The sequence below is a fragment of the Rhodococcus sp. NPDC047139 genome (assembly GCF_040643435.1).
Classification (GTDB): Bacteria; Actinomycetota; Actinomycetes; order Mycobacteriales; family Mycobacteriaceae; genus Rhodococcus.
Genome location: NZ_JBEYUH010000009.1, coordinates 114,085 through 171,586 on the forward strand (window position 1 = coordinate 114,085; position 57,502 = coordinate 171,586).

Annotated in this window: 53 protein-coding genes (2 of these 53 running past the window's edge); 12 read left to right on the forward strand and 41 right to left on the reverse strand. The window is 68.7% G+C overall.

What is annotated here, in order from left to right; genetic code table 11:
• The 4 genes in view from ABZ789_RS13830 to ABZ789_RS13845 are tightly spaced (at most 15 nt apart) and all read right to left on the reverse strand, a layout consistent with a single transcriptional unit that may run on beyond the window.
• Nucleotides 1–194 carry the start of an exodeoxyribonuclease III gene (locus tag ABZ789_RS13830; protein WP_358424526.1) on the reverse strand. Its footprint begins 721 nt before the window's first position, so the window shows 194 of its 915 coding nt (coding positions 1–194); the start codon lies at nt 192–194; its stop codon lies beyond the left edge, outside the window.
• Between the two features lie 11 nt (nt 195–205).
• Nucleotides 206–979, reverse strand: coding sequence for an alpha/beta hydrolase (locus ABZ789_RS13835; protein WP_358424528.1), 774 nt, complete (start codon nt 977–979; stop codon nt 206–208).
• Between the two features lie 15 nt (nt 980–994).
• The gene (locus ABZ789_RS13840) at nt 995–2,575 is read right to left on the reverse strand and encodes a DNA polymerase Y family protein (protein ID WP_358424530.1); all 1,581 of its coding nucleotides are present in this window, start codon (nt 2,573–2,575) and stop codon (nt 995–997) included.
• Complete coding sequence (locus ABZ789_RS13845; RefSeq protein ID WP_358424663.1) at nt 2,572–3,333, reverse strand: hypothetical protein; 762 nt, start codon at nt 3,331–3,333, stop codon at nt 2,572–2,574. The genes ABZ789_RS13840 and ABZ789_RS13845 overlap by 4 nt, the downstream gene beginning before the upstream one ends.
• A 254-nt stretch (nt 3,334–3,587) precedes the next feature.
• On the opposite strand from ABZ789_RS13845, the gene ABZ789_RS13850 reads away from it, so the two are divergent.
• Nucleotides 3,588–4,736, forward strand: coding sequence for a serine/threonine-protein kinase (locus tag ABZ789_RS13850; protein WP_358424665.1), 1,149 nt, complete (start codon nt 3,588–3,590; stop codon nt 4,734–4,736).
• 78 nt (nt 4,737–4,814) lie between these two features.
• Here ABZ789_RS13850 and ABZ789_RS13855 read toward each other — a convergent pair whose 3' ends face one another.
• Together ABZ789_RS13855 and ABZ789_RS13860 are read right to left on the reverse strand one after the other, a co-directional pair.
• Nucleotides 4,815–5,501, reverse strand: coding sequence for a response regulator transcription factor (locus tag ABZ789_RS13855; protein WP_358424532.1), 687 nt, complete (start codon nt 5,499–5,501; stop codon nt 4,815–4,817).
• Nucleotides 5,498–6,820, reverse strand: a complete 1,323-nt coding sequence (locus tag ABZ789_RS13860; RefSeq protein WP_358424534.1) for a PspC domain-containing protein — start codon at nt 6,818–6,820, stop codon at nt 5,498–5,500. The genes ABZ789_RS13855 and ABZ789_RS13860 overlap by 4 nt, the downstream gene beginning before the upstream one ends.
• Nucleotides 6,821–6,917: 97 nt before the next feature.
• Here ABZ789_RS13860 and ABZ789_RS13865 point away from each other — a divergent pair, with 97 nt between their 5' ends.
• A complete protein-coding gene (locus tag ABZ789_RS13865; protein ID WP_358424536.1) occupies nt 6,918–8,321 on the forward strand; it encodes a PspC domain-containing protein in 1,404 nt (467 codons plus the stop codon).
• Nucleotides 8,314–8,559, forward strand: a complete 246-nt coding sequence (locus tag ABZ789_RS13870) for a hypothetical protein (protein ID WP_358424537.1) — start codon at nt 8,314–8,316, stop codon at nt 8,557–8,559. Before ABZ789_RS13865 ends, ABZ789_RS13870 begins: the two co-directional genes overlap by 8 nt.
• A gap of 101 nt (nt 8,560–8,660) precedes the next feature.
• Here ABZ789_RS13870 and guaA read toward each other — a convergent pair whose 3' ends face one another.
• The 4 genes from guaA to guaB form a co-directional block, all read right to left on the reverse strand.
• Nucleotides 8,661–10,232 carry a glutamine-hydrolyzing GMP synthase gene (gene guaA / locus ABZ789_RS13875; RefSeq protein WP_358424539.1) on the reverse strand — a complete coding sequence of 524 codons (1,572 nt, stop codon included), beginning with the start codon at nt 10,230–10,232 and terminating at the stop codon, nt 8,661–8,663.
• A 62-nt stretch (nt 10,233–10,294) separates the two neighbouring features.
• A complete protein-coding gene (locus ABZ789_RS13880) occupies nt 10,295–12,022 on the reverse strand; it encodes a GMC family oxidoreductase (RefSeq protein ID WP_358424541.1) in 1,728 nt (575 codons plus the stop codon).
• A 188-nt stretch (nt 12,023–12,210) separates the two neighbouring features.
• Nucleotides 12,211–13,344 carry a GuaB3 family IMP dehydrogenase-related protein gene (locus ABZ789_RS13885; RefSeq protein ID WP_358424543.1) on the reverse strand — a complete coding sequence of 378 codons (1,134 nt, stop codon included), beginning with the start codon at nt 13,342–13,344 and terminating at the stop codon, nt 12,211–12,213.
• A 72-nt stretch (nt 13,345–13,416) separates the two neighbouring features.
• Nucleotides 13,417–14,940 carry an IMP dehydrogenase gene (gene guaB, locus ABZ789_RS13890; RefSeq protein WP_358424545.1) on the reverse strand — a complete coding sequence of 508 codons (1,524 nt, stop codon included), beginning with the start codon at nt 14,938–14,940 and terminating at the stop codon, nt 13,417–13,419.
• Between the two features lie 258 nt (nt 14,941–15,198).
• Here guaB and ABZ789_RS13895 point away from each other — a divergent pair, with 258 nt between their 5' ends.
• A complete protein-coding gene (locus ABZ789_RS13895) occupies nt 15,199–15,609 on the forward strand; it encodes a DUF5319 domain-containing protein (protein WP_006550077.1) in 411 nt (136 codons plus the stop codon).
• 96 nt (nt 15,610–15,705) lie between these two features.
• Here the strand turns inward: ABZ789_RS13895 and ABZ789_RS13900 are convergent, their stop codons facing one another.
• The 3 genes from ABZ789_RS13900 to ABZ789_RS13910 all read right to left on the reverse strand — a co-directional run bounded on the left by ABZ789_RS13900 (nt 15,706) and on the right by ABZ789_RS13910 (nt 18,381).
• Complete coding sequence (locus tag ABZ789_RS13900) at nt 15,706–16,800, reverse strand: anti-sigma-D factor RsdA (RefSeq protein ID WP_358424547.1); 1,095 nt, start codon at nt 16,798–16,800, stop codon at nt 15,706–15,708.
• Nucleotides 16,793–17,371 carry a sigma-70 family RNA polymerase sigma factor gene (locus ABZ789_RS13905; protein ID WP_358424549.1) on the reverse strand — a complete coding sequence of 193 codons (579 nt, stop codon included), beginning with the start codon at nt 17,369–17,371 and terminating at the stop codon, nt 16,793–16,795. Before ABZ789_RS13905 ends, ABZ789_RS13900 begins: the two co-directional genes overlap by 8 nt.
• Nucleotides 17,372–17,511: 140 nt before the next feature.
• Entirely contained in the window at nt 17,512–18,381 is an 870-nt protein-coding gene (locus ABZ789_RS13910; protein WP_358424551.1) for a hypothetical protein, read from the reverse strand.
• Nucleotides 18,382–18,905: 524 nt separating this feature from the next.
• Between ABZ789_RS13910 and ABZ789_RS13915 the strand changes: the two genes are divergently transcribed.
• On the forward strand, nt 18,906–19,199 hold the full coding sequence (locus ABZ789_RS13915; protein ID WP_358424553.1) for a WhiB family transcriptional regulator: 294 nt from the start codon (nt 18,906–18,908) through the stop codon (nt 19,197–19,199).
• 127 nt (nt 19,200–19,326) lie between these two features.
• Here the strand turns inward: ABZ789_RS13915 and groL are convergent, their stop codons facing one another.
• Both groL and groES read right to left on the reverse strand, forming a co-directional pair.
• Entirely contained in the window at nt 19,327–20,937 is a 1,611-nt protein-coding gene (groL, locus tag ABZ789_RS13920) for a chaperonin GroEL (protein WP_358424556.1), read from the reverse strand.
• Between the two features lie 87 nt (nt 20,938–21,024).
• Nucleotides 21,025–21,327, reverse strand: a complete 303-nt coding sequence (gene groES, locus ABZ789_RS13925; protein ID WP_006550071.1) for a co-chaperone GroES — start codon at nt 21,325–21,327, stop codon at nt 21,025–21,027.
• Nucleotides 21,328–21,638: 311 nt separating this feature from the next.
• Between groES and ABZ789_RS13930 the strand changes: the two genes are divergently transcribed.
• Entirely contained in the window at nt 21,639–23,318 is a 1,680-nt protein-coding gene (locus ABZ789_RS13930) for an Hsp70 family protein (RefSeq protein WP_358424558.1), read from the forward strand.
• Nucleotides 23,319–23,344: 26 nt separating this feature from the next.
• Here the strand turns inward: ABZ789_RS13930 and tsaD are convergent, their stop codons facing one another.
• The 8 genes from tsaD to glmS form a co-directional block, all read right to left on the reverse strand.
• Entirely contained in the window at nt 23,345–24,373 is a 1,029-nt protein-coding gene (gene tsaD / locus ABZ789_RS13935) for a tRNA (adenosine(37)-N6)-threonylcarbamoyltransferase complex transferase subunit TsaD (RefSeq protein WP_358424667.1), read from the reverse strand.
• 44 nt (nt 24,374–24,417) lie between these two features.
• Nucleotides 24,418–24,933, reverse strand: coding sequence for a ribosomal protein S18-alanine N-acetyltransferase (rimI, locus tag ABZ789_RS13940; RefSeq protein WP_358424560.1), 516 nt, complete (start codon nt 24,931–24,933; stop codon nt 24,418–24,420).
• On the reverse strand, nt 24,930–25,598 hold the full coding sequence (tsaB, locus tag ABZ789_RS13945; protein ID WP_358424562.1) for a tRNA (adenosine(37)-N6)-threonylcarbamoyltransferase complex dimerization subunit type 1 TsaB: 669 nt from the start codon (nt 25,596–25,598) through the stop codon (nt 24,930–24,932). The genes rimI and tsaB overlap by 4 nt, the downstream gene beginning before the upstream one ends.
• 124 nt (nt 25,599–25,722) lie before the next feature.
• Entirely contained in the window at nt 25,723–26,181 is a 459-nt protein-coding gene (tsaE, locus tag ABZ789_RS13950; protein WP_358424564.1) for a tRNA (adenosine(37)-N6)-threonylcarbamoyltransferase complex ATPase subunit type 1 TsaE, read from the reverse strand.
• Nucleotides 26,174–27,232: an alpha/beta hydrolase gene (locus ABZ789_RS13955; protein ID WP_358424566.1), complete on the reverse strand. Its 1,059-nt coding sequence runs from the start codon at nt 27,230–27,232 to the stop codon at nt 26,174–26,176. The genes tsaE and ABZ789_RS13955 overlap by 8 nt, the downstream gene beginning before the upstream one ends.
• Nucleotides 27,223–28,410: an alanine racemase gene (gene alr, locus ABZ789_RS13960; RefSeq protein ID WP_358424568.1), complete on the reverse strand. Its 1,188-nt coding sequence runs from the start codon at nt 28,408–28,410 to the stop codon at nt 27,223–27,225. Before alr ends, ABZ789_RS13955 begins: the two co-directional genes overlap by 10 nt.
• Before the next feature lie 58 nt (nt 28,411–28,468).
• Entirely contained in the window at nt 28,469–29,920 is a 1,452-nt protein-coding gene (locus tag ABZ789_RS13965; RefSeq protein ID WP_358424570.1) for an NAD(P)H-hydrate epimerase, read from the reverse strand.
• A gap of 30 nt (nt 29,921–29,950) precedes the next feature.
• A complete protein-coding gene (gene glmS, locus ABZ789_RS13970) occupies nt 29,951–31,816 on the reverse strand; it encodes a glutamine--fructose-6-phosphate transaminase (isomerizing) (RefSeq protein ID WP_358424572.1) in 1,866 nt (621 codons plus the stop codon).
• A 127-nt stretch (nt 31,817–31,943) separates the two neighbouring features.
• On the opposite strand from glmS, the gene ABZ789_RS13975 reads away from it, so the two are divergent.
• Nucleotides 31,944–32,792, forward strand: coding sequence for a hypothetical protein (locus tag ABZ789_RS13975; protein ID WP_358424574.1), 849 nt, complete (start codon nt 31,944–31,946; stop codon nt 32,790–32,792).
• A gap of 41 nt (nt 32,793–32,833) precedes the next feature.
• On the opposite strand, the gene ABZ789_RS13980 is transcribed toward ABZ789_RS13975, so the two are convergent.
• The 9 genes from ABZ789_RS13980 to eccCa form a co-directional block, all read right to left on the reverse strand.
• A complete protein-coding gene (locus tag ABZ789_RS13980) occupies nt 32,834–33,811 on the reverse strand; it encodes a hypothetical protein (RefSeq protein ID WP_358424576.1) in 978 nt (325 codons plus the stop codon).
• Entirely contained in the window at nt 33,808–34,164 is a 357-nt protein-coding gene (locus ABZ789_RS13985) for a type VII secretion target (protein ID WP_358424578.1), read from the reverse strand. Before ABZ789_RS13985 ends, ABZ789_RS13980 begins: the two co-directional genes overlap by 4 nt.
• A 96-nt stretch (nt 34,165–34,260) precedes the next feature.
• Nucleotides 34,261–35,601, reverse strand: a complete 1,341-nt coding sequence (gene glmM / locus ABZ789_RS13990) for a phosphoglucosamine mutase (RefSeq protein WP_358424580.1) — start codon at nt 35,599–35,601, stop codon at nt 34,261–34,263.
• A 152-nt stretch (nt 35,602–35,753) separates the two neighbouring features.
• Nucleotides 35,754–36,263 (reverse strand): 30S ribosomal protein S9, encoded by a 510-nt coding sequence (gene rpsI / locus ABZ789_RS13995; RefSeq protein ID WP_358424582.1) that lies wholly within the window; start codon nt 36,261–36,263, stop codon nt 35,754–35,756.
• Nucleotides 36,260–36,703 (reverse strand): 50S ribosomal protein L13, encoded by a 444-nt coding sequence (rplM, locus tag ABZ789_RS14000; RefSeq protein ID WP_241386063.1) that lies wholly within the window; start codon nt 36,701–36,703, stop codon nt 36,260–36,262. The genes rpsI and rplM overlap by 4 nt, the downstream gene beginning before the upstream one ends.
• Before the next feature lie 245 nt (nt 36,704–36,948).
• The gene (locus ABZ789_RS14005) at nt 36,949–37,239 is read right to left on the reverse strand and encodes a WXG100 family type VII secretion target (RefSeq protein WP_358424584.1); all 291 of its coding nucleotides are present in this window, start codon (nt 37,237–37,239) and stop codon (nt 36,949–36,951) included.
• A gap of 46 nt (nt 37,240–37,285) precedes the next feature.
• Entirely contained in the window at nt 37,286–37,639 is a 354-nt protein-coding gene (locus tag ABZ789_RS14010; RefSeq protein ID WP_358424586.1) for a WXG100 family type VII secretion target, read from the reverse strand.
• A gap of 130 nt (nt 37,640–37,769) precedes the next feature.
• The gene (locus ABZ789_RS14015; RefSeq protein ID WP_358424588.1) at nt 37,770–39,260 is read right to left on the reverse strand and encodes a type VII secretion-associated protein; all 1,491 of its coding nucleotides are present in this window, start codon (nt 39,258–39,260) and stop codon (nt 37,770–37,772) included.
• Nucleotides 39,260–43,246, reverse strand: a complete 3,987-nt coding sequence (eccCa, locus tag ABZ789_RS14020) for a type VII secretion protein EccCa (protein ID WP_358424590.1) — start codon at nt 43,244–43,246, stop codon at nt 39,260–39,262. Before eccCa ends, ABZ789_RS14015 begins: the two co-directional genes overlap by 1 nt.
• A 192-nt stretch (nt 43,247–43,438) precedes the next feature.
• Here eccCa and eccD point away from each other — a divergent pair, with 192 nt between their 5' ends.
• Together eccD and mycP are read left to right on the forward strand one after the other, a co-directional pair.
• Nucleotides 43,439–44,893, forward strand: a complete 1,455-nt coding sequence (eccD, locus tag ABZ789_RS14025; protein ID WP_358424592.1) for a type VII secretion integral membrane protein EccD — start codon at nt 43,439–43,441, stop codon at nt 44,891–44,893.
• A 5-nt stretch (nt 44,894–44,898) separates the two neighbouring features.
• Entirely contained in the window at nt 44,899–46,299 is a 1,401-nt protein-coding gene (gene mycP / locus ABZ789_RS14030; protein ID WP_358424668.1) for a type VII secretion-associated serine protease mycosin, read from the forward strand.
• Here mycP and eccB read toward each other — a convergent pair.
• Complete coding sequence (eccB, locus tag ABZ789_RS14035) at nt 46,256–47,710, reverse strand: type VII secretion protein EccB (RefSeq protein WP_358424594.1); 1,455 nt, start codon at nt 47,708–47,710, stop codon at nt 46,256–46,258. The two genes, mycP and eccB, sit on opposite strands and share 44 nt — an antisense overlap.
• Nucleotides 47,711–47,902: 192 nt before the next feature.
• On the opposite strand from eccB, the gene eccE reads away from it, so the two are divergent.
• The gene (gene eccE / locus ABZ789_RS14040) at nt 47,903–49,519 is read left to right on the forward strand and encodes a type VII secretion protein EccE (protein WP_358424596.1); all 1,617 of its coding nucleotides are present in this window, start codon (nt 47,903–47,905) and stop codon (nt 49,517–49,519) included.
• Nucleotides 49,520–49,530: 11 nt separating this feature from the next.
• Here the strand turns inward: eccE and ABZ789_RS14045 are convergent, their stop codons facing one another.
• Together ABZ789_RS14045 and ABZ789_RS14050 are read right to left on the reverse strand one after the other, a co-directional pair.
• The gene (locus tag ABZ789_RS14045) at nt 49,531–50,118 is read right to left on the reverse strand and encodes an NAD(P)H-dependent oxidoreductase (protein ID WP_358424597.1); all 588 of its coding nucleotides are present in this window, start codon (nt 50,116–50,118) and stop codon (nt 49,531–49,533) included.
• Nucleotides 50,115–50,720, reverse strand: coding sequence for a TetR/AcrR family transcriptional regulator (locus ABZ789_RS14050; protein ID WP_358424599.1), 606 nt, complete (start codon nt 50,718–50,720; stop codon nt 50,115–50,117). The genes ABZ789_RS14045 and ABZ789_RS14050 overlap by 4 nt, the downstream gene beginning before the upstream one ends.
• Nucleotides 50,721–50,789: 69 nt before the next feature.
• On the opposite strand from ABZ789_RS14050, the gene ABZ789_RS14055 reads away from it, so the two are divergent.
• Entirely contained in the window at nt 50,790–51,932 is a 1,143-nt protein-coding gene (locus ABZ789_RS14055) for an acyl-CoA dehydrogenase family protein (protein WP_358424601.1), read from the forward strand.
• A 48-nt stretch (nt 51,933–51,980) separates the two neighbouring features.
• Nucleotides 51,981–52,847, forward strand: a complete 867-nt coding sequence (locus tag ABZ789_RS14060; protein WP_358424603.1) for an aminoglycoside phosphotransferase family protein — start codon at nt 51,981–51,983, stop codon at nt 52,845–52,847.
• A 57-nt stretch (nt 52,848–52,904) separates the two neighbouring features.
• Here ABZ789_RS14060 and ABZ789_RS14065 read toward each other — a convergent pair whose 3' ends face one another.
• The 6 genes from ABZ789_RS14065 to rpsK form a co-directional block, all read right to left on the reverse strand.
• A complete protein-coding gene (locus tag ABZ789_RS14065) occupies nt 52,905–53,906 on the reverse strand; it encodes an alpha/beta hydrolase family protein (RefSeq protein WP_358424670.1) in 1,002 nt (333 codons plus the stop codon).
• 35 nt (nt 53,907–53,941) lie between these two features.
• Nucleotides 53,942–54,808: a tRNA pseudouridine(38-40) synthase TruA gene (truA, locus tag ABZ789_RS14070; RefSeq protein ID WP_358424605.1), complete on the reverse strand. Its 867-nt coding sequence runs from the start codon at nt 54,806–54,808 to the stop codon at nt 53,942–53,944.
• A 65-nt stretch (nt 54,809–54,873) separates the two neighbouring features.
• Nucleotides 54,874–55,428 carry a 50S ribosomal protein L17 gene (gene rplQ, locus ABZ789_RS14075; protein ID WP_358424607.1) on the reverse strand — a complete coding sequence of 185 codons (555 nt, stop codon included), beginning with the start codon at nt 55,426–55,428 and terminating at the stop codon, nt 54,874–54,876.
• Nucleotides 55,429–55,458: 30 nt separating this feature from the next.
• Nucleotides 55,459–56,520, reverse strand: coding sequence for a DNA-directed RNA polymerase subunit alpha (locus ABZ789_RS14080; protein WP_016694607.1), 1,062 nt, complete (start codon nt 56,518–56,520; stop codon nt 55,459–55,461).
• Nucleotides 56,521–56,624: 104 nt separating this feature from the next.
• Nucleotides 56,625–57,230, reverse strand: coding sequence for a 30S ribosomal protein S4 (gene rpsD, locus ABZ789_RS14085; protein ID WP_358424609.1), 606 nt, complete (start codon nt 57,228–57,230; stop codon nt 56,625–56,627).
• Between the two features lie 22 nt (nt 57,231–57,252).
• Nucleotides 57,253–57,502, reverse strand: partial view of a 30S ribosomal protein S11 gene (gene rpsK, locus ABZ789_RS14090; RefSeq protein WP_006554585.1) — the 3' portion only. The gene runs 164 nt beyond the window's last position; only the last 250 of its 414 coding nucleotides appear in the window; the start codon falls outside the window, past its right edge; its stop codon occupies nt 57,253–57,255.

Sequence of the window (57,502 nt, forward strand, 5' to 3'; positions counted from 1 at the left end):
CCGTTCCGGCCGGGAAGGGTGCCCTCGTCGTAGGCGAGGTGGTACTTGCCGAACACACCGTGGGGGATCGCAGCCGCCGGAGCGCGTACCTCCTGCAGGGCCACGACATCGGGATTGCGCTCGCGCAGCCAGTCCTCGAATCCACGCCGCTGTGCAGCGCGGATGCCGTTTATGTTGAATGTCGCGATGCGCACGATCGTGCAGTCTAGGTAACGACTCGATCCGTGAGGAACGGGACGACTGCTGCTGCGAAATCCCGGGCACGGTCGCGGTGGATGCTGTGCCCGCAGCCGACCTCCCGCACGGATGCCGATGGGAGCGCCTCGAGCGCCGCCGCCAGGAGTCGCGGGTCGACCATGCTGCCGCGCCGCACGCCGCGCAGCAGGAGGGTGGGTGCGTCGAGCGACGGAAGATGGCGCCACCACGTCGGATTCGGCGTGTGGAACTGGGTGACGACGGAGGTGGTCATCGAACGGTCGAACGCGGTGACCGCTCGGGGGTTGAACACCAGACTGCTGGTCGCATGCCACAACTCCGCAGGAGTCGGACGGTGGGCGGGCACCTTCGGCACCGGATCCCCCTCCCGTAGCGGCAGGGGTGTCTCCTCGAGGACGAGCCGCCGGATCAAGCCGGGATGCCTCTGCGCGACCAGAGATCCGACGTGGCCGCCGAGCGAGTGGCCGACGAGGTCGACGGCATCGACACCGAGATGAGCACACAACCCGGCGACATCGGCGACGAACTCGCCGAAGTGGTACGAGGCGGCCCGGGCGCTGCGTCCGTGTCCGCGCAGATCGACCGTGATCACTCGCCGGCCGGCCTTCACCAGCGCTCCGGCGAACCGGGTCCACGTGCGCCCGTCGCCACCCATTCCGTGCACCAGCAGCACCGGGACGGAACGTGCGGCAGCGGGCGACGTGATCTCGCGATATGCGAGGTCGACCCCGTTCGGCGCAGCGGTGAGAACCCGAGATCTCATGATGATCGAGCCTACTCAGTCGTAGACACCCTCCACCCGCCAGCCGTCCGCGCCGAAGAACACCAGCAACGCCCGGGATCCGTGGAGCAGCACCTGTAGGCGGGCAATACACCGCGCAGCGGCCGGATCCCACCAGCAGTCGTCCACCGGCCACGGACCGGCCCATCCGATCACCGTCCAACTGCGACTTCCCCATCGCAGCCGAGCAGGTGACCCACTGAGCAGGCCGCGCTCGGTCACCGAGACCGGATTCCCCACGTCGTCGTCCAGGCGGATCGCGGGGGGTGCGTGCAACACCAGCGCGGGAGCCGGGGGCGGCAGTCGGCCCGGCCAGGGTGCCTCAGGATCGGAGTGCGGTATCACCTCGTCTCCGACGGGCACGAGGACGATCCGTTCGGTGGGCCCGCGCCCTCCGCCGAGTACTCCGGTCCGGACAGCATCTCCGCCGAGCAGCCCCTGTACCCGGACGAGCGCTCGACGTGCTCGTTCGTCCTCGTCTCCGACACCACCCCACAGCCCCGGTTGCAGCGCGCCGGCGGTCACGACCTCGACCGGTTCGAGGCGCAACAACACGATTCCTGCCGTGGGGCGGTTCGCATTGCGACCGGTGAGCCACCCGTCGAGCTGCCACCGCACCCGGTCGGCCGTGCCCTCGGGGGTGAGTGGTTCGGCGCAGCGCCAGGTGCGCGCGAGTTCCTCCCCCGCCCCGGTGCGTGCCGTCACGAGCAGTCGTGTGCACGCGACCCCGGCCGCGGCGAGTCGGGTGTGGAGCAGTTCGGCGAGTGTGCGACCGGCGAAGGCCGCCGCGTCCACCCGGTCGATTGGCGGGTCGCAGACATGCTCGACCGTCAGGTCCGGAGGTATCGGCCGCCCCGAGGGGGGACGTTCCGGCAGTCCCCGTGCACTCCGGTGGGCAGCGACCACGTCCGCATCGAATCGCGAGGCCACATCGACCGGGGACAGCGCAGCGAACGCTCCGATGGTGCGAATCCCGAGTCGTCGCAGGAGGTCCACCGTGTCGACTCGCCGGGATGCCGCCAGAGCCGGCTCCACCGCAAGATACGAGACGGGCAGTGGGGCGAGGAACTCGGCGCACCGCCCCGCCGGCACCAGGGCGTCACGCCGCGCGGCGAGGACCGCGGTGGACAATTCGTCGGCGATACCGACCTGACACTCCACCCCGGTGGCCGCGACCGCGTCGATCAAGGCTTCCGCAGCGGCCTCTTCCGAGCCGAACCACCGGACCACACCGCGCGCCGCGAGCACCACCAATCCCGGACGCAAGACCTCCACGCCCGGGGCCACCGCGTCGATCGCAGCCACCACCGCTTCGAACGTCCGCGCCTCGAGATCCGGATCCGCGCGGGCCACATGCAGTTCCGGACAGCGAGCCTGAGCCTCGCGCCGCCTCAGACCGCGCCGGACCCCCGCGACCCGCGCCGAGGCCGAGCATGCGACGACACGATTCGCCGAGACCACCGCGATCGGGACGGTCGCAGGCAATTCGGCGGCGGTGGCAGCGGCTACCGCGGGCCAGTCGGGGCACCAGAGGGCCACGACCCGGGCGGGCGGTCGGCGAAGAGACGAGCCGTTCACCGGGCTGCTTTACGGAAACGACCGTCCTCCAGACGATTCCGATCGCCACTCGTCCATTCGACGGCGCTGCGGTCGGCGCACACCTCGACGCGCATAGCGCGCGGGGAGAACGCCCGTCCGTGTGCCCGGACCGACAATCGGGTCGCGCACAATCGGCCCCTGTCCGGACCGTCCACACCCCGATAACCGTCGACTCGCGCCTCGAGTCGCACCTGTGCCCCCTCCCAGCGGCCATCGGTGACCACGAGGACGGACTGTTTGCTCCGCACCCGGGCAGCGACCGCGCGGGTACGGGATGGGGGCACCGATGCTCCGCCGAGCCCCAGCACCACCAGGTCGATCCCGTCGAGTAGTACCGCGGCGATCTCCACCGGATCCGGTCCGGGGTCGGGGATCACCGCCAGTCGGTGCAATCGGGCTCCCATCTCCGCCGCGGCGAGCAAGCCCAACCTGCGCTGACCGATCACCGCGGCGTACCCGCCCGAAGCGGTCACGGACGCGAGCATCCCGAGGAGAAGCGAGGTGGCGCCGGAGACAGCGACGATGCTCCCTCGTACCAGGCCGCCGTGCGGGAACAGTTCCGCGAGGGGATCCGGAACGGGCAGAATGCGGTCGGCTGTGGTCTCGACCCGGCCTCGCGCGACCGCCGACAACTCGCCGCGTGCCGGTACCGATGCGATACGGCGACGCAACGCCTCGATCCGCTCCGCGCGGGTCGCATCTTCGCCGCCCACCGAAAATTCGGCCACCTCGCCCACTGTCACCCCTTGTCATCCGCCTGCCGTCTTACGCACACGACCGGCCGACCACGGGGAAGTCGTGGCCAGGCTCGAACTTTATTCGAACATACTTTCGATTTCTCAAGTAGACCCGACTCCGGTGCTCTCCGTCAAGCAGAGACCTACCGCGCAGGTCACACGACTTCCACCCGGTTCACCACCTCCGATCGACTACCCTCGATCGAGTGGCAGAGCAGGCGTGGGCAGGACGGGCCGTAGGGCCGGATCACTTGGTGGCCGGTCGATATCGGCTCGATTCCAAGCTCGGTGGGGGCGGCATGGGCGCCGTCTGGCTCGCGCGCGATACCCGTCTGGGCCGCGATGTCGCTGTCAAACAGGTGATCTCCACTGCCGATCTCGATCCCGACGAGGCCGAAGAGCTCCGTCGCCGCGCGCTCCGGGAAGGCAGGGCGGCAGCGCAGCTCGCACACGAGCACGCCATCTCGATGTACGACATGGCACTGCACTACGGCGAGCCGTGGCTCGTCATGGAACACCTGCCGTCCCGCAGTCTGGCGAAGGTGATGAACGTCGTCGACACGCTCCCGCCGTACGTGGTGGCGCAGATCGGAGCGAACGTCGCCGACGCGCTCACCGCCGCCCACGCCGCCGGAATCGTCCATCGCGACGTCAAACCCGGCAACATCCTCATCGCCGAGCGTGGGCGTGATGCAGGCATCGTGAAGATCAGCGACTTCGGTATCGCCCGCGCGAAGGGCGACAACGATCCCGACGGCGTGATCATCGGAACGCCCGCCTATTTCGCCCCGGAGGTCGCGCGCGGCAACGACCCCACCGAGGCCAGCGACGTGTTCTCGCTCGGCGCCACGCTCTACACCGCGATCGAAGGGCAGCCGCCCTTCGGTTTCGAAACCGATTCGATCGCATTGCTGCACCGGGTCGCCCGGGCCGAGATCATCATGCCCACGCACACGGGTCCGCTCACCGAACCCCTGCTCGAGATGCTGCAGCCCGACCCGGCGCGGCGCCCGACGATGGCGCAGGCACGCGATCTTCTCGCCCGTGTCGTCCTCGGACCGGGCAGCTCCGCGGAGGCCTTGCGGGGCCGCCCCATCCAGACCGAGGACGGAACCATCCCCTCGTGGGCACAGCGTTCGGCGCAGTTCGCCGAACCGGCGCGTCCGCGAGGTTCCTTCGTCGACCGCCCCCTGGGGGCCGCAGCGCAGTCCTCCGGAGGTACGAAGGGGTCCGGGAAGGGATTCTCCCCGTCGGATCTGCTCGACCGCCTGCTCCCGGACGGGCCGGTGCCCGACAATCCACAGGACCGCCTCGTCGCCTATGCGCCCCTGGCGATGGCGGTGATGGTCGCGGTGATCGTCGTGGCGCTCGTCATCGCCGTCGTCATCGCCCTGGTCGTCTGACCCGCAGCGGCGCCGCCGCAAACGTCGTGGCGACTGCGCAGATCTCGTCGACGAGAACCGCTCGGTCGCCGGCAGCGATCAGTCGATGCGACGCCGATGCGCCCAGCGTGTCAGCGCATTACGGTTCGACTGCTGCGTCTTGCGCAGGACGTTCGACGCATGCGTCTCGACGGTCTTCACCGAGATCACGAGCTCCTCGGCGATCTCGCGGTAGGTGTAACCGCGAGCAAGCAGGCGCAGCACCTCGAGTTCCCGCGGGGTCAGGGAGTCGAGCTCGGGATCGAGAGGCGGTTCCGGCGCGGCCGACCGCCCGGTGAACGAGTCGAGGACGAAACCGGCGAGACGCGGGCTGAACACCGCGTCTCCCCCCGCGACCCGCCGGACTGCGTCGGCCAGATCCGGGCCGGAGATCGTCTTCGTCACGTATCCGCGCGCCCCGGCACGGATCACCGCGATGACGTCCTCGGCGGCATCGGACACGCTCAGCGCCAGACATACCGGGCCGTCCGGAATCCGTTGGAGCACCGCCACACCCCCACCGTCGGGCATGTGGACGTCGAGCAGTACGACGTCCGGCTTGCTCGAACCGATTCCGGCGACGGCCTCGGAGACACCGCCGGCCTCACCCACGATCTCCATGTCGGATTCGCGTCCCAGTTCGGTGCGCACCCCCGAGCGGAACACGGCGTGGTCGTCCACCAGGAAGACACGAAAGGGACGGGTGTTCTCGGTGGCATCGGACGATGTCGCCGGAATCGAAGTCACTGTGTCTGCTCCTCGGGGCGGGGGTCGGTCACCTCCCACTCTAAGGTCGACGTCGGGTCCTTTTCTCGCTCGGTATCGGTCCGGCCCGTGCGCGGCACGTGAATACGCACCTCGGTTCCCTTGCCGGGACTCGACTTCACGACGGTGCGGCCACCGCGACGTTCCACTCGCGCCCGGATCGACCTGGCCAGCCCCTGCCGGTCGGCCGGTACCTCCTCGGGATCGAATCCGACGCCGCGGTCGCGTACGAACACACTGACCTGATGCGGCTCGACCTCGGCGAACAGATCCACGCTGTCCACCCCGGCATGCTTGGCGGCGTTGACGAGCGCCTCGCGGGTCGCGCCGAGCACGGCGGTCGCGGCCTCAGGGGTCAGATCGCTGTCGTCGGGCGCGATATCACCGACGATGACGGGTTCGACGGACAATCCGTACTGGTCCTCCACCTCACCGGCGATGGTGCGCAGAGTCTCGGCGAGCGAGGTGCGGGGTGACTCGTCCCCGCCGAACAGCCAGCGGCGCAGTTCGCGTTCCTGACTTCGTGCCAGGCGCAGCACCTCCTGCTGGTCGTCGGCCTGCTTCTGGATGAGCGCGAGTGTCTGCAGCACCGAGTCGTGCAGGTGCGACGCGATCTCCTCGCGCTCCTCGTTGCGCACCCGGGCGGCGCGTTCGGTTTCGAGGGCGCGCCACATCCGGATCCACAACGGCACAGATAGCAGCGTCGCCCCGATCAGCGTGACCACCACCGCCAGCAGCGACGAGCGCAGTGCCGCCACGTCGACCTGCGCGATGACCATCACCCCGAGTCCGGTGACCACGAGAGTCAGACCACCGAGCACGCGAGCCCAGGTGAGAACCGTCGGACGAGCGGGCAGGCCGAGGACCGACCTCGGGCCTTCGACATCGAACTCGCGCCACACCAGCGCCGCACCGACGACGGCCACGATGACGGGCAGCACCAGCCCGGCGGCACCACCACTGAACAACCACGAAAGTCCTACCGCCAGACCGATACCCATGAAGGCCAGCCCGATGGCACGACGACGTTCGGGGCCGGTGGGGCGATCGGTGTCCGAGCCCGGAGGCACGAACATCCACAACAGACCGTAGGCCGCGATCCCGAATCCACCGAGGGCGGCGAGCACAGTGAACGCAACCCGCACCTTGGTGGCGTCGATGTCGAGATGATCGGCGACACCGCCGGCCACACCACCCACGATGCGACCGCCCACCCGTCTTTCGAGACGGGGAACGGTCACGGGTAATCCGGGTACGGGGTGCACACTTCGATACTGGCACGACCTCGCCGCTCCCGGCATCGGGGACGAACCCTGATGTCCGGGTTCCGCTCGAGCACGTGGAAATCAGGGTTGGTCCCTGATGTGCTGCACGCGGAAGCACACCAGGATGAGTGCCATGGACACGAGGAACTTTCAGGAGCAGGTGGCGGACATGTGGCGAACCCGCCCTGTGCGACTGCCGAAGGAAGGGCACATCGGGGGCGTGTGCTCGGGAATCGGCGTGCGGTACGGCATCGATCCTGTGCTCGTCCGGGTCGTCTTCGTCGCATCCGCACTGTTCGGCGGAGGCGGTCTGGTCCTCTACCTGGCGGCCTGGCTGCTCTTCCCTCGTCACGGCGACGACGTCTCTCCACTCGAATCGCTCGTGGGGCGGGGTTCGAGCTCGGATTCGACGACCAAGATCGTGGTGCTCCTGGTGGCCCTGGCGATCGCGGCGGGCGCCATCGGACCTGTGGGCGCAGGTTCGGGAGGTTCCGGATTCATAGGAACGCTGTTGCTGCTCGGTGGATGGTGGCTGCTGTACCAGCGGCGTCCCGAGCCGCCCGTTCTCCCCGCACCGGAAGGATCACCCTTCCCCGGCCAGGCGGACTTTCGTCAACCATCGATGGTGAATCCGTACCACTTCATGTGGGGTGCGCACGCCGGATCCTGGCACATGCGCCCCGGCCCGGAGACCTGGACCGAGGACGCGACCACGCCGGCACCCACGTCTGCCGAGTCCACTGCCGAGTCCACAGACCCGACGAACGACGCCGAGACCACGGAGAGGAAGCCGTCCACGATGCCCGACCTACGCAAGGACACCGACACCCCGAGCTCGGGTGCCGAGACGCGCTCTCCCGAGCAGCCCTCTCCGCCGGCATGGGATCCTCTCGGGGTAGCCCCGTTCGCGTGGGATCTCCCCGAGCCGGCACCCAGGCACGAACCAGCCGTCGTCACGAACCGTCGTTCGCGCCTGACCACCACGGTCCTCGGCCTGGCTGTGATCGCCGCTGCCGTGACCGGTGCCCTCGGAGCCGCCGCCGACCTCGCCTGGGTGACCCCGGCACGGGTGGGCGCCGTCGCACTCGCGGTCATCGGTGTGGGCCTGCTGATCGGTGCGTTCCTGCATCGCGGTCACGGGCTGCTCGTCGTGACCGGTCCCCTGCTCGGATTCGTCGTCCTCGCCTCGATCGCCGGGCCGATCGACACGTCCTCGTGGGGCAGCCGGAACTGGGCACCCACCACCGCCGAGCAGTTGCAGCCCGAGTACAACTCCCGTTTCGGTTCCATGAGCCTGGACCTGCGAGGACTCGAGCTCACGGAGGATCGCACAGTGAGCGTCGACGGGCGTTTCGGAAGCGTCGAGGTACTGCTGCCCGAAGATCTCGACGTCCGCGCCACCTGCGATGTCCGGGCCGGCGAGGTGACCCAGTGCCCCGAACCGGGTCTCGATACCGGCACGGACGGGGAGAAAGGGCCGGTCCTGACCTTGGACGCGGCCGTACAGTTCGGATCTCTGGAGGTGCAACGTGGCTGATCCCGATACCGGAACACAGACCGAGAACCGACCCGGATGTACCGGATGTACCCGTCGCGGCCCCTCTCTCCTGCTCCTGCTGGCCGCGCTGGTCGCGCTGATCGTCAGCGCCTGGGCGATCATCGGGCCGTTCCCCCTCGACTTCCTCGCCAACGTCGATCTGGGATGGGTGCTCGTGGGCGCCGCCCTACTGGTCGGAGCGGTGCTGGTGTTCCTCCCCAACCGCCGGAAACCGTGACGGCACTACCGTAGGACGACCTACCCGGGAAAGACGGCGTCCCCCGGACCTGCCACAGGTCCGGGGGACGCCGGTGTCTCACCGTACGCGGTGAGGATGGATCACTCCCACTCGATCGTTCCCGGCGGCTTGCTCGTCACGTCGAGCACCACGCGGTTGACGTCGGCCACCTCGTTCGTGATGCGGGTGGAGATCCGTTCGAGGGTCTCGTAGGGCAGTCGCGTCCAGTCTGCGGTCATCGCATCCTCGCTCGAGACCGGGCGCAGCACGATCGGGTGGCCGTAGGTGCGGCCGTCGCCCTGCACGCCCACGCTGCGCACGTCGGCGAGCAGCACGACCGGGCACTGCCAGATCTGTCCGTCGAGACCGGCGGAGGTGAGTTCCTCCCGGGCGATGGAATCGGCACGTCGCAGGATTTCGAGGCGCTCGCGGGTGACCTCGCCGATGATGCGGATACCCAGCCCCGGACCGGGGAACGGCTGGCGCCCGACGATCTCCTCGGGCAGACCGAGCTGGCGGCCCACCGCGCGCACCTCGTCCTTGAACAGCAGACGCAGCGGTTCGACGAGTTCGAACTCGAGGTCTTCGGGAAGCCCGCCGACGTTGTGGTGGCTCTTGATGTTCGCGGTGCCGGAGCCTCCGCCGGACTCGACGACATCCGGATACAGAGTGCCCTGCACGAGGAACTTCACGGTTTCGCCTCTGTCGGCACCCTCCCCGAGCACCTCGGAGACCGCACCCTCGAAGGACCGGATGAACTCGCGGCCGATGATCTTGCGCTTGGTTTCCGGATCGGTGACGCCCGCGAGCTCACGCAGGAAGGTCTCCGACGCGTCGACGGTGATCAGACGGGCGCCGGTAGCGGCGACGAAGTCCTTCTCGACCTGCTGCCGCTCACCCTCGCGCATGAGCCCGTGGTCGACGAAAACACAGGTCAGGCGGTCGCCAATGGCACGCTGGACCAGTGCCGCCGCGACAGCGGAATCCACACCACCGGACAGACCACAGATGGCACGACCGTCGCCGATCTGCTCACGCACCTGCTCGACGAGCGCATCGGCGATGTTCGCAGCGGTCCAGTCGCCCGGGATGCCGGCGATGTCGTGCAGGAATCGGCTCAGCACCTGCTGGCCGTGGGGCGAATGCAGCACCTCGGGGTGGTACTGCACACCGGCGAGCCGACGGGCGCGATCCTCGAAGGCCGCCACCGGGGCTCCGGCACTGCTCGCCGTGACCTCGAAGCCCTCGGGTGCCTCGGTGACGCCGTCGCCGTGGCTCATCCACACCGGCTGCGTCGCGGGCAAACCGTCGTGCAGCACACCACCCGAGACCGACATCTCGGTGCGCCCGTACTCGCGCGATCCGGTGTGCGCGACCGTGCCCCCGAGCGCCTGCGCCATCGCCTGGAAGCCGTAGCAGATGCCGAACACGGGGACGCCGAGATCGAACAGCGAAGGATCGAGGCGCGGGGCGCCCTCCTCGTACACGCTCGCGGGGCCACCGGACAACACCACTGCGCGCGGGTTCTTCGCGGCGATCTCCTCGACACCGGCCGTGTGGGGCACGACCTCCGAGTAGACGTTGGCCTCACGTACCCGCCGAGCGATCAGCTGCGCGTACTGGGCTCCGAAATCGACGACGACGACCGGTCTGGACTGCTGGCTTTGCGACACCCGAACAGTCTAAGCGGCCGCGTCGGGCCATCCCGACGCGGCCGCGCATCCTCGAACTTCTGTTACGCGACGTCGCTGCTGTTCTTGATCTCGACGACCGGCAAGCGCAGCGCACCAGGAGCGTCGACGGGGACCACGGGGTTCTTCGGTTCGACCGGCGAGATACGTCGGTAGGGCAGACCTTGCTCGGGCCGCAGGTCGTCCTCACCCTTGTTCGGCCACAGTGCCGCAGCACGTTCCGCTTGAGCCGCGATGGTGAGCGACGGATTGACGCCCAGGTTCGCGGAAACCGCCGCCCCGTCGACGACGCTCAGGGTCGGATATCCGTACACGCGGTGATACGGATCGATGACCCCGTGGTCGGGGTCGGATCCGATCACGGCCCCGCCGAGGAAGTGCGCGGTGAGGGGGATGTTGAAGATCTCCCCCCAGGTACCGCCCGGCACCCCGTCGATCTTCTCGGCGATGCGGCGCGTCGCCTCGTTGCCGGCCGGAATCCAGGTGGGATTCGGTTGCCCATGGCCCTGCTTGCTGGTCACCTTGCGCCGGCCGAAGAGCCCCTTGGTGGTGTAGGTGGTGATGGAGTTGTCCAGATTCTGCATCACCAGGGCGATGATGGTCCGCTCACTCCAGCGGTGGACGGACAGCATCCGCAGCATCTTCACAGGGTTCTTCGCGACCTGTCCCAGGAACTTCACCCATCGCGGCACCGGACCGTCGCCGTCGGTCATGAGCGTCTGCAGCAGGCCCATCGCGTTCGAACCCTTGCCGTACCGCACGGGTTCGATGTGGGTGTCGGGCGTCGGGTGGAACGACGAGGTGATTGCCACCCCGTCGGTGAGCTTCATGTCGGGATCGACGGTCATCTTGCCTGCGCCGACGATGGACTCGGAATTGGTGCGCGTCAGCTCACCGAGCCGGCCGGACAGCTCGGGCAGCGCTCCCGTGTCCTTGAGATGGTGCAGCAGATGCTGCGTACCCCATGTTCCGGCCGCGAGGACGACGTGCGAAGCGGTGTACGTGCGCCGCCGTTTGCGCGCCCAGGCGCCGGTACGTTCGGTGATCACCTCCCAGGCGCCGTCGGCGGCCTGGCGGAGATCGGTGACGGTGGTCAGCGGGATGATCTCGGCTCCTGCCCGCTCGGCCAGACCCAGATAGTTCTTCAGCAGAGTGTTCTTCGCGCCGTGGCGGCATCCCGTCATGCACTCGCCGCACTCGATGCAACCGGTGCGGTCGGGGCCCACGCCACCGAAGTAGGGGTCGGCGACCGTACGGCCGGGTTCACCGAAGAACACACCGACCGGCGTCTGGATGAAGGTATCGCCCACTCCCATGTCGTCGGCAACAGCCTTGATCACCTTGTCGGCATCGGTCATCCGGCCGTACTGCACCACGCCGAGCATCCGCTTCGCCTGGTCGTAGTACGGACTCAGCTCGTCATGCCAGTCCGTGATGCCGGCCCACTGACGATCCTCGAAGAACGGCATCGGGGGCTTGTAGAGAGTGTTGGCGTAGTTCAGCGACCCGCCGCCCACGCCGGCCCCAGCGAGGATGAGGCAGTCGCGCAGCAGGTGAACCCGCTGGATGCCGAAGCAGCCGAACTTGGGAGCCCACAGGAAGCGACGCAGATCCCAACTGGTGTTCGCGAAGTCGGCGTCGGCGTAGCGGCGACCGGCCTCGAGCACGCCGACCTTGTAGCCCTTCTCCACCAACCGCAACGCCGTGACGCTCCCCCCGAAACCCGAACCGACGACCAGGACGTCGTAGTCCGTGACCCGTTGCTTACCCATGGAACCTCCAGCGACGAGAGTTGTTACCCGCCAGTATGCACCTCGAGGATGTGACTGCTGGCACAGGCCCAACTCTACCCGTTACGGGGAGTTGCATGAAACGGCCGCCAGGAACGCCGATGGCCGGCCACTGCGCCGTCCCGCGCTGTGACCGGCCATCGACAGGTGCCGGGGAGAAGAAGTACGCCCTATCCGCGGACCGAGAGCCCGACCTTCTGGAACTCCTTCAGGTCCGAGTATCCCGCTTTCGCCATCGACCGGCGCAGACCACCCACGAGATTGAGGGAGCCGGACGGGTCGTCGGAAGGACCGAACAGCACCCGCTCCAGGCCGGGCCGATCGCCCTCGGTGATGCGCACGGCCGCACCACGCGGCATCGACGGATGGCCCGCCACGGACGGCCAGTACCAACCCTGACCCGCCGCCTCGTCGGCGAGGGCCAGCGGCGCACCGAGCACGGCTGCGTCGGCGCCGCACGCGATCGCCTTCGCGAGGTCGCCGGCGGTCTCGATGTCGCCGTCCGCGATGACGTGGACGTAACGCCCACCCGTCTCGTCCAGGTAGTCCCGACGGGCCGCGGCCGCATCGGCGATCGCCGTCGCCATCGGAATTCCGATTCCGAGCGAGGAACTCGTGGTGGTCGCCTGCTTCGTCGAACCGAACCCGACGATGACACCGGCCGCGCCCGTGCGCATCAGGTGCAGAGCGGTGCGGTGGTCACTGACGCCACCGGCGATCACCGGCACGTCGAGCTCGGAGATGAACGTCTTGAGGTTCAGCGGCTCGTCCTCGCCGTGCGCCACATGCTCGGCCGAAATGATGGTGCCCTGGACGACGAGGAGATCGATGCCCGCCTTCACCAGCTCGGGGGTGAGAGCCCGTGCGTTCTGCGGACTCACCCGGACCGCGGTGGTGACACCGGCGTCACGAACCTGCGCGACGGCCGCCGCGAGCAGGCCACTCTGCAACGGTGCCGCGTGCAACTCCTGCAGGTAGCGAACCGCTGCGCGCGGATCCGTGCTCGCGATGTCCGCAAGGCGGCGCACGACGGCGTCGACGTCGGCGTGGCGACCCCACAAGCCTTCACCGTTGATGACACCCAAGCCGCCGGCCTTGCCCAGTTCGATCGCGAAGGCGGGCGAAACCAGGGCGTCGGTCGGATGCGCCAGCACCGGGATGTCGAAACGGTAGGCATCGATCTGCCAAGCGGTCGACACCTCCTTCGACGAACGCGTCCGGCGCGACGGGACGATGTCCACGTCGCCCAGTTCGTACGTACGTCGGGCCGTGCGACCCATACCGATCTCAACGAGGTCGCGCACGCGCGCCCCTTTCTCCTCTTGGACGATGTTCCCGTCCTGTCCGGAACGGGACCCTGCTGCGAACGCGGAAAACTACCGGACCACGTAGTTCGGTGCCTCGGCGGTGATCGTGATGTCGTGCGGGTGGCTCTCCTTCAGGCCGGCAGCCGTGATCTGCACGAACTGCGCCTCCTGGAGTTGTTCGATCGTCGTGGCGCCGGTGTAGCCCATCGCTGCGCGCAGACCACCGATCAGCTGGTGGGTGACCTGCTGCAGTGGGCCGCGGAAGGGCACGCGTCCCTCGATTCCCTCGGGCACGAGCTTGTCCTCGGAGAGCACGTCGTCCTGGAAGTAGCGGTCCTTCGAGTAGGACTTGGCCTCGCCGCGGCTCTGCATCGCACCGAGCGAGCCCATCCCGCGGTAGCTCTTGAACTGCTTGCCGTTCACGAGGATCAACTCGCCCGGGGATTCGGTGGTACCGGCGAGCAGCGAACCGAGCATCGCGGTGGACGCGCCGGCCGCGAGGGCCTTCGCGACGTCGCCGGAGAACTGCATGCCGCCGTCTGCGATGACAGGCACACCGTGGGGGCGCGCCGCGGTGGACGCTTCGAGGATTGCCGTGATCTGCGGGGCTCCGACGCCCGCGACCACACGCGTGGTGCAGATCGAGCCGGGGCCGATACCGACCTTCACGGCGTCCACACCCGCGGCGATGAGCGCTTCGGTACCTGCGCGAGTAGCGACGTTGCCGCCGATGATCTGCACGCGGTCGCCGACCTCGCTCTTGAGCTTGGAGATCATCGACAGCACGTTGGCGGAGTGTCCGTGTGCACTGTCGACGACGAGAACGTCGACTCCGGCGTCCACCAGCGCCATCGCGCGGGTCCAGGAGTCGTCCCCGACGCCCACGGCAGCACCGACGAGCAGGCGACCGTCGCGGTCTTTCGTGGCATCGGGGTGCTGTTCCGTCTTGACGAAGTCCTTGACGGTGATCAGGCCGGTCAGCTTGCCCTGCCCGTCGACGATCGGCAGCTTCTCGATCTTGTGCCGGCGCAGGAGCCCGAGTGCGGCCTCCGCGGTGACACCCTCCCGCGCCGTGACCAGCGGAGCCTTCGTCATGACCTCGGCGACCGGGCGGTTCTGGTCGACCTCGAAGCGCATGTCGCGGTTGGTGATGATGCCGACGAGTTGGCCTTCGTCGTCGGTCACCGGCAGACCCGAGATGCGGAACCGCGCACACATCGCGTCGACCTCGGCGAGCGTATCGGTCGGCTTGCAGGTCACCGGATCCGTGACCATTCCGGCCTCCGACCGCTTGACGGTCTCGACCTGGGCTGCCTGCACCTCGGCGGGCATGTTGCGGTGCAGCACGCCCATGCCACCGGCGCGCGCCATCGCGATGGCCATGCGGGACTCGGTGACGGTGTCCATCGCCGAGCTCACCAGCGGGATCCGCAGACGGATCTCGCGGGTCAGACGGCTCGACGTATCGACCTGGCTCGGGACGACGTCGGAAGCCGCCGGAAGCAGCAGCACATCGTCGAAGGTCAGGCCCAGCATTGCGACCTTGTTCGGGTCGTCGCCGCCGGTGTGCACGCGCCCTCCGGTACTACTCATGCGGTTCGGACCCTCCGTGACAAATCGATGGGAGCGGACGGGATGACCGTCCGGCAGCGGGAATGAATGAAGGCTGTGCGCGCTCGTCGTACCGACGGACGGAAGAGAGCGGCACGCACCTGTCCATGTTATCTGTTCACGGAACAACCTCGGCTCCCACCCTGTTCCTCGGTGTTCGTCACATCACGTCACACGTTTTCCGGCGTGTCCCCTGGCGACCGCTGGCGCAGACCCCCTCGGTCTGCGTACCGTGGAGTCGTGCGTGATCAGTTGCCTCCCGGACTCCCACCGGACCCGTTTGCAGGAGACCCCGACGATCCGTCCGCAGCACTGGACGCGATCGAACCGGGCCAGCCTCTGGATCCTGCGGAGCGACTTGCGGTGGAAGAGGACCTCGCAGACCTGGCTGTCTACGAGGCACTGCTGGCTCCCCGCGGTGTCCGTGGGCTCGTCGTGTGCTGCGAAGACTGCCACCAGGACCACTACCACGACTGGGACATGTTGCGAGCCAACCTGCTCCAACTGCTCGTCGACGGCACGGTCCGACCGCACGAGCCGGCCTTCGATCCGTCTCCGGATGCCTACGTCACCTGGGACTACTGCCGCGGATACGCGGATGCCTCCATGAACGAGGCTTTGCCCGTCGACCCCTACGGCCTGGACTCCTGACCCCGGCGCCTCTGCGGACCACGCATCACAGCACCTCCCCGACGACGATCCGGGCCCGGCAGCAGCTGCTGCCGGGCCCGGATCGTTCGGGGTCTTCTATCCGCCTTGCGACGGAGTCGCGGACGCCGGAGAGAGTTCGGTCCCTGTGCCATCCGTGGAGCGCGTCGCCGACGCGGTCGTGGCGGGGGGCGAAGTCGGGGAATCGGACGAGGGAGGCGGTTCGCTGGGAGTCGACGGAGGCGGTGTGTTCGACGACGGCGGCGGCGGTGGAGGCGGCGGCTGCACAGTCTCCGACGGCGTAGCGAGGTCGGACGCCGGAGGCAGCGCCGGTGCCTGCAGCACGGTCGGATCCACCGTCGAGGAAGTGGGCGGCACGGTCGTTCCGGTGTCCGTACCGGTCGTCGGTCCGGGCAGTTGTCCTTCCGTGCCGGGACTCGGAACCACGGGGAGCGGAGCGGCGGGTGGCACGATCGCACCCTGCTCAGGTGGCGGCGGTGCCGCCGGCGACTGTGGAGGAGGAGACTGCGGCGGTGCCAACTTGCCGATCTCGTCCGCGAGACGCTGCATCCAGTCGCCGAGCGCATCCCGCTCCCCCGCGTCCCGAACGTCGCCCGAGCGGGATTCGGCGGACGTCAGCAATTGACGGGCCTCCTCCGCATTTCCCTCGGCGATCAATTGCTCGGCACGCTGCAGGGTCGAGGCGGTGTCGATCCGCGCCTCGGTCGACTGTGCTTGCTCACTGAAAACGACCTGCTTGACGCCCCACAGCGGATCGCCGGGTTCGGCACCGTACGAGACGGCCGTCGCAACGCCCACGGCCACGGCGACGAGTGCCGCTGCACCCGTCAGGGGCCGGAGCAGCCGTAGCTGCCCCTTCGACCGGGGGCGGAGAGGAGTCGCCGGCGGCACGCCCGTGGAAGACTCCCGGGTGCCGAGTTCGCGATGGACGGCGGCCACCACTTCGTCGAGTTCGGGGCCTGCCGGCATCGGCTCGGCCAGGATGTCCGCCCGCCAGTCGGCGAGCAGAGTAGCGAGTTCGTACTCCTCGGTGTCCTTCGTCTCGACGAGGCCGTTGCCCGAGATCGCATCTATCAACGCATCGTCACGACGCACGGCGGCGAGGTCCACGGAGGTTTCGTCGTCGGAGAACTGGTCGTCGAAGCCGTCGCCCGAGAAACGCCCCCTACCCATTCCGCTCACCTGCTCTCGTGACTTCCTTCTTGAGTCTCGCGATGGCCCGGTGCTGAGCCACTCGGATAGCTCCTGCGGTGCTTCCCACGGCTGCGGCCGTCTCCTCCGCCGACAGTCCCATGACGAGGCGGAGGATGAGGATCTCGCGCTGCTTCTCGGGCAGGATGCCCAGCAACTGCTTCATCTGCCGACTCGCTTCGGAGTTGAGGGCATATTCCTCGGGGCTGTCGTCGAGCGACATCACTTCCGGCACCTCTGCGACGGGCTCCGAGCGGTTGCGGGCGGCACTACGGTGCGCGTCGGCAACCTTGTGAGCAGCGATCCCGTACACGAAGGCCATGAAGGGGCGACCCTGGTCCTGATATCTCGGCAGAGCGGTCATCACGGCCAGGCACACCTCCTGTGCAACGTCGTCTGCAGAGAGCTGGCCGCGCTCCGCAGATCCGACTCGGGCGCGGCAGTACCGCACGACGAGAGGTCGGACACTTGCAAGAACCTGGGCGAGAGCCGCCCGGTCGCCCTGCGCAGCCGCAGCGACGGCGGAGTCCAACTCCTCACCCATAACAGTCATCGATTGCGCAAGTCCTGGCGTTACAGTCGGCACCACCCCCCCGGGCGGGCTTCCACCTGACCGTGGAACACCACTCAGAGTAACGACAACAACCGACCGGTCGGGTGCCCCCCCGCGTATGAATGGAATTCGGCTGGTGTTCAGCCTCGAGACGCGGTAACGAAGCGACCTCCACGGCGTACGACCAGGGTCGCGCTCAGGTCACGGACGCGACCCGCGTCGTCACCGGCCCCCAGCCCGTCCAGGAGCATCGCCGCCGCCCAGTGCAGGGGAACCAGGCCGTGCTCGTCCGCGCGGCGGAGAACCTCGGCAGCCAGCGCCGCCGCCGGCTCCCGGTCCGGCCGTCCGGTCAGAGATGCGGCCTTCACGAGGTCGGACTTGACGCTGTGCCGGACGGATCCGAACCCGGCCGCGAGTTCGACGGCACGATCCGCGTAGCTGCGCGCGCGGACGAAGTCACCTGCGGCGAGGGCCGATTCGGCTCCGACCCATGCGAGCCGGATCCGCTGCCGTACGAACAGCCGGTCACTCGCCGCAAGCTCGGCGGTGTCCAGGACGGACGCGCACTCGTCGAGGAGGGTTCGGCAGACGGTGAGCCGACCTCGGCCGAGCGCGTCGGCTGCCAGTCCGGTGGTTGCGTCGCACCACGCAGCGACGGACGACTCGCATCCGGTATCCACCGGACTCGACAGGGCCAGTGCACGCCCGTCCGCCACGGCGGCGGCACGGTGTCCGCCGAGCTGGCGGAGGAGAGAGGCCTCGGTGCTCGCCCCCAGCGACGACCACACTCCGTCCCTGTCCGATCGTCCGAGACGAGCGAGTTCCGCCCGTGCGGCCGCGTAGCGTCCCTGCCCACCCAGCGCGACGGCCCGCAGCCAGCGCTGTTCGGCCCCGTGCGCCGCGGGAAGTGGATTCACCCCCGGTGCCGAACCGAAGGCCGCGGCGGCCAGGATCGCGTGACGGTCCGCGGGCGTCGAGACTGCGTGTCGCGGCGGGTCGTGAGGTGCCATCGCGGAATCATCGCACCCCACGATCCGGACGGAACGGCGGGATCGGATTCGAGAACGGGCACCGACCGGAGAAATTCACACCCCGAGCGCAAATAGTCTCGACTATTGGAATCAGCCCCTCGAAACGCATTTCCGAACATTTTGTTAAACACAGGGTTAAAAGATGCAGACTGCATGTAAGCTCCCGCTCGCCGCCGAGCCCGACGCCCCCGATGCCTCACATCCCCCCTGACAGCCCCTGTTACCAGGGAGTACGGGACGTTCAACCCACATCGACGCCGGAAGGCTACCTCGAGACACTCCCCTCACGCAGGGGCAGGCACGAGTTACGTCGAAAGTAAATATTTCTTCGGTTAAATCTTTCCCGTTCGGTTATGGACTATCCCACTCGACGGAAATATTGACGACGAATCGATACAGATTCTACGGTGAGTTTGTTTGATACGGCTCACAGCGGGAATCCCGATGTGTCCACGGTCCGCTCGCACGCACTGGTGCGAGCTTGCTGCAAAGGAGTGCCACACATGCCTGCACCACACACGTTGCCCGGCCCGAACGCGGACCTCTGGGATTGGCAGATGTATGGCAAGTGTCGCGGTGTGGACTCCTCGGTGTTCTTCCATCCTGATGGCGAGCGCGGGCGTGCACGCGCCCAGCGGGAGAATCGTGCGAAGGAGCTGTGCCGTACCTGCCCGGTGCTGGCACGCTGCCGCGATCACGCTCTCGCGGTCGCCGAACCGTACGGAATCTGGGGCGGCATGTCGGAGACGGAGCGGGAGATGTACACGAGGCAACGGCGGCGGAAAGTGGCCGTGTGAGGCAGCCACGAGCGAGATGACCGTCCACCGACAGGACGGAGGCCCCGCACGGAATGCGAGCATTCCTGCGGGGCCTCCGTTTTGTTCGCCGTCCGGAACGGCGTTCGTACTCGGGCGATCTCCGGACTCAGTGGGCGTGCCCGTGACCGTGTCCCGCCTCGGCCTCTTCCTCCGGCTTGTCGACGACAGCACTCTCGGTGGTGAGCACCATCCGCGCCACAGATGCGGCGTTGACGAGGGCAGAGCGTGTCACCTTGACCGGATCGACGACGCCCTGGGCCACCAGATCACCGTACGAGAGCGTCGCGGCGTTGAAGGCCTCTCCGGTCTCCTTGACCCGGTCCACGACCACGGCACCGTCGACGCCCGCGTTCGTGGCGATCCAGTACAGCGGTGCGTTGAGAGCGGTACGCAGAGCGGCTACACCCGTCGCGACGTCACCGGAAAGGGACGCCTCGAGCTCGTCGAGCGAGCGAGCGGCCTGCACGAGAGCCGAGCCACCGCCGGGGACGATGCCCTCCTCGATCGCTGCCTTCGCCGCGTTCACGGCGTCCTCGACGCGGAACTTGCGTTCCTTGAGATCGGTCTCGGTGGCGGCACCGACCTTGATGACCGCGACACCGCCCGCGAGCTTGGCGAGCCGCTCCTCGAGCTTCTCGCGGTCCCAATCGGAATCGGTCGCCTCGATCTCCCGACGCAGCTGAGCCGCACGCGCCTCGATGTCCTCGGCGGTACCGGCGCCGTCGACGATCGTGGTGCTGTCCTTCGTCACGACGACGCGGCGGGCCGAACCGAGCAGGTCGAGTCCGGCCTCCCTGAGGGACAACCCCAGGTCGGAGTTGATGACCGTACCCGCGGTGACGACCGCGAGGTCCTCGAGGAACGCCTTCCGGCGATCGCCGAAGTACGGGGCCTTGACCGCAACAGCCTTGAGCGTCTTGCGGATCGCGTTGACCACCAGGGTCGACAGCGGCTCACCCTCGATGTCCTCGGCGATGATCAGAACCGGCTTGCCGGATTCGGCGATCTTCTCGAGCAGCGGGAGGAAATCGGGCAGCGACGTGATCTTCTCGCGGTAGAGAAGGACGAGCGCATCCTCGAGGACGGCTTCCTGCGCATCGATATCCGTGATGAAGTACGGCGACAGGAAGCCCTTGTCGAACTGGACGCCCTCGGTGACGACCAGTTCCGTATGCAGCGTGGAGGATTCCTCCACGGTGACGACACCGTTCTCCCCGACTCGGGTCAGCGCCTCGCCGACCATCTCGCCGATCTCCTCGTCGCGCGAGGACACCGTGGCGACCTGCGCGATGGCGGACTTGCCTTCGACGGGCTGGGCGGCCGCAAGCAGCGCCTCGCTCACCTTCTCCGCACCCTGGGCGATGCCGGCCCCGAGCGAGATGGGATTGGCGCCTGCGGCCACGTTCCTGAGGCCGGCCTTCACGAGCGCCTGGGCGAGAACGGTTGCCGTGGTGGTGCCGTCACCTGCGACGTCGTTGGTCTTGGTCGCGACGCTCTTGACGAGTTGTGCACCGAGGTTCTCGAACGGATCTTCCAGCTCGATCTCCCGGGCGATGCTCACACCGTCGTTCGTGACGGTGGGACCACCGAATGCCTTGGCGAGCACGACGTGGCGGCCACGCGGGCCGAGGGTCACCTTGACGGCGTCGGCCAGCTGGTCGACACCGCGCTCGAGAGCCCGACGCGCGGTCTCGTTGAACTCGATTTGCTTGGACATGTTCTCCGGCTACTCCTGGACTCGGATGTTCCCCAACGTAATCCGCCCCGGGTCCGAAACGGGACACCGGGGCGGAATGCAAGCGGCCTACTTGGCGACGACAGCCAGGACGTCGCGAGCAGACAGGATCAGGTACTCCTCGCCGGCGTACTTGATCTCGGTTCCGCCGTACTTGCTGTAGATGACGACGTCGCCTTCCTTGACGTCGAGCGGGATGCGCTTGTCGCCATCTTCGTCCCAGCGGCCGGGACCCACGGCGACGACGGTGCCCTCCTGGGGCTTCTCCTTCGCCGTGTCCGGGATGACCAGGCCGGAGGCAGTCGTCGTCTCGGCCTCGTTGGCCTGGACGAGGATCTTGTCCTCGAGCGGCTTGATGTTCACGCTCGCCACGATGCGCCCTCCACTTTCAGGGTTATTGGGGTCCGAGACCGATGGTCTCGGACACGGGGTGTCTTCAGTCATCACGGTGACTCCGGACGCGTCCCGTCGTCGCGGGTGCCGGGTCGGCGCTCGGTGTCACTAGCACTCTATACACGAGAGTGCCAGCGCTCAAGGGCAGTGGGTGCAAATGCGTCGACCTGCACCGAAGATCGCGCCATGTTACGGTTGAATAACGGAAACCGATGAGCGTGATCGTTCGGTGACCTCAGAAGAGGAAGGCACTCACCGCCCGCCCGTCGATCACGCACGGAAGGTGAACAATGCCCACGTCGCTCGGCATCTCCGTCGGCGCCTCCGGCGTCGGCTCGGCCCTGCGCGTCGATGCTGCAACCACTCCCACCACCGAGTTCCGCAGGCTTGCCGCCGAGTCCCAGCCGGGACGCGATCTCGGGGATCTCGTCTTCGACGCAGTCTCACTGACGTCCGTCCAGGGGCCCCGTACGCCCGACATCATCACCGTCGCGTACCGCACCGAGGAACAGGCGACCGAGGTCCGCGTAGCCGCAGAACGAGCGGGACGCATGGTCCGGCTCGTTCCGGAAACCGCCGCCGCGCTCGCCTATCTCCACACCGTGGGGGTACGCCGCGAACCCGGTGCGATCGCGATCGTGGACATCGGGGCCACCGGAACGACGGTCTCGATTCTCGACCGGGAAACCGGCACCCTGTTGCGGTCCGCACGTACCGAAGCGGTCGGCGGCGCCCAGCTGGCCGCCCGAGTCCTCGACCACGTCCGCCACGCAACCGACCGCATGCGGACCCGTCGGCTGATCGACCCGGATCTGCTGGCGGCTCGATGCCAGGGCGCCCAGGAAGCTCTCACCAGCGCGACATCGACCCGCATCGACATCGCCGAGGCCGGCCCGAAAGCGACAGTCACCCTCACCCGCAGCGAACTCGACGAACTCACCGCCGAGTTCGCTGCCGATGCGGCAGCATTCACCCGGAGGATCTGCTCGAGCGTCGATCCGGTTCCCGACACACTGGCTCTGATCGGTGGCGCGGCCGCCTCGCCCGCCCTGACTGCGGCGATCTCGGCGGACTTCCACGGCGAGATCGTCACGGTTCCCGAACCCGGAGCGGCAGCAGCAATCGGCGCAGCACTGTCCGGCGACACCGCGTCGGTCGGATACACCCTGGTCGGCTCATCACCTCGGCCCGGAAATGGATCGCCGGGCCGCGTCTCCGGCGCCGTGGCCGGCCTGCTGGTGCTGAGTGCGATCGCCGCCGGCTATGCCACGCAGCATTTCACGGAACGCGACAACAGCGAGGCCCAGGTGTCACCACTCTTCACGGGCGAGCCGGTTCCCACGCAGGATGCCGCGTCCGGCGAGACGGCGGCCCCGTCCCACTACTCGCCTCCCGAACCCGCTTCGTCCCGAACCCGCGAGGGCGGTTCGGCTGCGCAGTCGACGGTTCCCTGGCCGTTGCCGACCGTCGAACCCACCGCACCGGCCACCCGCGACCCGTGGCCGACCGCACCGCAGTCTCCGATCACCACCGTGACACCCACGCCGATCGATCAGGTACCGACGCCGGGGCTGGCGCCGGAGGCAGTCCCGGAGACCACGCGGCCATCGGAGCCGGCGGATCCGATGGAGTCGACCGAACCGGGAATCACGACGACTCCGGAGCCGACGGAGCCGACCGATCCGGCCATCCTTCCGGACACGACCGAGCCCAGCACTTCGCCCCCGCCCTCGACCGGTCCCGCGCCGAGCGAGCCGGACCCCACGACGCCGGATCCCGGCACGAACCCGTCGGCACCGTCACCCACGAGCGAACCACCGGTCGAGTCACCGGTGGAGTCACCGGTCGAGTTTCCGCCTCCCTCCCCGACCGCGAGCAGCACCTTCAGCGATCCGACGATCGCCACAGGAACGACCATCGAGACGGGAACGACCACGGATCCGGTCGTCCCGGAGGGCCCGCCCGCCTGAGCCGGGTAGAGAACCCGTCGGAAGGATCAGGCGACCACCTGCGAGACCGACACCGACAGGCCCGGATCCGTCGCAGCTCCCAGTGACGACGGCTGCGCCCCTGCCGCAATGAGGTGCGCCCCCAGAGAAGCGATCATGACGCCGTTGTCCGTGCACAGCTTCGGCCGCGGAACCCGCAAGGTGATCCCGGCAGCGGCACAACGCTCCTCGGCGAGTTCCCGCAGGCGGCTGTTGGCGGTCGCTCCGCCGCCGAGAACCAGCGTGTCCACCTCGAGATCCTGGGCTGCCCGCACGGCCTTCATCGTCAGCACGTCGGCCACGGCCTCCTGGAAACCGGCGGCGACGTCGGCCACCGGCACCGGCTCGCCCGCGCGTTCCTTCGCTTCGACGAACCGGGCGACCGCGGTCTTGAGACCGGAGAAGGAGAAGTCGTGACGAGCGTCGCGCGGCCCGGTCATGCCCCGCGGGAACACCACGGCGGTGCGGTCGCCCTCACGGGCCAGCCGGTCGACCTCGGGGCCTCCCGGATAGCCGAGACCCAGCAACCGGGCGACCTTGTCGAATGCCTCACCTGCGGCATCGTCCACCGTCGTGCCGAGTTCGACGATGGGCTTGCCGAGATGCTCCACATGCAGCAGATGGGTGTGTCCGCCGGAGACGAGCAGTGCCACACACGGCGGCATCGGCCCATGTTCGAGAGTGTCGACGGCCACGTGGCCGGCCAGGTGATTGATCGCGAAGAACGGCACGTTCCACGCCGCCGCGTAGGCCTTGGCCGCAGCGACACCGACGAGTAGTGCCCCCGCGAGTCCCGGTCCGATCGTCACACACACCGCATCCGGCTTCTCGATCCCCGCCTCGTCCAGGGCACGACGCATCGTCGGCACCATCGCTTCGAGGTGTGCGCGCGAGGCGATCTCCGGCACCACACCACCGAACCGGGCATGCTCGTCCACACTCGACGCCACGGCGTCGGCCATCAACTCGAGGGTTCCGTCACCCACCCACCGGACGATGCCCACGCCGGTCTCGTCGCACGAGCTCTCGATGCCCATCACGATCGGGCGATCGGGCAACTCGAATCGGGGACTGTTCGTGCTCACGGCGATGACTCCTCTCGCGGATCCGGACGCCGCATCGTGTACGCGTCCGCGCCGCTCGGCTGGTAGTAACGCTTTCTGGTTCCGACGATCTCGAATCCCTCGCGCCGGTACAAGGCGATCGCCGCCTCGTTGTCGGTGCGTACCTCGAGGAATACCGGGCCACCCCACCCGTCGGCCACGGTCAGCAACTCCCCGAGCAGGGCGCCTCCGATCCCGCGCCGCCTTGCCGCCGGGTCCACACCGATGGTGTGCACCTCGGACTCGGGTCCGATCGCCGTACCGAGACGGGCGAGGCCCGCATAACCGATCAGCCGGCCGTGCGCATCGCGCGCCGCGAAGTAGTGATTGTGGGGCGATGCCAACTCCGAGCGGAAGGCGTCCGCACTCCACGGGTCGTCACCGGGGAACAGGATCTGCTCGAGTTCGGCACAGCGCGCCGCGTCCTCGGGCCGCAGTGCATCGATGACGACCGCGTCGTCCGCGGCCCTGTCTCCGTCGGGGATTGTGTTCATGCTCGGCGGCTCGCGGTCTCCACCGCGTCGGGTCGGCGCAGATACAGGGGGACGAGGGGGGCCGGTTCGGCACCCGAGCACAGCGCATCGGCAGCGACACTCACCAGACCTGCGGGCGACGGCGTGCACACGTCCACCACCGGCAGGTCGAACAGCGTGACGTGCGACGGCGAGCCGGCCACACGCGCCGACGGTTCGGCAGAGACATCTGCAGGCTTGCGCACCTCGGGACCCTCGACACGCCGGTCCCCGGAATAGCGCGACCAGTAGACCTCACGGCGTCGGGCATCGGTGACCACGAGGAGATCACCGTCCACACCGTGGAGTCGACGCACGTCCGCGGCGATCGCGTCGAGGGTGCACACGCCGTGTACGGGGATTCCGAGCGCATCGCCGAACGCAGCGGCTGTGGCCATACCGACCCGGAGGCCCGTGAAAGGACCGGGTCCGACGCCGACGACGATCGCGTCGAGATCCGAGGGTTCCGCGCCGGCTTCGGCGAGGCATTCGAGGATCTGCGGTGTGAGGACCTCGGCGTGGGCGCGCGGATTGTCGGTCACGCGAGCGGACACCACCTCGGGCAGGGAATTGTCACGACCGCGGTCGAGACGGACGACGCCCGAGGTCACGGCGGGGGTGGCGGTATCGACGGCGAGCACGAGCACGATGTACCAGCCTACCCCGCACGCAATTCTCAACCGATGTGCAGTGACCCAACGCACGGGGGACCCAACGCACGGGGACCCAACGCGCGGGGGCGCAACCCCGGACAGGCGGGTTGCCGGATGGTCAGCCCACCCACTCCCAGGCGGCACGCCGGATGTCGGTGCCGGGATCCCTCCGGAGCCGGACCCGCAGATGCCGCTCGGCGAGCTGTTCGACGAGACCCCCGCCCCATTCCACCACCACGACGGTGTCGGTCAGATCGGTGTCGAGGTCGAGGGCGTCGAGTTCGTCGAGCGCGTCCGGACCGTCACCGAGACGATAGGCGTCGACGTGGACGAGTCCCACCGGTTCGCGACCCTCCGGAGTACCGGGCCGGTGTTCGCGTGCAATGACGAAGGTCGGCGACGTCACGCGGCCGCGGACCCCGAGACCGGCAGCGATTCCACGGGTCAGGGCGGTCTTGCCGGCGCCGAGAGGCCCGTCGAGAACCACCAGGTCACCGGCCCGCAGATCGTCCGCGAGGCGGCGGCCGAATGCCTCGGTGTCCTCCACGGTCGGCAGTTCGACGGTCTGCTCACCCAATTGCGATCTGCCTTCCGGATACTCCGCTGGTGAAACTGCGCTGGATCAGCCGATCGAGGGCGCGGTCCACGACCTCGGGGAACTCCAGCTGAACGAGATGCCCGGCACCGCGCACCCGTTTGAGTTCGACGTCGGGCAAGTCCTTTGCGAGTGCCTCCGAGCTCGCGTACGGGATCACCATGTCGGCGTCACCCGAGAGCACCAGCACGGGGACTGTCCCCAGGACCGGAAGCGCCGCGGACTCGTCGTGCAGTTCGAGCGTGCGAAGGAAGTTGACGATCGTCAGCACCGACGTCTCGTCGAGCATCCGGTCGGACAACTGCACCAGCCGGGGGCTCACCACCGTGCTGTAGGAGGCCGCACGCAGGATCGGCGTGACGATGGCGCGGGCTGCGCCCCGCGCGAACTGCACGAAGCTCGGAGCAGTACGTGCTGCGTAGCGGAAGGCGTCGAGCACCGGATTCTCGAGGTTGCGTCCGATGCCCGTCTTGCTGAGACCCGCCGCCGTGGTCGCGAGCAGTCCCACACCCACGATGCGTTCGCCGAACAACTCCGGCCGTTGCGAGGCGAGGGCGATCGTGGTCATGCCACCCATCGAGTGACCCACCACGACCACCGGCCCGCTGGGCGCCACCTCCTCGATCACCCGCCCCAGATCCCGGCCGAGCTGGGCGATCGTGCAGGACGAGGAGCTGGAGAAACCTGATTCCCCGTGGCCGCGCTGGTCGTAGAAGACCGCACGCACGTCGCGCCCCCACCTCTCGCGCAGATGCCGGTACTGAAGGTGCCAGGACTGCATCCGCAGACAGTAACCGTGGACGAAGACGACGGTGAGCGGAGCCGCGGAAGGTCCGCTCTCGCGCACCATGAGCGGGACACCGTCCTCGGTGGTCACGATCCGACTCGGGAGACGGAGGATCTCGTCGAAGTCCTCATCCTGATAGATCTCGTGGGCAGGCGCTCCGGCAGTCTTGACGGCATACAGTCCCGCCGACGATGCGAGCGTCGCAAGACTCGTTCCCAGCAGTCCCATCCTGCTCACTAGGGACATGGCGCCACGCTCCCTTCGTCCCCGACATATGTCCGGACCACCCGTCCGCCGATCCCGGTCACGATCTCGTAGTTGATCGTATCCAGCTTGTCGGCCCAATCCTGAGCCCCCGGTTCACCGTGTCGCCCGTCACCGAAGAACAACGCCTCGTCGCCTTCGTCTACTCCCGCACCATCCGCGCCGAGGTCGACGACGACCTGATCCATGCACACCCGGCCGACCTGCGGGCACCGGCGTCCGCCGATCTGAACTTCGATACGCCCGCTGAGATTGCGCCGGATACCGTCTGCATAGCCCATGGGCAGCAGTGCCACCGTCGTGTCCGCAGGAGCGGTCCAGGTATGCCCGTAGGACACCCCGGCTCCCGCTCGAACCTTCTTCACCAGCACCACCCTCGTCCGCACGGTCATCACCGGCCGGAAGCCCATGTCCCCGCGTTCCGGAATCGGCGTCAGTCCGTACATCGCAATTCCGGGACGAACCATGTCGAATCGCAGGTCAGGACGTGTGACGGTGGCAGCGGAATTCGCCAGGTGCACGACCTCCGGCGCCAGGGAATGCCGCCGCAGCTCCGCGACGGCCTCGGTCAGGCGGTCGCGCTGCTCGGTGTTGCAGGGATGCTCGGGCTCGTCCCCGTGCGCGAGGTGCGAGAACGCGCCGCGCAGCCGCACCACACCTTCGGCCCGAGCGCGGCCGAGCGCGCGCAGCATCTCGTCCCACTCGTCGACAGCCACACCGTTCCGGTTCAGACCGGTGTCGATCTTGATCGTCACCGTCGCAGGCTCACCCACCTGCCGGGCTGCGGCGACGATCGCCGCGAGGTGCCGCGGCGAAGACACACCGAGTTCGACGCCGGCCTCGATCGCGGGCCCGAAATCCGCATCCGCGGTGTGCAGCCAGGACAGGATCGGTGACTCGATACCCGCAGCGCGCAGTTCCAGCGCCTCGTCGAGGGTCGTCACCCCCAGTTCCCGCGCACCTGCGGCGAGCGCTGCACGCGCGACCGGCACGGCTCCGTGGTTGTAGGCGTCGGCCTTGACCACGGCCATCACCGCAGCGGGACCCGCGTGCTCCCGAAGAGCCCGCACGTTCTCACCCACGGCGTCGAGGTCTATGACCGCTTCGGCTTGAGGGTGAACGGTGCGGGCGGGTCGAGGTCGGCGTTGGGTCGTGGTCACGTCTGTCGATCCTGCCACTGCACCCGCGGGCGCCGCCGTCGCGTCCCCGTGTGCCACGTCACGATCCGGCAATATGAGTGCGCAGCAGGCGAATCGCGTCGCCGATATGGGACAGGATCCCGCTCGCCGAGACCGGTGCCGCTGCGGGAGAGGTCGACCCGTGGGCCGCGAGATTCGCGGCGAGCGCATGTGCACGCGCCCCGGCCGCTGCGGCCAGATCCACCGGCATTCCCGATGACAGCAAGGAACCGATGATCCCGGCCAGCACGTCACCCGCACCGGCCGTCGACGCCCACGACCCACCCGCATCGTTGACGAAGACATAGCCGTCCGGGCGGGCCACGAGCGTCGCACGGCCCTTGAGCAGCACATGCACACCCCAATCGGCCGCGAGAGCACGTACCGCCGCCGCTCTGTCCGGTTCGGGTCGCCGCCCGGTCAGACGTGCGAACTCCCCCGCGTGCGGAGTGAGCAGTGTGGGCGCGGACCGCCCTTGCACGAGGCCGGGCTCCCGAGCGACGAGCGTGAGTCCGTCCGCATCCACCAGCACCGGGAGGTCGGTGGCGAGGATGTCGCGCAGTGTCGCGCATGCCACATCGTCGGTACCGGCGCCCGGGCCCACGACCCACGCCTGCACCCGGCCGGTCTCGGCCACCGAAGCCGACGTCACGACCTCGGGGAAACGGGCGAGCACTTCGGGGGCACCGGAGCCGATATACCGGACCATGCCCGAGGTGGCGGCCACGGCAGCTCCCGTGCACAGCACGCCGGCGCCGGGATATCTCGCGCTTCCGGCGCGGATGCCCACCACGCCCTGGCTGTACTTGTCGTCATCCGCACCCGGCACCGGCCAGATGGCGCCGATCTCGGCCGGTTCGGCCGCAACCAGCCGCGCTTCGGGGAGAACGAGCCCGATGTCGACGAGTTCGACCCGCCCACAACTCGCCGGGGCGAGAGCGTGCACGGGTTTGTACGCCCCGAAGGTGACGGTCACCGCAGCCGTCACCGCCGGTCCGTCGATCGCACCCGTGTCGGGGTCGACACCGCTGGGTGTGTCGACAGCGACGATCGGCGCGGAGATCGCCTCGACCAGGTCCGCCGCGAGCGGGCGCAGCGGACCTCGCCCGGAGATGCCCACGATCCCGTCCAGTACGAGGTCGGGATCGCCGAGGTGGTCGCGCGTTGCCGGTACGACTCTCCCACCGGCGCGCCGAAGTGCTCGCACACCGGCGGGGTGCGCCCGGTCGGGTTCGAGCAGAAGCGCCGTGACATCCACCCCACGGCGGCGCAGGAAGGCTCCCGCCCACAGGGCGTCGCCACCGTTGTCACCCGACCCGACGAGCAGACTCACCCGGCGCCCGACGAGACCACCGGTGCGTTCCCGCAACTCGGTGGCGACGATCCGCGCGAGTCCGTAGGCCGCTCGCCGCATGAGCGTTCCTTCGGGGAGGGACGCCAGCAGCGGGGCCTCCGCCGCGCGGACCACCTCGACGGGGTGACAACTGCGCATCGTCCCTCCTGCAGACGGCGGCCGGGGCCGCTATTCCACGGTGACCGACTTGGCGAGGTTACGGGGCTTGTCGACGTCGTAGCCGCGGGCCTGCGCGACCTCCGCAGCGAAGACCTGCAACGGCACCGTCGAGAGCAACGGTTGCAGCAGCGAGGGCGAGGAGGGGATCTCGATGAGGTGATCGGCGAAGGGACGGACCGTCTCGTCACCCTCCTCGGCGATGACGACGGTGACCGCGCCGCGAGCCTGGATCTCGCGGATGTTGCTCAGCAGTTTGCTGTGCAGCACGGCGCGACCCTTCGGCGAGGGCATGACCACGATGACCGGCAGCCCGTCCTCGATCAGCGCGATGGGGCCGTGCTTGAGCTCACCGGCTGCGAAGCCCTCGGCGTGCATGTACGCCAGTTCCTTGAGCTTGAGTGCGCCTTCCAGCGCCACCGGGTACCCCACATGCCGGCCCAGGAACAGCACCGCCGGCGACGCCGACAGTTCCCGCGCCAGCGCCCGCACCGGGTCCATCCCCGTCAGCAGCTCGGCGATCTTCTCCGGCATCGCCGCCAGATCGTTGTACTCGCGGGCCACCTCGTCCGGATACTTCGTGCCGCGGGCCTGCGCCAATGCCAGACCCACCAGAAGGTTCGCGGCCATCTGCGCCAGGAACGCCTTCGTCGACGCCACCCCGATCTCCGGACCGGTGCGGGTGTAGAGCACCGCATCGGCCTCCCGCGGGATCTGCGCGCCGTTGGTGTTGCACACCGCCAGTACTCGGGCCTTCTGGTCCTTGGCGTGCCGCACCGCCTCGAGCGTGTCGGCGGTCTCCCCCGACTGCGAGATCGCCACCACCAGCGTCGACCGGTCGAGCACGGGATCGCGGTAGCGGAATTCCGAGGCCAGCTCGACCTCCACGGGCAGCCGCGTCCAGTGTTCGATCGCGTACTTGGCCACCAGACCCGAGTGATACGAGCTTCCGCAGGCGACGACGAACACCTTGTCGATGTCGCGCAGTTCCTGATCCGACAGGCGCTGCTCGTCGAGCACGATGCACCCGTCGACGAAATGGCCGCGCAGGGTGTCGGCGACCGCCGCCGGCTGCTCCTCGATCTCCTTGAGCATGAAGTAGTCGTGGCCACCCTTCTCGGCGGCAGCGAGATCCCAGTCGATGGTGAACGGGCGCGTGACCACATCCGTGTTGCCCTCGAAGTCGCTGACCTCGTAGGAATCCTTCGTGATCACCACGACCTGGTCCTGACCGAGCTCGACCGCATCCCGGGTGAACTCGATGAACGCCGCGACATCCGAGGCGACGAACATCTCCCCGTCGCCGACCCCGACGACCAGCGGGGTCGACCGGCGCGCCGCCACGATCGTGTCCGGATGGTCGGCGTGCGCGAAGACCAGCGTGAATGCACCTTGCAGGCGGCGCAACACACTGCGGACACTGTCCACGAAGTCCCCTGCGGTCGGCCCCTCCTCGTAGGCGCGGGCGACCAGGTGCACCGCGACCTCGGTGTCGGTATCGCTGGCCAGCTCCACACCCGATTTCTCGAGTTCCGCCCGCAGCGGCGCGAAGTTCTCGATGATGCCGTTGTGCACCACCGCCACCTTGCCGGTCGCGTCGCGGTGCGGATGCGCGTTGCGGTCGGTGGGACGACCGTGGGTGGCCCAGCGAGTGTGCCCCATCCCCGTGGTACCGGCGAAGTGCTCCTCACCGATCTCGTCGAGTTCGGCCTCCAGGTTGGCCAGCCGTCCCGCCTTCCGCTCGACGGCCTGAGAACCCTGTCCGTCCGCAATGGCGATCCCCGCCGAGTCGTAACCCCGGTACTCCATCCGTCGCAGCGCCTCCACCACGACGTCGAGAGCACGGCGGTGCCCGACATACCCCACGATTCCGCACATGACTAGCAGGGTACTGGTCGACCCCCGTCCGGGAACAACACACCGGTGAGGCCTGCGCCGGCACGGAGGCACGCCCGTCCGGTACACGCCACCACGGGCGGCGGCACCATCCGCTAACGTTCACGCCGTGGCGGCGAACCCCAAGAAACTGGCTCAGGAACTCTCTCGGCGCGGCCCTCATACGGTACTGCGCGGCGATCTGGCGCTCGCCGGTCAACCCGGTGTCGTGTACACCCCCGCGGAGGGTTTCGACCTGCCTGCGGTCGCGTTCGGGCACGGCTGGCTCACCGGGGTCGCCAAGTACACGAAATTGTTCGAGCATCTTGCGTCCTGGGGAATCGTGGTGGGGGCGCCGAACACCGAGCGAGGGCCGATGCCGTCGGCGGTCGGGTTGTCGACCGATCTGCTCACCACTCTCGACATCTGCACCGGTGTACGTCTGGGCACCGGGCGGATCAGTGTGCATCCCTCGAAGCTCGCGCTGGTGGGCCACGGCTCGGGTGCGGGCGCGGCGGTTCTCGCCGCCGCGCGCCGCGAGGTCGCGGCGGTCGCTCCGCTCTATCCCTCGCCCGTCTCTCCTGCCGCATCCGAGGCAGCCGCCCGCCTGCGGGCGCCCGGTCTCGTCCTCGTGGGCGAGAAGAGCATCGGTTCGCTGACGAGCGACGCGGTCGCGGTGGCGCAGGCGTGGGGCAGCGACGACCTGCAGCTCCGAGTCGTCGACAAGGCCGACGACGCAGGACTCGCCGAAGGCCGCCGGCTGCTCGGCGCCCTCGGCGTGGGCGGCGCCGAGCGCCGCACGCAGGAACGCACCCGGGCGCTGCTCACCGGGTTTCTGCTGCACCGCCTGACCGGGGACAAGACCTATGCGATGTTCTCCGATCCCACCACCGAACTGCCCGGCTCCACGGTGATCTCCGATCCCGAGACCATCGACCGCGATTTCGGCACGCAGGTCAATCTGCTCCTCGGACGCTGAGCTTCCTTCGAGCTCCGGGTCTCGTCGTCCGAGGGGCCGCGTCACAATGGCCCGGCTTCGGCGAGCACCACGCCGTCACCGCTCTCCTCGTGCTCCTCCCGCGCGTCGTTCCCGGAATCCGCAACGGGTCCGGCTGCGTGCTCTCGTTTCCTTTCGGCGGACCGGGAAGCGGGAAGCGGCGCTGCGGCGCCGTGATCGCTTCGTTCCGAGGTCGCCGGCCCGTCCTGCGGAGGTCGCTCCTCGCGCAGCGGCTCGGCCGAAAGACCGGTGCTCGCCCCGGCCCCGGACACGCCGACAGCCGCCTCTGCACTCTCGACGGCGCGTCCGGTCTCCTTCGTCAGGTCGGTCAGCGCTTCCGCGACCCGCCGACCTGCCTCCTCACACGCCCGGAACAGATCGTCGAGCGTGCCCAGAACGGTCGGAACCAGTCGCTCCGCGACCCATCTCCGGCACTGCACGGCGGGGTCGGTCGCCTCGCCGAACCAACGCGCCGCTTCCTCCGGGGTCGGTCCGTGCGGTCCGCCCCTCGCTCCCTCGACAATCGTGGCGATCTCGTCCGTTGTGCGTCCGTCCACCGTCACATCCGCGAGATCGCCTGTCACGCGAGCCTTTTCACGTAAGGCGCCGGCGATATCGGTAGCGGCCTTCTCCAAGGCGGCCGCAAGATCTCTCAGCGACGTGCACAGCCCGGCACCGGAGGTGATCGTGGCAGCCAGATCTGCGCGCGCACCCTCACCGGCCGATCCGTCCCACGCCTCGTCGAGTCGCAGCAGGAGACGACGCTGGTCGTCGACCCGACGGCCCATCGTTTGCGCGAGCCCGCGCGAGACGGCCGCGTCGTCGGTGAGGGCGGACAGAGACAACGCACGGTGCTCGTCATAGCGTGCGCGCACGTCGGCGACGGTGATGCCGCTCGCATATCCGAGAGCGTGCAGGAGCGGTAGATGCTCGGTGAGACGAACCAATCCGGCGGTGCCCTCGTCGAGGATGCTGCTCGCCTCGCCCGGAGGGATTCTCACAGCTGCCCGGATCGCCGATCGTCGGGGTCGGACAGCGCCGCCTCAGCCGAGAGCGCCGCTGCGGTTTCGTGATCCTGCCGCCGATAGCGGTCGGCAGCGACCTGCAGTGCATCCGCGTGCGCCTGCGTCGCCGCGACCCACGCCTCGCACGCGGCGCGCAATCGGCGGTATCCGGCCTCGACGGTGGCACCGGTCGATTCGTGCGCCGATCCGGCGCCGGACCCGTCGAAGTCGAGACCGCCGAAGGCGCGGCGGATCTCGGCGTCGGAGTCCTCCGCGGACTCCGACAGACGTGCCGCGACCGTGCACACCTCGTCGCCGTCGAACCGGATCGTGCCGTGTGGTGCTTCCATGTCCGTTCCCCCCGTCCCGATGAACCCTTCTCGATGGGTTAGGACGCAGTGACCGGTGGTCCGGTTCCGTCCGGCCGGAAACGAAGGGGCCGGAAATTACACGGCGGCGACGACGTCCGCGAGACGGGCGGCGACCGCGCGAGCGTGATCGTCGTCGGCGGCCTCGACCATGACCCGCACGAGTTGTTCGGTGCCCGAAGGGCGCAGCAGTACCCGGCCGGTCTCCCCCAGCTCGCTCTCGGCGTCGGCGACCGCGGCCGCCACCGCCGGATCTTTCGCAACGGCGGCCTTGTCGTGGACCGGAACGTTCACGAGCACCTGCGGAAGTGAAGTCATCACGGAGGCGAGTTTCGCGAGCGGAAGCCCCGTCGTCGCGAGCCGCTCCATCAATCGGAGACCGGTGAGCACACCGTCGCCGGTCGTGCCGTGTGCCGGGAGGACGATGTGGCCCGACTGCTCGCCGCCGAGGCCGTAACCACCGCGCCGGAGTTCCTCGAGCACGTAGCGGTCGCCCACGCCGACGGTGCGCACCGCGATCCCGGCGGCACGCATCGCGAGGTGCAGGCCGAGATTGCTCATCACCGTGGCGACGAGGGTGTTCTGGGGAAGTTCACCGGCTTCCCGCATGCTCAGGGCGAGAATCGCCATGATCGCGTCACCGTCGACCACCGCGCCGGTCGCGTCGACGGCGAGACAGCGGTCGGCGTCGCCGTCGTGCGCGATGCCGAGGTCGGCTCCGTGCTCGACCACGGCCTGCCGCAGCACCGACAGGTGCGTGGACCCGCAACCGTCGTTGATGTTCAGGCCGTCCGGTTCGGCGCTGATCGCGATCACCGTCGCGCCTGCGGCAGCGTAGGCGGCAGGCGCGGCCTGCGAGGCGGCGCCGTGCGCACAATCGACCACCACGGTCGTTCCGGTGAGAGGGTGTTTCACGGCCGTCGCGAGGTGCGCCAGATAGCGATCGAGCGCGTCCAACACGGCGCGTACCCGGCCGATACCCGCGCCGGTCGGGCGCGCAGCCGGCTCGGCGTCGCCGTGCAGCACCGCTTCGATCCGATCCTCGGCCTCGTCGTCGAGCTTGTGCCCGCCGGCCGCGAAGATCTTGATGCCGTTGTCCGGCATGGGATTGTGCGACGCGGAGATCATCACTCCGAGGTCGGCGTCGTAGTCACCCGTGAGATAGGCGACCGCCGGGGTGGGCAGCACACCGACCGAGAGCACGTCGACGCCGGCTGCGGTGAGCCCGGCTGTCACGGCCGCCTCGAGCATCTCCCCGCTCGCGCGCGGATCGCGACCCACGACCGCGACCGCTCGCCGCCCGGCACCCTGTGGGGCGAGGACCGCTGCTGCGGCACCCGCGAGGCGCATCGCCAGTTCCGGTGTGAGCTCGGCATTCGCCAAGCCCCGCACTCCGTCGGTGCCGAACAACCGACCCATCTACACAGCCTCCCAGTCGTGTGCGGCCCCCGCCGCGAGTGTCGATAGAGGACGAGATGCACGAAAGCAGGCGCCGGTAGGAGATGTCTACCGACGCCTGCTCTCGTGGTGGAACAGGTGCCGACTCTGATGGAATCAGCGTCGGCGGCATATCAGCGCTTGGAGTACTGCGATGCCTTGCGGGCCTTCTTCAGGCCGTACTTCTTACGCTCGACAGCACGCGGGTCACGCGTGAGGAAGCCGGCACGCTTGAGCGCGGGACGGTCCTCGGGGGTGACCTCGGTGAGGGCACGCGCGATGGCGAGACGCAGCGCGCCGGCCTGACCGGACGGGCCGCCGCCGTGCAGGCGTGCGTGGATGTCGAACGACTCGGTCCGCTCGACGGTCACCAGGGGCGACTTCACGAGCTGCTGGTGCACCTTGTTCGGGAAGTAATCCTCGATGGTGCGGCCGTTGAGCGTGAAGTTGCCGGTGCCGGGCACGAGGCGGACGCGGACGACGGCCTCCTTACGGCGACCGACGGTCTGGACCGGACGGTCGAACACGACAGGAGCGGCGGCAGGTGCCTCGACGACGTCCTCGACGTACTCGTCCGCAGCGACCTCGACGTTCTCGACGTACTCTTCGGGGTTCGTCACGTTCTGTTCCTCGGGCGTCGTCACTGTGCCACCTGCTTGATCTCGAACGGCACCGGCTGCTGCGCGGCGTGGGGGTGGTTCGGGCCCGCGTAGACCTTCAGCTTCTTCGCGATGGCGCGACCGAGCTTGTTCTTCGGGAGCATGCCGGTGACGGCCTTCTCCACGAGGCGGTCGGGGTTCTTGTCGAGAACCTCGCCGACCGAACGAGCCCGCAGACCGCCCGGGTGCCCGGAGTGGCTGTAGAGGAACTTGTCGGTCCGCTTGTTGCCGGAGACGGCAACCTTGTCGGCGTTGATGATGACGACGAAGTCACCACCGTCGACATGCGGCGCGAATGTGGGCTTGTGCTTGCCGCGGAGCAGGTTGGCCGCCTGCACCGCGAGGCGGCCGAGCACCACGTCGGTGGCGTCGATGACGTGCCACTGATGGGTCACGTCGCCGGCCTTCGGTGTGTACGTAGACACAGATCTTCCTCGTCTATCGTTTCGCTGCTGGCCTGCATGCCGCCGATGGTCACGCCCGGCGGCCAGTTGAGACCCGGGAGAGATGTCCGTCGCGCCACAGGGCACGACGGCGTGCGACACGCCGAGTGGATACTCTACCGGCCGGACGCCGGAAGGGTCAAAGCGACCCCACGCCCCCACCCGGAGACGCACCACGTCCCGGCGGCCTCTCCACCACCGGGACGTGACGGCACCGGATCCGGATCTCAGCCCGGGAAGCGCTGCTGATTCAGCCTCTCGACCTCCTGCATGTTGTCGTTGCCGGTCGACACGACACGACCGATGTCGTGCAGCACCTGAAGGAGGCCGGCCTCGGCCTCGTTCCAGCGGGCCTGCGTGGCGGCATATCGGTTCTTCGCCTCGCTGTCCCAGCCGGCGACGAGGGGCGCCACCTGCCCCTCGATGCGGTCGAGGGTGGCCTCGATCGCTTTCTGGCCGGCGACGAGCTGGGCGTGCAGGTCGGCGACACCGGCGAAGTTCTGGTAGATCTCGGACACGGATCGTTCTCCCTTGTTCTCGGATGTGTGCCGGGGAAACCGGCGATCAGGTGAACGAGCCGTTGAGCACCGAACCGGAATCGGGGTCGATCGACGACAGAGACCGGGCGTGGTGCTCCTCGGCTGCGGCGTACGACCGCCCGCTGGTACGTACCGCCTCGGCGAGCTCGTCCAGCGCGGTCGACAGCTTGGTGTGGTTGACGTTCCAGCGCTCCATGATTCCGGCGAACTGTTCCGCGGAACGACTTCGCCAGACCGACGGGGCGGACTGCACCACACCCGTCAGGCGCCCGAGGATCGCGTCGAGTTCGGCGCGGGATTCCTGAAGTTGTCCCGCGACGACCTCCATCGTCGCCACGTCGGTGGTGAGGTGACCGGAACTACCGGTGGGTTGGGTCAACGGCGTACTCCTTCGTTCGTCCGTGGCTCACCCGGCTCGCCCGCGAGCCGGTCTTCGCTCCTGACACCTGGTTGGACGCATCCTGTCCGGCATCGGTTCCGCAGTTCCCCGGAATTTGCGGACTTTCCCGTCAGCCGATCCGGAGGGTATGAACGGCCTGCTCGCACTCACTGCGGATGCGGCTCCATTCCCCGTCGAGGTACTGGCATCCCAACGAGACCTGGAGACCGGGAAAGACCAGCACCGACCACCGCACCACCGAGAAGTCCTCGGGAACCTCGTTGTACGCCACGACCTTGCGATCGGCGAAGGTCGTGTCGGTGTCGAGATCGCGGATCACCGGTGCGCGTTCGGCTGCTCGTGCCGCGAGTGCGGATGCGACGGATCGCTCGTCGACTCCTTCGCCCAGCTCGCGGTACACGAGGACGATTCGGCGGTCGGCACCTCCGGCGGGTATCAACTCCGCTCGACCGGACTGCGCGGTTGCCGGATCGCGGATGCGCCAACCCTCGGGCAGTTCGAGTCGCACCGGGCCGATGTCGAACCGCTGCGACGGCACGGGACGAGAACCGCTGCTCGGTGTAGGGGAGACGGGGAGCTCCTGTTCTGCAACAACTTCGGACGCATTGCTCGATTCCCTGTCCGATCGGCCGTCCCCGAGCAGTGGCCACGACAAGGCCGCGCCCGCGAGCAGGACGAGAGTCGTCGCGGCGACGACGAGCAGCGTGCGCTTCCTGCCGTCCCACTCGGCACGAGCAGACCCCGGACGCGTGCGCACCTCGGTCAGCCACGGCAGCATCCGATCGGAGTCCTCGATCGCCGGACCGGCGGCAGGCGAGACACGCGACGACGGTTCGCCTTCGGCGGGTGCTCTCTGCAGCCCCGTCACCGCGGCAAGCATCTCCGACGCCGCCACAGGCACGACCCGACGACCCGCACCCACGAGATCGACGAGGAGCGCGAGCGATTCGACACCCGCGGGTTCGCCCGGCCCGCCCGTCACCATCACGACCTCGGGCCCCGCCCCGCCGGCCACCGACGTCAGCAGGTTCTCCAGCCGTGCCCCGGCATCCGGGTCGTGCAGCGCCAGGTCCGGATCGCGCGCGACGCGCTCGACGGTGACCTCCTCGGCCCCGGACGAACCGACGACCACCGCAGCGACGCCCCGGCCGGCGAATTCGAGTACTACGCACCGCTCGTGCGGGGCGGTCTCCGCGGCGCGCCCGGCCGCGACGGCCACCGGAAGCAGGATCGCATCACACGCGACCTGCCGTACCGCGGTACGGAAGAGATCTCGCCGGCGCTCGTTCCACCAGGTCGGATGCACTCCGCACGCCGCACCTCCGGCCGGTGCGCCCGCGGCGGCCACGGCGTAGGCGACCAGTCCGCTCAGCAGTGCCCCGACTTCCGGCTCCGTCCCGAGTACGGCCGCATCCGCCGCTGCCGTGACGTCGAGCGCTTCCGGAGCATCGCGGGCGGGCTCCCCGTACACCCGGCCGTCCGGGGTCTCCGCGGTGAAGGCCGGCGCAGCGCGAGCGATTCCGGCCCAGCCGATGTGAACGGAGCCGGGTGCCAGCACGACCGCCACCACCGCATGCGTCCCGTCGTCCCGAGTGTTCATCACTGCTCCGGCGACCACGCCGTCTGGACGAGTGAGGTGCCCGCACGTCGCACGAAAGTGCCGCGACCCGGCGGCATCGGCGACGGTCTGACCGCGCCGACGAGTGCTCCTTCGTCTCGGCTACCGCTCATGATCAGTCCCGGGCTCGACAGCTCCCGTAGCCGGGCGAGGACAGGTTCGTACAGCGCTCGCCCGGCTCCGCCGGAGCGCCGGGCGACGATCAGGTGCAGTCCGATGTCCCGCCCCTGCGGAAGGTAATCGAGCAGCGGCAGCAGGGGGTTCTGCCCCGAGGTCGCGACCATGTCGTAGTCGTCGACCACGACGAACACCTCGGGTCCGGTCCACCACGATCGGTCGCGCAGTTGCTGCTGTGTCGTCTCCGGACCCGGCAGCCGACGCTCGCAGATTCCGGCGAGTTCCCGCACCATGGCCGAGAGCACCGTCGCCGACGGCGCGTAGCCACCCAGATGATCTCCACCGACGACGCCGAGCATGGTCCGGCGGTAGTCGCCGATGATGATGCGAACCTGTGCCCCACTGCCCGATTCGGTCAGTCCACGGCAGAGCCCTCGGAGCAGGGTCGTCTTTCCGCATCCCGAATCGCCGAAGACCAGCAGGTGCGGGCTCTCTGCGAAATCCACCGACACGGGTTCGAGTTCGGATTCGTCGATGCCGATCGGGACGGAGATCCGTGCCGGAAGAGAAGCGTCACCCGGAACGGGCCGGCCGGTGGGGGGCAGCGCAGCGAGGAGATCTGTCCGGTCGATGCGCGCGGGCAGCATGCGCACCGGCGGTGCCTCCGTTCCGGGGGTGGCCAGCCGGACGGCCTCGACCGCGGAGGCCATCCCTACCGCGAGATCCGTCACGTCGGAGCGTCCGTCGACTCTCGGCAGTGCTCCCAGAACGTGTAGTCCGTTGCGGTCGATGCCTCGCCCGGGACGCCCCTCCGGAACCGTCGCCGCTCTCTTGCGTCCGTACTCCGAGTCGGACGGATCACCCAGTCGCAACTCGATTCTCGTGCCCAACAGGTCGCGCATGGCCGGCCGTACATCGCCCCAGCGCGGCGCACTGAGGATCACGTGGATACCGAAGGACAGCCCCTGCGCGGCCAGGATCCCGATCGTCTGCTCGAGCGCCTCGAAGTCCTGCCGGATGCTGGGCCATCCGTCGACGAGAAGGAAGACGTCGCCGAACGGATCGTCGGCGAGGACCGCGGATGCGGTGGCGCGCATCCTTCGCAGTTGCGCCATGGATTCGAGGCCGTTCTCGGCGAACGACCGTTCGCGACGGCGGAGCAGGGAGATCATCTCGGCGACGGTGCGCCGCACCCGATCAGGGTCGTGCCGTCCTGCGACGGAGCCGACGTGCGGCAGCCCGGCCAGACCGGACAACGTGCCCCCACCGAAATCCAGGCAGTAGAACTGCACCTGCTCGGCGGTATGGGTGAGTGCCATCGACAGCACGAGAGTACGTAGCAGAGTGGACTTTCCGGATTGCGGTCCGCCGACGACCACGACGTTGCCTGCCGCTCCCGACAGGTCGACCACGAGCGGGTCGCGCCGTTGATCGAACGGCCGGTCGACGATGCCGATCGCGGTGCGCAGCGCGGCGTGGCGCTGTACGTCGCCGGTGAGCACCGATCGGGGCAGGAGTTCGTCGAGCGAAGGCGATTCGTCGAGCGGAGGTAACCACACCTCGTGCGCCGGTCTCCCATGCCCCCGGATCCGGTCGACGATCACCTCGAGCACTGTTCTCCCGTCGCTCGGGGCGGGGTCCGGATCCGGATCCGGGGGCGGCGCGGACGGCGCGGTCTCGACGACCACCGGTCGGGCCGTGAACACACGGGGCACGGACGTGCCGCTCGGCGCCGCCGAACGAGTGCGACGCGCGGGACGGCCGGGTTCGTACGTGCCGGAGACATAGGCCGCGGAGAACCGCTGGATGTCGGCGGAGTCGGTCCGGAGATATCCCGCACCCGGAGTCGACGGCAGATGGTAGGCATCCGGCACACCGAGTACGCTGCGCGATTCGTTGGCGGAGAAGGTCTTCAGTCCGACGCGGTACGACAGGTGACTGTCGAGACCGCGAAGCCGGCCCTCGTCGAGTCGCTGGCTCGCCAGCAACAGGTGCATGTGCAAGGACCGCCCCAGACGGCCGATGGCTGCGAAGAGCTCCGCGAATTCGGGCTGCTGCGCCAGCAGTTCGGAGAACTCGTCCACGACGATGAACAACGCGGGCAAAGGGTCGAGTTGCGCTCCGGCCGCCCTGGCCTTCTCGTAGTCGCCGACGTTGGCGAAGTTTCCCGAGGTCCTGAGCAGTTCCTGTCGACGATTCATCTCGCCTTCGAGCGCATCCTTCATGCGATCGACCATCGCGATCTCGTCCGCCAGATTGGTGATCACCGCCGCGACGTGGGCGATCTGCTCGAGGCCGAGGAAGGTCGCTCCACCTTTGAAGTCCACCAGGACCAGATTGAGCGCCTCGGGCGGATGGGTCGCGACGAGCCCCAGGACGAGTGTCCGAAGAAACTCACTCTTTCCCGAACCGGTTGCGCCGATGCACAATCCGTGTGGTCCCATGCCGTTCTCGGCGGCCTCCTTCAGATCGAGCTCCACAGGGGCGCCGTCGATGCCGATGCCGACGGGGACGCGCAGGCGGTCCCGCCCCCGCCGCGGCGCCCACGCCCGCTCCGGATCGAACAGGGCCACATCGCCGAGCCCGAGCAGCTCCTGCCAGCTCGACGGCCGGTCGTCACCGTCGGCCTCGTCCATCGCGCCGCTCGTCACCCGATAAGGCGCCGAACGACGCGCCAGGGTCTGTGCCTGAGCCACGTCGATTCCGTCGGCCTCGGCGAAGACGTCGACAGTCGTGCCGGTCGCGACTCCCACGCGTCCCTCGTCGAGCACCAGTCGCAGGCCGCGCGTCGCGGTCAGGCGCCCGGCATGACCCGACAGGTCGAGAACCGTCACGGCGTCGAGACCCTCGTCGAGTACGCCCGAGCCCGAGCCGACGACCCCGCCGTCGACGACCACGACGAGGTGCACCGCACCTTCCGCAGCGGGGGCGTTCCGCACGAACCTGCTGCGACCGGCCAGTACGGTCGCCAGCTCGGTCTCGAGTTCGAGCAGGGAACCGAACACCGTGCGTGCACTACCCGCACCGTCACACAGCACCGCGTTCTGCGCGTGCGGCAGCCACTTGACCCACTCCCACTCCGTCGCGGTATCCGGTCCGCACACGACGGCGACCTGCAGTGTGTCGGGTCCGTGGAAGGTGCATGCCTGGGCGAGCAACGCCCGCACCAGCGAGCGCGCGCCCGCACGATCGCCCTCGATCCCGATCGCCGCGAAACCTCTCAGCGACACGGCTGTGGGCAGGGCCGGCACCACCGAGTGAGCACGCACGAACCTGCGCAACGAGACCGCGGCGACAGGTTCGAGATCCTCCACCGGCCCTGTTTCCGGAGGAACGAGACGGGTCGCGAGTCGCTGATCGCCGCGCCCGATCCTGACATGGCCGAAGTCCGGATCCGTGGTGCGGCGCTCCCACATCCGGACCGTGCCGACGAGGGTCCACAGCACGACCGGATCCGGGTGCGTCCATTCGAGCGCCCGGCGCTGTTCGTGCGCCGTCTCGGTGACCTCACGCCTGAGCTGATCGAGATATCGCAGGTAGTCTTTGCGGTCCTCGTCGGTCTCGGCCGTTTTCGTCCCGCCGCCACGTCCGCCGTTGGCGAGCATGCCCACCACGGAGACGACCATCATGAGCGGAAAGATCATCGCCATGGGACTGCGTGCGGCGCCGGTGGCGAACATCAGCGCGACCATCCCGATCATCGCCGCAACCATCACGAGCGGGAGCAGTTTCGTCACCATGTTGCCGGGTGTGGCACGGGGAATGTCCGGCGGCGGTTGAACACTCACCTCGCCACTGGGTGTGCGCGGCGCCTCCCACCGCGCTCTGCGCACGAAACGTACGGTACTCACGCTCGCCCACCCCCGGAACGCCGCCGGCCGCCCCCTACGGCCCTACGGTCGAGGAAGACTAACCCACTGGACCCACCATCCCCACCCCTGTTCGTCCTGTGACCCGGCGACGGAACTCGAGCGGGACAGCGGTCGGAAGCATGTCGTATGGTCTGCGTCGTTCGGACGGCAGCGACGGGGGGACCGAAGCCGATGACATCTGTGCGTACGCGAACCGAGACTGCGGGCCGGGTGGAAGCCCCCGAGCTGTGCCGGATCACGGTGCTCGCCCGCCACACCGAGGTCGACCTCGCACTGCCCCTCGATGTTCCGGTGGCGCTGCTGCTGCCCGGCATCGTCGATCTCGTGGCGGGACACCGGCAGGACAACGAGTTCGACACGACGCCGGAACGCACACAGCCCGACAGTTGGGGGCTCGCACGGATCGGCCGGGCTCCGCTCTCCGGCGCGCTGAGCCTCGACGAGCACGGGGTCCGCGACGGTGAGATCCTCGTCCTGGAGGATGCAGGATCCCCCGCCCCTCCACCGTTGTTCGACGATGTCATGTACAGCGTCGCGGCCTCGGATCGAACTGCGACGCCGTGGGGCGCAGGTCCGTCGGCCCTCATCGCGGCATTCCTGGGTCCGGCGGCTCTCACCGTGGGATGCGCGCCGTTGCTGTTCCTCCCCGACGGTGCGGTTCGTCTCGTCACCGGTGCACTGTGTGCGGCGCTGCCGATGCTGCTCCTGCTCGCTGCCGGCATCCTCTCGAGGCTCCACGGTGATCGGCACACCGCGACGGCGCTGCTGTGGTGCGCGTTCCCGCTTGCCTTCACCGCCGGTGCGCTGCTCGTCCCTGGGGGCTCACCCGCTCCCCGTCTCGTTCTCGCCGCAACCCTCACCGGAGCTGTCGCGATGATCGCGGTCCGGGTGACCCGGACGGGACTCGCGGCGTGCACGGCGGTCGCCACGATCGCGACCGGGGTCGTCGTGACGGCCGCCCTCGCGTCCACCACCGATCTCGACGCCCGTGCCCTCGGCGCCGGAACGGTGGTCGCCGCACTGTTGCTCGCCGGGTGCGCACCGCGCCTCGCGGGGATGCTTGCGAGGCTTCCGATCCCCCCGGTCCCCGCTCCGGGTGCTCCGCTGGAACCGGAATCGACCGACGACGGAGCCACGCCGGCACTGCCGTCACCCGCGGAGCTCGAACACCGCGCCGAGCAGGCCCGAAGCTTCCTCACCGGAATCGTCCACGCCGTGGTCGTTCTCATGACGGGCGGAGCGTGGTGCGCTGCATTCCCCTGGGGCGGAGAGAACTTCACCCCCGGAGTCGCCTTGGCCGTAGCGGCGGCAGTCGTGCTGCTCTTCCGGGGGCGTACGTACACCGCGAGTGCACAGGCGACACCTCTGGTAGCCGGTGGGGCCGTGCTCCTGATCGGATTGCTCGTGGTTGCCGCCGCGAGCGGAATGCTGCCGCCGTGGGCGGTGTTCGCATCCGCGGCCTGTCTCGCATGCGCCGGCTTCCTTTTCGGTGTGGCCGCACCGAAACGGACGTTCACGCCGGTGCAGCGGCGAATTGCCGAGATCACCGAGTACGCGACCGTTGCGACCGTCGTGCCGCTGGCGTGCTGGGTCGCCGGCGTGTACGCGGCAGTCCGCGGACTGTGACGGTGCTGCCACGCCGGCTTCCGGTCCTGCTCGTCACTGCACTGGTGGCGTCCGTGACCTCGGGTGTCGCGGCCGCTGCACCGCCTGTGCCGGATTCCGCGCTGTTGCCCGCTGGAGGAACGGCCGCACCCCCCGACGCCACCGAACTGCGGGTGCGGTGCGCGCAACTCCCGGAGGCGCTCGACGGACCGCAGATCCCACGCGCGCAGCAGATCCTCGACTTCGCGTCCGTCTGGCCGATGACCCGCGGTGCCGGGCAGGTCGTCGCTGTCATCGACACCGGAGTCCACCCGCATCCGCGGCTGCCTCCCCCGATTCCTGGTGGCGACTACGTGTCGACAGGAGACGGCACCGAGGACTGCGACGCGCACGGCACCCTCGTAGCGGGACTGATCGCGGCGCGTCCGGTAGCCGGATCGGGCTTCGCCGGTGGCGCTCCCGACGTGGAGGTGATCGCGATCCGCCAGTCCAGCGCCCATTTCGCCGACCGGTCCCGCTCGCACGACGAGGCCGCACGCAACGCTTCTGGGTACGGCGACGTGCGAACCCTCGCTGCGGCGGTCCGTCGCGCCGTGGATCTCGGAGCCACCGTCGTCAACATCTCGGAGGTCGCCTGCCGGTCCGTCTCCGAGGGCCTCGCCGACGGACCGCTCGGCGCGGCGGTGCAGTACGCGACAGAGGTGCACGATGCGGTCGTCGTCGCCGCGGCGGGAAACACCGACAGCTGCCGCGAGGGCAATCCGCCTGCCGTGGATCCGGTCGATCCCCATGCGGACCCGTGGGATTCGGTCGTCACCCTCGCGTCTCCCGCCTGGTACGACGAGTACGTCCTCACCGTAGGCGCGGTCGAGGACGACGGCACCCCGGCCGGCTACAGCCTTCCCGGTCCGTGGGTCGACGTCGCTGCGCCCGGCAGCGCTCTCGTCTCACTGAATCCCGGTACCGACGGCCTGGCCGATCTTGTTCCGGGCCCCCAGGGTGGCAGGCCGTTGTCCGGCACGAGTTTCGCCGCGCCGCTCGTCACGGCCACCGTCGCGCTGGTGCGTTCCCGGCACCCACACTTGTCCGCCCGGGAAGTGGCGGCACGGATCGAGCGCACCGCCCATTCCCCTGCCGAAGGGTGGAACCCGCTGGTGGGGCACGGGGTGATCGATCCGCTCGCAGCCGTCACCGCTCCGCTCACCGCCGAACGCGGGGCACCGGTGCCGGTACCCGTCGACGAGCCGACTCCTCTCCCGGCGCCGGATCATCGGCCACGCAACATCGCACTGCTCGCGGCGACGGCTGTGGGCGTCGCGACCGTCCTCGCTCTCGTCCTCACCGCCCCCGTGCGGCGCACGGCTCGTCCGCATTCCCGAGCCGTCAGTTACCTGCGCTCACCGCAACCGCGCCCGGAGCAGGGGTGACGCCGTCGTGCGCGAGCAACGCTTGTTCCCTGCCGAGCGCAGGCCCGGGAGCCAGTAGCTGCAGGACCGGCCACGGGACCCGGGCAGGCGGGCTCGTGAGGCCGAGTGCCGCGGAAGCGTCCCCGTCGGTGATGCCGTATCGGACGCCGGTGTCCGCGACGAAGAACAACGGTCCGACGCGATCGGTGCCCGACGTCAGCGAAGTGGCCTGCACATACCGGCCGCGCCCGGGCGGTATGTGGATCGCGTCGGCCCGTGGACCCGGGCCGTCTGCCTGCGCCGGTGTCACCGGCACGGCGTCCTGCCCGGCGGGCAGGACAGTACCCGCGGACAGACTCAGCGACGATCGGTGTCTGCCGTCCTCTCCCGACGAAGGCTGCCAGGTGGAGCACGCCACCGGCATCTCCCCCGGGTCGACGATCTTCGGGACGACCTCGGGGAAGGTGTCGACCTCGAGTTCGTGCACCGTCGGCACAGCGGCGAGCACGTCGGGTGGCACCACCGGAATCTCGGTGACTCCTTGGGAATCCGAGAAGTGGATGAGGTGGGCGGTCGCCCGCGACACCTCCTGCACGCCGTTCTCCAGCACCACGTGGAAACTCTGCCCGTCGGGTTCGGACACCGCGACGACCGAACCGACCCGCGTACCCGGAATCGGCACCACGGGAGCGTTTCCCGCTCCGGCGATGTGAGGTGCTGTCAGTTGCGGCGCTTCCGGCACCGCGGCGAGCAGTCCGGGACCCACGTGGCGTGCACGGGAGAGGTCGATGCCGAGCAGACGCAGGACAGACCGGTCGCTGGGGTCGATCTCGGCACGTTTGCCGTCGTAGAGCAGGTGATACCTGCCGTCGGCCGCGATCAGGAGCGCTTCGTCGTGTGCGAGCACCGATCCCGCGCGGTGATCGGGTACGCCCGCCAGTACGGCGGTGGTCGAGGAGTGCAGTCCGTTCGGGTCGGCGATGTCACACACCGTCCACGGTGCCTCCTCCGTGTCGAAGGCCAGGGAGGACGGCGCGCCGGGGATACCCACGAGCGGGCCACGCGGGTGTTTCGACAGTTCCTCGTCCGCCACCACGGCGGGATCGGCCGGAGACCCCAGGATCAGGCGGGCGGACGCCAGGTTGAGAACCGGGTGGAAGGTCGAATCGATCGCGACGTAGAGCGCACCGGACTCCCGCCCGACGACGACGACGGCGTCACCGATCCGATCCTGCGGCCGGAACAACGCCAGAGCCGCACAGCCGCCCAGCACGACACACGCGACGACCACCCCGACGACGAAGGCCCGAGACTGGGAACGCATGGGATCGTGGATCATTCGCACGTCGCCCCGCACCAGCGCATGATCCATGCGCCGCGCGAGGAATCGGTACCCACTGACCTGCCATCGCGTGGTCGGTTGCGCTGCCATCGATCTCCCCCCGTACGGCACGCTCTCTGGCGCAACACAGTACAGTCCTGCTGGGCGCTCACAGCACGCGCGCCGCGCGGCGGAGGGGGAAGCCGGCACCGCGTCCGCACGATCGCCGGTCGTACGGGGGGATTCATGCAACGGACCGTGCCTGCATCCGGTGATGCCCGAGTCTGCACCGTGTCGGGTGAGATGAGAATCCGCACCGCCGCGCGGTTGTCGGCCGCACAGTGCGTGGGCGTCGTCGTATGGGCAGCCGCGGCAGCTCTCGGTGCCTCTCTGTGGGTGGCTTGTGCGATCGCGGTACCCATCGCCGTTCTGTGTCTGACGCCGATCGGTGGACGCGACGTGACCCGATGGATCGCGGTCGTCCTGCCTCGTCGGCCGGATGCCGTGCCCGTGTCCGGCGTCGTCCGGGACTTCCGAGGTGGTCCGGAGGCTCCGGTCGGCGTCCGATGGGACGGCCCGTACGCGACCGTCGTGCTCGAACTGGTTCCGCCGGTCGGCGCGATCACCAGACTCGGCCGCGACAGCGAGGATTCCGGCCGAACACTTCCCCTCGGTGCGATCGCCGGCTGCCTGCACCGGCACGACGTCGTCCTCGACGGGATCGACATCGTGGTGCACGGAGGCCGGGTTCGGGACTCGACAACTGCCGGACAGGCCTACGCGCAGTTGCTGGGTCCTCTCCCTGCCGCCGCCGAAAGAACGGTCCGCGTGGTACTCCGTCTCGACGCCCTCTCCTGTGCGGGTGCTGCGGCCCGCAGAGGTGGCGGTACCGATGGTGCGGCCCGCACGATCGTCGCGGCAGCGCGGCGGGTGCTTCGTATCCTCGGCGACAGTGGGTACGCCGCGCGACTGCTCACCGCGAGCGAAGTCGAGCAGGCAGCGCTGCAGATCTCGCACGGGGTGCCTGCCGCCGATTGGGAACGAACGCGTCGGCACATCGTGCTCTCCTCGGCATACGACAGCGGTGGAGCGTTCGATCCCCGACGGATCGACCGGTGCCACACGACGGCGGTCTGGACCCATCCGACATTGGCATCGACGCTGGTGATCCGGCTGCGGCCGGGAGACCGCGATTCGGTTCGGGTAGGAGCGCTGGCACGGTTCACCACGCGGGGATCCGACAGCCCGGCCGTCGCGGGGCTGCTCCCGGCGTACGGACGTCACGACGAACTCCTCACGGCTGCGCTGCCACTCGCCGTCCCATACCTGGAAGAGCACGTTCCGCTGCGCGACTCGTCCGCCGAGGAACTCGACGCCCTGGCGTTACCGGCCGGCGGTTGCGGGCAACTCGTCGGATCGGACGATGCCGGGCGCGCCGTCACCGTACGACTCACCGGCCCCGGCGTCCGCGCGGTCTATCTCGCGGGCGAGTTGTATGTGGCGCAGCAGGTCGTGTTCCGTGCCGTCGCGGTCGGAGCGCGAGTGCTGCTGCACACCGACCGTCCCGGTGCCTGGCGCGGTCTGGTCGGGTGCGCGGCCGGGCCCGACCGCCTGCGTCTCGCCGGCGAGTACGCGGGCGACCGCGATTTCGACACCGTCGTCTACGACGGTGTCCCGCCGACCTCGTCGATGCCGCATGCGACCGTGATCCATGTACACGACCATCCGGACCGATGGCCGCGCGAGAAGCCCACGGTGTCACTCCTGCAGCCCGGCGCCTCCGGAGATCGCATCGTGATCACGGCAGGTGACGAACGCACGCCGCTCACTCTCGTGACGATCGCGGCGGAGACCACCTGTCTCGGGCGGGCCCGCATGCCGGATCCCGGGGACGACACCGCACGGACGCCGGTTCACTGACCTTCGCCGGATCAGCCCGGATACCGGTCGTGGGCGCGCCCCCCGCGGACGGTACGTGCCCACCAGGCGATCTGGTCGAGCATGCGCTGAGCGCCGTCGATCGCGGCCTCGTCGGTGGTGGTTCCGTCCGGTGCGAAGGCGTGCTTGACGCGGTGGAAGCTCACCGACTGACGCACCGGCACCATGTGCACCTCGACGACGACCTGCCGCAGTTGCTCGACCGCGCGCAGTCCGCCCGAGAGTCCGCCGTAGGAGACGAATCCGACCGGCTTGGTGCGCCATTCGTGCTTGACGGTGTCGATCGCGGTCTTCAGGGCGGCGGGATAGCCGTGGTTGTACTCGGAGGTCACGATCACGAAGGCGTCCGCCGCCCCGACACGACGAGCGAATGCCTCGGCATCCGGACCGCCCGAGAGGTCCTGCGGAAGCGGGGTCTCGGCGAGGTCGAGGACACCGACGTCGAATTCGGTGCGCCGGCGTGCGGTTGCTGCGAACCAGCCGGCGACCGTCGGGGCGATGCGGCCGGCGCGGACGCTCGCGACGATGATCTCGAGACGGATCGGGTCGCGCTGTGAGGCCGTCTGCGATGCCGTGGTCATGGAGTCGATCGTAGGTGGGGTGCTGCGGACAGTCCGTGTGCGAGCAGCGCGGCGAGTTCGCGGTAGGCGCGTGCGTCCTCGAGTCCGGTCGCGGCGGCCACCTGCCGCTGCTGGATGCGAACCATGATCGATGCGACCACGTCGGCGACGAAGGCCGTGTGGACCTCCCGCAGCTCTCCCGCGCCGACACCCTCGGAGATGAGCTGGCGGATACGGTCGGCGGCGAACCGCGTGTTGCGCTCGTACACCTCGCGGGCGACCGGTGTGTGCGCGATGTCTTCCATGAATCGGGAGGAAGCCGGTTCGAGTTCGCGTCCCACGGCTTCGAGATACGCGCCGATGCGCGCTTGTGCGTCGGCCGCCTGTGCGACGTCGGCCTCCACGCGCTCGGCGGCCCTTCTGAAGAAGTGCACGGTGGCCGCGTACACGAGCCGGTCCTTGTTCTCCGCGAGTGCGTACAGCGTCGATTTCGAGCAGTGCAGGCGCGTTGCGATGTCGTCGAGCGTCAGGTGGGCGAATCCTTCTGCGAGGAACAACGCGACCAGTTCGTCGAACAGTTGCGCCTGCCGGGCGGTGGGTCGCCGGCTACCGACTCTTGCCATACCGAGAACAGTACTGCAGTATCGTCCTCAGTACTATTCTTGGTCCCCAGCCTTCCAGGAGGAACCACCGTGCCCGTCGAGCGTCTGCTGCCCACCCGCGAGGCCTACGACCTGATCGACCTCACCCGCGAGGTCGCCGACAAGGTACTCGCGCCGCGCGTCGACGAACACGAGCGAAACGAGACCTTCCCCGAAGGCGTGTTCCCCGCACTCGGCGCCGCCGGGCTGCTGAGCCTGCCGTATCCCGAGGAGTTCGGCGGCGGCGACCAGCCCTACGAGGTGTACCTGCAGGTACTCGAGGAACTCGGTGCCCGCTGGGCCGCGGTGGCGGTCGCGGTGAGTGTGCACGGGCTGTCGTGCTTCGCGCTGGCAACCCACGGCACCGACGAGCAGAAGAACAAGTGGCTGCCGGAGATGCTGGGCGGCAACACCATCGGCGCGTACAGCCTGTCCGAACCACAGGCCGGTTCCGATGCCGCCGCGCTCGCGTGCCGCGCGAAGCCCGTCGAGGGCGGATACCGCATCACGGGATCGAAGGCATGGATCACCAACGGCGGCAAGGCCGACTTCTACACCCTGTTCGCCCGCACCGCCGATACCGGCAGCAAGGGCATCTCGTGCTTCCTCGTGCCCGCCGGCACCGAGGGCCTGTCCTTCGGTAAGCCGGAGGAGAAGATGGGCCTGCACGCGATTCCCACCACCTCGGCCCACTACGACGACGCCTTCGTCCCCGCCGAGCGCCGTATCGGCGCCGAAGGACAGGGACTGCCGATCGCGTTCAGCGCGCTGGATTCCGGGCGCCTCGGCATCGCCGCCGTCGCGACGGGTCTGGCGCAGGCCGCGCTCGACGAGGCGACGGCCTACGCCAAGGAACGGCAGGCATTCGGCAAGCGCATCATCGACCATCAGGGACTCGGATTCGTCCTCGCCGATATGGCTGCCGCGGTCGACTCGGCGCGCGCGACCTATCTCGACGCGGCACGCCGCAAGGACGCGGGACTTTCCTATTCGAGGCAGGCCTCGGTGGCGAAGCTGGTGGCCACCGACGCCGCGATGAAGGTCACGACCGACGCCGTCCAGGTGCTCGGTGGCTACGGCTACACGCGCGACTTCCCCGTCGAGCGCTTCATGCGCGACGCGAAGATCACCCAGATCTTCGAAGGCACCAACCAGATTCAGCGGCTGGTGATCGCGCGGTCGCTGGCAGGCTGACCGATCGGGCAAGAGCAGTCGGAGCCGAAAGATCGGTAAAGTGCCCGCATGCCGGATGCCCTGGAGCGGCTCACCAGCCAGCAACGTGACCTGCTGACGCAACGGTTCGGCCGCACCGTCGTCGTCGACGACATGAGCTGGGGCCTGGTATCGACCACCGTCCTCGCGGTCGATACCGACGAAGGGCGGCTCGTCGTGAAGGCCGGCGGTACTCCGGACGGCCACATCGCTCGCGAGATCAGTGCACACGAGCGATGGACGGCTCCGTGGGTTCGGCAAGGCCGCGCCGCACGGATGGTGTACGCCGACCGGGCGACAAAACTCGTGGTGACCGAGTATCTCACCGGGCGGCTGATCCAGGGCACGGCCACCTCGTCCTCCCTCGCCGTGTACGAACAGGCCGGCGCGCTCCTCGCCCAGTTCCATCGCCAGGAACGGGTCGTGGACGACGGCTACGAACGAGCCGCGAACGTGAAGACGCTGCGGTGGCTGGCGGCACCGCACCGGATAGGCCCGGACGTCGCCGGGCGGCTGCGCTCGATGATCGAGGGCTGGCCGACCCCGACGGCCGTCCTGGTGCCCACGCACGGCGACTGGCAGGCCCGGAACTGGCTGTCCGACGACGCGGGCGTGGTGAAGGTGATCGATTACGGTCGCACTGCCCTACGTCCCGCGGGTGAGGACTTCGAACGACTTGCGGCGCGCGAATTCCTCCGGGTTCCGGGGGCCGAGCGAGCCTTCCTCCAGGGATACGGAGAGGATCCACGCGAGCCGGATGCCTGGTTCCGGCAGCGTGTCCGGCTGGCCGTCGCAGTCGCGGTGTGGGCGTTCCATGTGGGCGACGAGGCCTACGAAGGCGAGGGTCACCGCATGATCACCGAAGTGCTTTCCCGCACCTCGCCTGTGCCGCGTTGACGAGGTTCCCCCTCGGTCAGGGTGAGGTCGTAGACCTCACCCTGACAGTGTTTCGCGTCAGGCGCCGATGGCCTCCGCCAGCAGGGGCCACGACTCGTGCAAGGCATCCTGCCAGTAGCCCCAGGTGTGAGTGCCGTCGGGACGGATCGAGAAGCTCGCCTGTACTCCGGCTTCTTCCAAGGCACCGCGTAGCCGCATCGTGCAGTCGTACACCCCGACCTCGATGACTCCCAGCAGCGCCAGGTCGGGCAGGACCGCGAGACCGGATTCCTCCCACGCCTCGAGCTCGTAGGGGCCGGGCGCTCCGGCGCTCGTCGAGACGTACACCGCCTTGCCACGCAACTTCTCGGCGTTGCGCACGACATCCTGCCGATCCCAGTACTCGCCGCCGACCGGCCCCCACATGTTCTCGACCTCGCCTCCGCCGAGGCCGACGACGATCTCGGCGTAGCGAGAACCTTCTTGGGTCGACGTCTCCGCGCAGCCACTGTAGGAGCCCACTGCCTGATACAGATCCGGCGCGCTCTGCGCGAGTGCCAGGGCCGAGGTCGCCGACATCGACACCCCTGCAATCGCGTTGCGGCCACTCGCGCCGAGCACCGCGTCCACCACCGGGGGAAGCTCTTCGGTGAGGAAGGTCGTCCACTTGTTGCGGCCGAGAGCGGGGTCGTCCTCGAGCCAGTCGGTGTAGTAGCTGAACGCCCCACCGATCGGGGTGACGACGTTGACGTTCTCATCGGCGAAGAACTCGACGACGTCCGTCTGTTCCCGCCAGTTCGCCCTGTCCTCCCCGCCACCCGCTCCGTTGAGCAGATAGAAGACCGGACGCGGTGCACCGGTGTCGGCGGGTCGCAGGACCTGCACCTCGATCGTGCGCTCCATCGACGGGGAGTACACGAACATCGACCAGTCGCGGTCCGTGTGCTTCTCGATCGTTTCGACAGTCGCGCTCTGCGATCGGATCTCCACGGGCGCGGGAGACCGGGGTTCGTCGGCGTGGGCCGTCCGGGCGCCGGGCACGATCAGCGACGACAAAGCCAGTGCACCGATCGCCCCGATCAGTGAATACCGTCGTGCGCGCACGCTCGCCCCCTTCATCCGCAACAGCCCGGCGTGATCGGCCCGCGCATCTCCCGCGTCGCGATGTTGCGCGCGGCCAGCTCTTCGTCCGGAGGATAGTCCACGCCTACCAGCGACAGGCCGTGAGCCGGAGCGACGGCGACCGCGGCGGCGCGCTCGCGCTCGTCGAGCAACGCCGTCATCCAGTCGACGCTGCGCCGGCCCTCCCCCACCGCCAGCGCCGCACCGACGAGACTGCGCACCATCGACCAGCAGAAGGCGTCGGCACTCACGTACGCGGTGAGGATGGTCCCCTCACATGTCCAGTCGAAGCGCTGCAGTTCCCGCACGGTCGTCGCACCCTCACGTCGCTTGCAGAATGCCGCGAAGTCGTGGAGGCCGAGCAGCGAGCGCGAAGCTCGTTGCATCGCATCGAGGTCCACGGCCTTCGGCCACGCCACGGTGTCGCGGGCACGCAGCGGATCCGCGCCGTACACGGCGGTGGTCAACCGGTACTCGTAATGACGCCGCACCGCGGAGAATCGCGCATCGAAATGGTCGGGGGCAACGGTGATCCCGGTGACCCGCACGTCGCGCGGCAGGAAACGCGCGAGACGACGGACCCAACGCGACGGGTCGTCGGGTAGCGCTGCGGTCGGGACGTCCACGTGAGCAACCTGCCCGCTCGCGTGCACACCGGCGTCGGTGCGACCGGCCACGGTCAGCAGGACGGGAGTTCGGACGATCGCGGAAAGTTTGTCCTCGATCTCGCCGCACACGGTGCGGCGGCCGGGTTGCCGTGCCCAGCCCGAGAAGTCGGTGCCGTCGTACGCGATGTCGAGACGCAGGCGTGTGGTGTCGTCTTCCGGAAGCAGTCGGGAGGATGTCTCGTCAGAAGCCACGAGCCCGCCGCCCCCGGAAGGGGCAGCGGGCTCGTGAGCTTCAGCAGGTGCCGAAACCAAGTGGACTAGTCCTTCTTGGCCTCGTCCGCCTCGGGTGCGTCGGCAGCCGTGGCGTTGCTGTCCTCGATACCGTCGACGACGGCCTCGGCGTTCGCAACCTCGGCGTCGGTGGCCTCGGCCTCGACGGCCTCGACCACGTTCTCCTCGGCAGGCGCCTGCGAGGCGGCGACGCGACGCGCGCGGTCGGCCTCGGAGGTGACGGTCTTCTCGCGCACCAGCTCGATGATCGCCATGGGGGCATTGTCGCCCTTACGCGGCATCGTCTTGATGATGCGGGTGTAGCCGCCGTTGCGGTCCTCGAAAGAGGGACCGATCTCCGCGAACAGTGCGTGGACGATGTCCTTGTTGCGGATGACCTTCAGCACCTCACGGCGCGAAGCGAGCGTGCCGGTCTTCGCGTGCGTGACGAGCTTCTCGGCGTACGGGCGCAGGGCCTTGGCCTTGGCCTCGGTAGTGGTGATGCGGCCGTGCTCGAAGAGCGCGGTGGCCAGGTTGGCCATGATCGCCTTCTGATGCGAGGCCGATCCGCCGAAGCGGGCGCCCTTCTTGGGCTTGGGCATGATTTTCTCCTAGTAACGGACCGTGAGCTGCTACAGCTGCTCGGTCTCGGCGTAGTCCTCGTTGCCGTCGTTGTCACCGAAGGAGCCGGCCTCGGTGTCGCTCCAGGTACCGGTCGCGGCGTCGTAACCGGCGACGGTGCTGGGGTCGAACGAAGCCGGGCTGTCCTTGAGGGACAGGCCGAGCGAGTGCAGCTTGACCTTGACCTCGTCGATGGACTTCTGGCCGAAGTTGCGGATGTCGAGCAGGTCGGACTCCGTGCGTGCCACGAGCTCGCCGACGGTGTGAACACCCTCGCGCTTGAGGCAGTTGTAGGACCGGACGGTGAGGTCGAGGTCCTCGATCGGAAGTCCGAAGGAGGCGATGTGGTCGGCCTCGGCGGGCGAGGGACCGATCTCGATGCCTTCTGCTTCGACGTTCAGCTCACGAGCCAGACCGAAGAGCTCCACGAGGGTCTTGCCCGCCGAGGCGAGCGCGTCCCGCGCACTGATCGAGTTCTTGGTCTCCACGTCGAGAATGAGCCGATCGAAGTCGGTGCGCTGCTCGACGCGGGTCGCTTCCACCTTGTACGTCACCTTGAGCACCGGCGAGTAGATCGAGTCGACCGGGATACGGCCGATCTCGGCGCCGGACGCCTTGTTCTGCACGGCAGGAACATAGCCGCGACCGCGCTCGACGACGAGTTCGATCTCCAGCTTGCCCTTGTCGTTCAGGGTGGCGATGTGCAGGTCCGGGTTGTGGATGGTGACACCGGCCGGGGGCACGATGTCGCCGGCCGTGACGGTGCCCGGTCCCTGCTTGCGGACGTACATGGTGACCGGCTCGTCCTCTTCGGAGCTGACCACGAGACCCTTGAGGTTCAGGATGATGTCGGTGACATCCTCCTTCACCCCGGGAACCGTGGTGAACTCGTGGAGCACGCCGTCGATGCGGATGCTGGTGACAGCTGCACCCGGAATCGACGAGAGCAGGGTGCGACGAAGCGAGTTGCCGAGGGTGTACCCGAAGCCAGGCTCGAGCGGCTCGATGACGAACTTCGAGCGGTTTTCAGCGATGACCTCTTCGGTCAGTGTGGGTCGCTGAGAGATGAGCATCTGTTGCCTCCTTGTGGGCGTCCGCCATATGACGCCCTAGTGGAATGGAGCGGTGTCCTCCCGTCCGGACGGACCGGAGGACACCACGACACCTAGGTGGTGTCCTACTTCGAGTAGTACTCGACGATCAGCTGTTCCTGCAGCGGGATGTCGATCTGTGCGCGCTCGGGGAGCTGGTGGACCAGCACCCGCATGCGCGGACCGACGACCTGCAGCCAACCCGGGATCGGGCGCTCGCCCTGGGTCTCACGCGCCACCTGGAAGGGCAGCGTGCTCAGCGACTTCTCGCGGACATCGATGATGTCGTACTGCGAGACGCGGTAGCTGGGGATGTCGACCTTCTTGCCGTTGACCAGGAAGTGGCCGTGGCTCACGAGCTGGCGAGCCTGACGACGCGTGCGGGCGAGGCCGGCACGGTAGACGACGTTGTCCAGACGCGACTCGAGGATGGTCAGCAGAACCTCACCGGTCTTGCCGGGGCGGCTTGCGGCCTCTTCGTAGTAGCGGCGGAACTGCTTCTCCATCACGCCGTAGGAGAAGCGGGCCTTCTGCTTCTCCTGCAGCTGGAGCAGGTATTCGCTCTCCTTGATCCGCGCGCGGCCGTGCTGGCCGGGCGGGTAGGGGCGACGCTCGAAGGCCTGATCGCCTCCGACCAGGTCGACACGGAGACGACGCGACTTACGGGTAACGGGACCGGTATAACGAGCCATTCTTCTTTACCTTCCTTTCCCGTTAGACGCGACGCCGCTTGGGCGGACGGCAACCGTTGTGCGGCTGCGGGGTGACATCGGAGATGGTGCCGACCTCGAGGCCTGCGGCCTGGAGCGAGCGGATCGCCGTCTCGCGGCCCGAGCCCGGGCCCTTGACGAAGACGTCGACCTTCTTGACACCGTGTTCCTGCGCCTTGCGGGCGGCGTTCTCGGCGGCGAGCTGCGCGGCGAAGGGGGTCGACTTACGCGAACCCTTGAAGCCGACGTGGCCG

What these genes read in the sequence shown, in the direction of transcription:
- ABZ789_RS13835 (WP_358424528.1), bottom strand. Translation starts at nt 979, where the DNA reads ATGAGATCTCGGGTTCTCACCGCTGCGCCGAACGGGGTCGACCTCGCA.
- ABZ789_RS13860 (WP_358424534.1), bottom strand. Translation starts at nt 6,820, where the DNA reads ATGCCGGGAGCGGCGAGGTCGTGCCAGTATCGAAGTGTGCACCCCGTA.
- ABZ789_RS13865 (WP_358424536.1), top strand. Translation starts at nt 6,918, where the DNA reads ATGGACACGAGGAACTTTCAGGAGCAGGTGGCGGACATGTGGCGAACC.
- ABZ789_RS13880 (WP_358424541.1), bottom strand. Translation starts at nt 12,022, where the DNA reads ATGGGTAAGCAACGGGTCACGGACTACGACGTCCTGGTCGTCGGTTCG.
- guaB (WP_358424545.1), bottom strand. Translation starts at nt 14,940, where the DNA reads ATGAGTAGTACCGGAGGGCGCGTGCACACCGGCGGCGACGACCCGAAC.
- ABZ789_RS13900 (WP_358424547.1), bottom strand. Translation starts at nt 16,800, where the DNA reads ATGGGTAGGGGGCGTTTCTCGGGCGACGGCTTCGACGACCAGTTCTCC.
- ABZ789_RS13905 (WP_358424549.1), bottom strand. Translation starts at nt 17,371, where the DNA reads ATGACTGTTATGGGTGAGGAGTTGGACTCCGCCGTCGCTGCGGCTGCG.
- ABZ789_RS13910 (WP_358424551.1), bottom strand. Translation starts at nt 18,381, where the DNA reads ATGGCACCTCACGACCCGCCGCGACACGCAGTCTCGACGCCCGCGGAC.
- ABZ789_RS13915 (WP_358424553.1), top strand. Translation starts at nt 18,906, where the DNA reads ATGCCTGCACCACACACGTTGCCCGGCCCGAACGCGGACCTCTGGGAT.
- groL (WP_358424556.1), bottom strand. Translation starts at nt 20,937, where the DNA reads ATGTCCAAGCAAATCGAGTTCAACGAGACCGCGCGTCGGGCTCTCGAG.
- ABZ789_RS13930 (WP_358424558.1), top strand. Translation starts at nt 21,639, where the DNA reads ATGCCCACGTCGCTCGGCATCTCCGTCGGCGCCTCCGGCGTCGGCTCG.
- tsaD (WP_358424667.1), bottom strand. Translation starts at nt 24,373, where the DNA reads ATGGGCATCGAGAGCTCGTGCGACGAGACCGGCGTGGGCATCGTCCGG.
- rimI (WP_358424560.1), bottom strand. Translation starts at nt 24,933, where the DNA reads ATGAACACAATCCCCGACGGAGACAGGGCCGCGGACGACGCGGTCGTC.
- ABZ789_RS13955 (WP_358424566.1), bottom strand. Translation starts at nt 27,232, where the DNA reads ATGTCCCTAGTGAGCAGGATGGGACTGCTGGGAACGAGTCTTGCGACG.
- ABZ789_RS13965 (WP_358424570.1), bottom strand. Translation starts at nt 29,920, where the DNA reads ATGCGCAGTTGTCACCCCGTCGAGGTGGTCCGCGCGGCGGAGGCCCCG.
- glmS (WP_358424572.1), bottom strand. Translation starts at nt 31,816, where the DNA reads ATGTGCGGAATCGTGGGGTATGTCGGGCACCGCCGTGCTCTCGACGTC.
- ABZ789_RS13985 (WP_358424578.1), bottom strand. Translation starts at nt 34,164, where the DNA reads ATGGAAGCACCACACGGCACGATCCGGTTCGACGGCGACGAGGTGTGC.
- glmM (WP_358424580.1), bottom strand. Translation starts at nt 35,601, where the DNA reads ATGGGTCGGTTGTTCGGCACCGACGGAGTGCGGGGCTTGGCGAATGCC.
- ABZ789_RS14015 (WP_358424588.1), bottom strand. Translation starts at nt 39,260, where the DNA reads ATGAACACTCGGGACGACGGGACGCATGCGGTGGTGGCGGTCGTGCTG.
- eccD (WP_358424592.1), top strand. Translation starts at nt 43,439, where the DNA reads ATGACATCTGTGCGTACGCGAACCGAGACTGCGGGCCGGGTGGAAGCC.
- eccB (WP_358424594.1), bottom strand. Translation starts at nt 47,710, where the DNA reads ATGGCAGCGCAACCGACCACGCGATGGCAGGTCAGTGGGTACCGATTC.
- eccE (WP_358424596.1), top strand. Translation starts at nt 47,903, where the DNA reads ATGAGAATCCGCACCGCCGCGCGGTTGTCGGCCGCACAGTGCGTGGGC.
- ABZ789_RS14045 (WP_358424597.1), bottom strand. Translation starts at nt 50,118, where the DNA reads ATGACCACGGCATCGCAGACGGCCTCACAGCGCGACCCGATCCGTCTC.
- ABZ789_RS14050 (WP_358424599.1), bottom strand. Translation starts at nt 50,720, where the DNA reads ATGGCAAGAGTCGGTAGCCGGCGACCCACCGCCCGGCAGGCGCAACTG.
- ABZ789_RS14060 (WP_358424603.1), top strand. Translation starts at nt 51,981, where the DNA reads ATGCCGGATGCCCTGGAGCGGCTCACCAGCCAGCAACGTGACCTGCTG.
- rplQ (WP_358424607.1), bottom strand. Translation starts at nt 55,428, where the DNA reads ATGCCCAAGCCCAAGAAGGGCGCCCGCTTCGGCGGATCGGCCTCGCAT.
- ABZ789_RS14080 (WP_016694607.1), bottom strand. Translation starts at nt 56,520, where the DNA reads ATGCTCATCTCTCAGCGACCCACACTGACCGAAGAGGTCATCGCTGAA.
- rpsD (WP_358424609.1), bottom strand. Translation starts at nt 57,230, where the DNA reads ATGGCTCGTTATACCGGTCCCGTTACCCGTAAGTCGCGTCGTCTCCGT.